Source organism: Nonomuraea sp. 10N515B, assembly GCF_052245915.1.
GTDB lineage: Bacteria > Actinomycetota > Actinomycetes > Streptosporangiales > Streptosporangiaceae > Nonomuraea.
Genome location: NZ_JBQQBQ010000030.1, coordinates 1 through 56,449, shown reverse-complemented (window position 1 = coordinate 56,449; position 56,449 = coordinate 1). Strand labels below are relative to the sequence as shown.

Here is a 56,449-nt window from a genome sequence, read left to right as displayed (position 1 = left end):
CCCACTCCGCCCGGCCGAGCCCGCGACCGACCTCGCGGCAGATCCGCGCCGCGGCCCGGTCCGGATTGAGTGTCCACCGGATGATCCGGTTGTCGTTCCCCCCGGAGAGGAGGTCTCCGCCGGCCGTGAACGCCAGGGCGTGCACCGGCGCCCTGTGCCCGCTGAGCACCGCCATGGGCACCCGGGAGGCCAGATCCCACACGATGACCGTGCGGTCGGACCCGGCCGAGGCCAACCACCGGCCGTCCCGGCTGAACGCGACCACCTCGACCGTCCCGGTGTGGCCGACCAGGCCGGCGACCTCCTCACCTGTCGCCGAATCCAGCAGTTTCACCGTATGGTCGGCGCCAGCGGTCGCGATGACCGTTCCCGACGGGCTGAAGGCGACGTCCAGTATCGCGCCCTGCCCGGTGCCCGTCCGGTAGCGCGGCGCGTTCGCCCCCAGATCCCAGACGGTAAGCACGCCCGAGGCGCCGGTCGCGGCGAGCAGACGCCCGTCCGGCGAGTAGCTCACCCCGGTCGCGAAGACGGCGGGCGGCGGGAACGGAGCGGGGTCGAGACGACCGTCGGAGCGGGCCGTCCACCGGAATAGTCCGAGCGCAGCGGCCACCAGCTCCGAGCCGCGCGGATGGTAGGCCAGGTCCGTGGAGGCCCCCAGTCCGTCATAACGGAGTGTGTTGATCTTCTTGCCCCGGGCCGGATCCCAGAGGACCACCTGGTGGTCGCGGGTCACCACCGCCAGGCTCGTCCCGCCCGGGCTGAAGGCGACGGCCTCGGCGTGGTCGGTGAGACCGTCCAGCCGCCGGAGCGGGTTGCCCGCGCCGTCCCACAGCCGCACGGTGCCGTCGCTGCCGGCGGAGGCGATGACCGAGCCGTCCGGGCTGATCTCGACCGCGTTGACCGCCGCACTGTGCCCGCCGAACGGCGGCAGCACCGGCTCCCGCACCACGATCGTCCCGCCGAACCCGGACGAGACCAGGCGGCGGCCGTCCGGGCTGAGTGCCACCGTCAGCGTCTCGGCCCTGGTCCGGTCCTGGTAGGTCTCGATCAGCTCGTTCCGCCGGTAGTCCCAGATGGTGATCAAGCCGTTCTCGTCAGCCAGCGCGATCCGGTCCCCCACCGGCGCCGAGATGTCCCACGCGTACGGCGTCAGCTTCGGCAGTGCGCTCACTTCGACCGGCCGCTCCCCGTCGAGGTCCCAGAAGCGCACGCCCAGCCGTTCGGCGGCGGTGACAAGCAGACGTCCGGGCCCGAAGGCCACCCGGTGGACGAAGGCGGCGGGGATGGCGGGGCGCCGCCGCCCGGTGGCTGTCTCCCAGACCATCGGCCTGTCCTGCCGTCCCGAGGTGGAGACCAGCAGTGCTCCGTCGTGGCTGAAGGTCAGGTCGATGACGACGGTTCGATGGCCGCGGAGCACCCGGTGGGTGCCGTCGCGCAGGTTCCACACCTCGATCCGGCCACGGCCGGTCCCGAACGCCAGCAGCGTCCCGTCCTGGCTGATCGCCATCGCGTCCGTGACCTCGTCGGCGGCCCGTCGGAAAACCTCCCGTCCGGTGTCCGGATCCCGCGCCACCACCAGGCCCACGCTCGGCGGTCGCCCCGGCCGCCGGCCCAGCGAGGCCAGCACCCGCCCGTCGCCGGTGTAGGCGACCCGGCGGACCAGCATGGGGTCGGCGGGATCCACATGTTCGGTGAAGGTCCTGACCACCGCGCGTCCGGCCGGATCCCACAGCTTGACCAGGCCGTCGGCGCCGCCCGTAGCCAGTAGCCCGCCGCGCGGGTCCGGGGCCGTCTCGAAGATCGAGGCACCGCCGGTGTTCAGCTCGATCCGGCGGCGGGCGGCGGACGCGGCGCTGATCAGGCCGCCGGTGGTCTCGGCGTCCGGGGTCAGGCCGTACGCGACTAGGGCCAGCAGTCCCGCCAGGTCGGGGTCGGTGCCCAGCAGTTCGCGGGCCTGCAACGACACTTGGTGCGAGACGGCCACGTTCCGCTGGCGCTCGGCCTCCCCGCCCTGCCGCAACGCCACGCCCCCTGCCGCCACGGCGGCCAGCAGCAGCACCGCCAGCACCGCTACCGCGCGGGCGAGCAGGCGCGTCCTGCGCCGTTCCAGACCACGGCTGGCCTGCAGGAAGGCCGACTCCAGCTGGTTCAGCTCGGCCGGGTGGTCGGCCGCCAAGGCCGCGGCCGCAGCCAGCTGCGCGCCCCGGTAGAGCGCGCCAGGGTCGCGGCGCAGGTCCTGCCAGCGGTACGCGGCGTCGGTGAGCCGCCGGTGGGTGAGCAGGTTGGCGCGATCGTCGGTGAGCCAGCGGTGCAGCCGGGGCCAGGCCCGGATCAGCGCCTCGTGGGCCACCTCCACCGACTCCTCGCCGAGCACAACCAGGCGGGCATCGGCCAGCCGGGCCAGCACGTCGGCGACGGCCTGGGGGTCGCCGATACCGACCAGTTCGGCGCGGGCGATCGGGCGGCGAGTGTCCTCGGTGCCCTCGCCGAGGGCAGTGAGCCGGAGGAAGATCCGGCGGGCCGGCTGCCGATACGCGGCGTCGAACTCGCCGTACACGCGTTCCGCGCTCTGGGCGATGGCGCCCCTGACCCCTCCGGTCGCCTGGTAGGCGGCGAGCGTCAGCCGCTCGCTGGTCCGGTTCCGCCACGTTTCCTGTAAAGCGTGGGAGAGCAGCGGCAGCGCGCCCGGCTCGGCTTCGGTGTCGGCCAGCACGGTGGCGAGCAGGTCCGGATCCACGGTGAGCCCGGCTCGGGCGGCGGGCAGCAGCACGATCTCCCGCATTTCGCCGGTGACGGGCGGCCCGACCACGAGCTGGGCGTCCGCCGTGAGGGCCACCAGGCGGGGATCCAGGTGGCCGATGAAGTCGGCCCGCACCCCGAGCACGACCCCGGTGCGCCGCTCGGGGCCGAGCGCGAGGTCGAGCAGGGCGGCCACGAAGGCGCGTCGTTCGCTGTCGTCGGCGCAGAGTGTGAACACCTCCTCGAACTGGTCCACTACCAGCAGCGCGCGGCTATCGTCCGGGAGCGCGCCTCGCACGGCGATGTCCAGGGTGGCGGGATCGTCGGCGAGTTCCTCGCGGAGCCGGTGCACGTCCAGGCCGGACATCTTCGCCACCTGGCCGGCCAGCGCGTCCAGGGGGTGCGCGGTGGGGGTGGTGAGCATGGTCCGCCAGCGGGGGTCCCCGCTCAGCGCACCCATCAGCCCTGCCCGCAGCAGCGACGACTTGCCGCTCCCCGAGGCGCCGAAGACGGTGATCACCGGCTGTCGGTCGGCCAGCTCGCGGAGGCGTTCGAGCAGGCGGTCACGGCCGAAGAACCAGTCGCCATGCTCCGGCTGGAAGGTCATCAACCCCTGGTACGGGCAGGGCGGCTCCGGCTCCCGGTCCTGGTGGTCCGGCGTGTCGGCCGCCGCCCGCCAGCGCGCCCGCCACTCCTCCTCGTCTCCGCCGAGGGCGCGGACGTAGGCGAGGGTCACCTCCAGGGAGGGCAGCCGCTCGCCTTTGGCAGCGCTGGAGAGCGTGCTGGCGGAGTAGTGGGCCAGCCGTGCCAGCCGACGGTAGCTCATCCGGCCGGTCCGGTCGCGCAACAGCCGGAGGTGCCAGGCGAAGGCCTGGACCGGGCCGGCCGCTGGGTCGAGCGGGCGTTCGGGCCTCCCCATGACCCCTCCGCCGTCTGATTGATCCCTCTTCGTCATCGCATGACGCGCGAGATAACAAACCACACCTGGTGTCGTATCGTCCAGGGGTCATGTAAGGAATTCCAGGGCTTGATCTGCTTAGGGGTTCCAGGGTTGCTTGAGCGTCCCGGCGAGTCTGGTGGGCGGCGATGAGATCGGGTCTGGAGAACGTGGCCCTCGACTTGTTCGACGCCGCCTCCGCCCCGGTGCTCGCAGCGACTGACACGCTCAGCGCGCGGGGGCTGGACGGCCGGCAGCAGGCCCGCAGCGCCACACCGAGGCGCTCACCGCCGTGCGCCACGGCGCGGTGGCCCGCATCCGCCGCCTGCTCTTCAGGCGGGAACACCATATGCTCAGCATTTCTACGCAGAAAGCGCCACGCGTCAACACGCCCGAAACTGGCTGGAAACGGCTCCACCGTGGTCTCGGGTTCCAGCTCGGCATGGAGAGCCATGGAAGACGTGGCCTGCTCGGCGCTCGCCGGTCGGTGCGGTTTCTCTTTCGCGAGCCGCACTTTCGAGCACGAGCGCCTAACATCGTGCGGAGCGCGCCTACTCGGGATCATTGAGTGCAGCTGTGAGGTTCCCCGTGCGTAGCTCTCGCTGATCGACCCATTTCCTTCCTTCGGCGGCGATTGCTTCCAGAACATGCAGGGTGTGAGGGAGTCCTGCGGCGTCCAACGACACTTCGGACACCGCTCCGGGGCGCTCTCCCTGTTGTAGTTCTTCCATTCCCGAGTTCACCTCGACACTGATCTCATTGCCGTTGACGAGCGCAAGCTGGAAGTCGCGCCCGCCGTCGTCCGACTGCTTGACGCGTACGGACGCGACCGCTTCGAAGCGGTAGTTGAGCCGCTGCCGGTCGTGGAAGGTGCCTTTCAAGAAGTCGAGGGTGACGGTGAGCTGGCGCACCCCTTCCTGAGTGACGAGGAAGACCAGGAGCTGGTATTTCTTGTAGCGCCACGGTCCCCCACGTAGTCGTGCGCGTTCGCTTCCCCGGGCGGGAGCCTCGATGAAGGCGTGCGCGATGACACCACTCATGGTGAGCCTGTAATGCCGCAACGCCTCCTCAAGGAGCACTTTGCGGTCGCAGTCCAGCCAGGTCGCCATTTCCTCGTCATCAGGCTTGTCCTTCAGTCTTGCGCGCCACCTAGCCAGGGCCTCCAGGTCACCCTGGTAGGCCGAGAGGCTTTCAGCCTGGTCTGCGGCATACCGACGGCGCTCCAGGACGATGTGCAGCCAGGTGCGGACGCAGATCCACCCGGAGATCAGCAGGAGGAGGATCGTGCCGATCGCAGGCAGAGGCTCGACCGGCACGATGCCGACAGCGGCCCAGCCGCCTCCACCTGCGAGGGTGAGTAGTCCGAGTGTCGCCCGTGCCTTCGTCCACATGGGAGTGGCGAGTTCCTGGCGGTAGCTCCACAGTGTGCCTTTCCTGCGGCGGGTGCTGGCCTCGCTTGCCCGGTGCCGAATGAGCCATGCGATCTTCTCGACTCCTACTCGGGTCTCGCCGTAGACCTCCGTCAGTTCGTCGCGCAGGCTCCGACGCATTCCCTCCGTTTCGGCTAACCAATGGTCACGGTCCACGCCCGGGGGAACGTACTTGGCGAAATAGTGGTTGATTCGGTGCTCGGCCCTTTTCGCGAAACTGCCGCGCTCGGCCTTGGTCTTGCGTCTTGTCCCACGCCTGCCCGGCGGAGTCGTAGGTGGTGGAGAACGCCACCGCGAGACCGGGCAGCGTGCCACGTGCCTGTCCTTCGTCCACGAAGGTGCGCAGGATCGCCCCCGCGCTGACGGCGGAGAATGGCCGTTTGCCGTCCGCCATGACCGGGCCCGGATGGAGCACCAGCTTGCGCAACATCCACGCGTAGCCGGGACAGTCGTAGGTGCGGGCGCCGGTCTGGTCGGTGGCGTTGCTGCCACGCCTGATACGCAGGAACCGCGCGTCGTTCGGCTCCAGCCACGGGCCGCCGCCGACCGAGATCTCGACGGCGATCTCCACCGGCTGGACAAGCCAGTCCGCGCCCGCCCCGGCCGCCGGATACGTCACCTTCAGGCTGGGCACGTCGCTGAGCGGCAGGCCGGCCTCGAACCCGAGGTGATGCGGCAGCGTCCCCAACCTGGCGCCGTTGGGGGCGTGCGCGACCAGGCGCAACGCGTACGGCTCGGGCGTGCCGGGGATGATGACCTGCACGAGTCCTCCAGGAACGGTTGTGATCGTCGGCGTGATCCAATAGAGCCATGCGAGCCCGTGAGCCGGGGCCCTCAGCCCGGCAGATCATCGCCGCCGCGACCACGGCCAAAGCCCGTCGCATGGCCAATGCCGCAGCTCTGATCCCGCCATCCCCAGCACCGGTGCCAGCTCAGGCGAGACGACGATGGTTACGGCGATTGCTCTGGCTCTTACCTCTGCTGGCGGGGATCGTGGGGGCCGGAGTGGCAGCGACCATCGAGGGCATCCCGGACTGGGGCCGCTGGATCCTGGCCGGTACCGCCCTGGCCGGGATCTCCACACTCGGCATTGCCGCGCTCATCGGGCCGGCCGCTCGCCGCCTGGCCGGGGAACAGCACCCCTTAACTCAGGCCGAGCGCCAGCAGATGACCGCCACAGAACGTGTGGAGGCCGTCAACGCTGCCCGCCACACTCTGATCCAGGCCGCCACCGGGCTGGTCGTCATCGGCGGTGTCGTCTTCACCGCGCAGGGCTTGTGGTACACCGCGCAGTCCCTCGACGCCTCCCGCCAGGCCCAGCGGACCGCCGAGCAGGGGCAGATCACCGACCGGTACATCAAGGCCGTGGAACAACTCGGCTCCACCAAGATGGACGTTCGCCTTGGCGGCATCTACGCCCTGGAACGGCTCGCGAAAGACTCCCCGCGCGACCACCAGACCGTATACGAGGTGCTGGCCGCGTTCGTTCGCGAGCACGACCACAAGCTCAAGCCCGGCGTCCGTCTGCCGGGGGCACTCGCCACTGACGCGCAAGCCGCATTGACCGTCATCGGCCGTCGAAACGTCACCCTAGATACGCGTGCACCCAACCTGGTCCAGTCCCGTATTGCTAGGGCGGACTTGCGCCAATTGAACCTGGCCGGCGCGGACCTTTATGACACGGACCTTGCTGCCGCGGACCTGCGCAGCGCGAACTTGAACGGTGCGAATCTGACGGGCGCGAACCTGCCTAACGCGGACCTGACGGGCGCGAACCTGGCTGGCGCGAAGCTGCGCGGCACGAACCTGGTTGACGTGGACCTTGCCTACGCGGACCTGCGTGGCGCCGACCTGGCCGGCGTGGACCTGGGCGGCACGTACCTGGTTGGCGCGGACCTGCGCGGCGCGGACCTGAGGCATGTACGGGGAGTCACAGTGGACGAAATACGGAAAGAGACCCGGGTTGATGAGACCACGAAATTCTGATCGCATCTGGGCGCCTAGGGTCTGATCGACATGCCAGCGATCCGTCGTCGCAGCCGGATCTCCTGGTCGGCGAGCCGGTCATCGAGGACGAGGTTCCCGCCGACGACCCCGCGGTCGGTGCGGGTGAGCGTGATCTGCCGCACCCGCAGCGCGACACGCTGCCCCGCCTCGCCGGGCGCGTAGATGCGGTCGCCGGGCACGTAGTCCCGCAAGGGAAGCCAGCGCGTGTTGTTCGCGAACAGCAGCTCGCGGGTGCGCTGTACCCGCTCGACCGCGCCGCGCACGAGCAGCGAGTCGCCGACGAGGTTCGCGGCGGTCGCCTCGGTCACGCCAACCTGGCGGACGCCGACCTCCCACCGCCCCCACGGCAGCGGCGTACCGACGTTGACCCGCTCGACGCGGAATGAGCTGTCGCCGACGACGTACGCCGCGCTGGCCATGTCCTCCAGCGTGCCGACGTCGGGCGCGACGCGGATGTCCCTGCCGCCGGCGAGCGCCACCGGGGTGGCTCCGGTGGTGAGGTCGCGGAAGATCGCCGTGCTGGGCCGCCACGCTGACAGAGTTCGAGGGCTGGTCATGCGGATGTCGATGAGCCCGGCGTCCACGAGCGTGAGCAGGACCGCGAGCACGTCGGTGCCGAGCGTGATGCCCAGGCCGAACGTCTGGTTCCACGTCAGCGACGCCGAGTCCAGCGACCCGGTGAACGTCCACGCGAACCCCGACAGTGCGCCGCGCGCCTGCGCTTCGGTCAGCAGCGAGTTCATGATGAACCCGGCGGTGGCGTTGGGGGTCGGCGAGCCGTACATGCGCTGGCCGTTGACGGGGGCGATGGAGGCGTGCGCGTACGTGACGGCCTTCTTCAGCACCCACAGGTAGCTGGGGCAGTCGAAGCGCCACACGCCGGACAGGTCGAGCTGGTCGCCTTCGCGGCGGGCGCGGAGGAACCGGCCGTCGCCGTTCTCTGTCCAGACGTTGCCGTCCGCTGACCACTGGACGCCTATTTCGCACGGTGCGGCGACGAGTTCGGCTCCGACTGCGTGCGCGCTGTAGGCGAACTTCAAGCTCGGCACGTCGTTGAGAGGCCAGGCGACCTGGATGTCCAGGGGGTGCGGGAGGATGCCGAGTCGTGCGCCGTTGGGGGCGTAAGCGACGAGGCGGATGTCGAACGGCACCGCCCCTCCCCAGATTGCAGCGCTACGACGGGAGTAGCGCCTGTTCTCCGACGTGCGGGCGTGGCCAAGCTGGACGTTTATGTCCGGTCAATGCCCGGTTGCTGGCCTGGTTTTGTTCCTCCTCGTGATCGATCGTCTCTTGGTAAGAGAAAGGAGTTCTACTTTGATCCGGAACAAGTTGCTCACAGCAATGGCCGGAGCCACGCTCGTCGCAGGACTGACCGCCGCAGCGCCTTCGGGCGCAGCGGCGGTAACGACGGGCAGCGTGGCGGGGTCGGCCGTCGTTGCCTCGGAGAGTGGATGCAGTCTCTACACCTGTATCGAGGCGTTCCGTACTGTGGCCAACGTGGTCTACGCCCGGGCAACGAAACGCCCCGGTGGACCCAACGTCTGCGAGAGCGCACCGTATCACTTCCGTATCTGGGGACCGGGGGGCAAGAGCGTTAACAGCGAGCTCATCCACTACTGCTGGCAGTGGACCAGGTATGTCACCTTCAGTCCTGGCAAGGTCTGCGCCGAAGGATGGGCCCACGTGCCCGGAGGGGTGCAGAGCAGAGGGTTGCCCTGCGTCACCCTCTGATTCCCGCCCTTAAGTCGTGCTCCAGTATGCACGCCGTTTGCACACAGGTTGCGGCACTCGGTGGACGCTGACTGGAGGGCAATGTCGCAGTCCGGGAGGACAAACGACGGCCTCAATCACAGGTACGCGCGCCGCGCCCGGACCTCCAGCCGGGATGCGGCGGTCGTGCCGGAGGCGGTGCAGTTGATGAGCACGGCGCGGGAGAACGGGTCGCCGACCGCGACGGCGGGGGTGAGGTGGATCCACCGTGACGCGCTGCCGGGTCCGAACACGGAGATGACGCCGGTCCGGTCGGTGCCTGTCGCGAGGTCCCAGGTGTCGGCGGTGACGACGGCGGCGCGCATCGCGGCGGCGTCGATCAGCAGCCGCTCGAACGCGGTGATGCTGTTGGAGCCGCCGGTGAGCAGGCCGACCGCGCCCTGTGTGGCCACGTCCCGGATGGTGATGCTGGTGGCCGGGCCGGTGACGCGGATCAGCGAGTCGGTGATGGGCGCGGTGCTCCCGGCCAGGGTGATGATCGTCTGGCCGTTGGCGTTCGCCGAGCCTTCCCAGGTGGTGACCGTCTCGTCCCGCCAGTACACCGAGGGGACTTCGACGACGGCGGCCAGGCGGGCGCGGGCGGCGCCGACCCACAGCTCAGGCTCGGAGGCGGCGATGACGGTCACGTCGGCGACGCGGACGATGCTCCCTGCCTGGTAGCGGAGGCTCATGAGCCGGTGCCGCACCCCCAGGAGCGCGGCCAGCAGCACGTCCGGCGCCCACTGCAAGGTCCGGGATGCGCGGAAGGAAGCGGGCGACTACCGCGCAGGGCGCGATCGGCCTGGTGGCGGCGCTCGCTCCAGCAGCCCCGCGATCCGGCCGCGCAGCCACCGCCACGACCGGCCGCGGTCGCCCGCGATCGGCACATGCAGCTTCGTCGAGCGGACCTGCCCGAGCGGCACCGGAGTGCCCCACAAGTAGCGGGCCGCACGCTGGATCCAGCCGGTGAAGCCCTTACTTGGCCGGTCCCAGCCCTTGGGGTCCAGGCCGATGCCGTGCATCATCCCGGACGCGCCGTACACCTGCGCGAGCTGGTCAGGGTCGCCCGCGTACCAGGCTCCCCACTCCTCATACAGCCGCATCTCGCGCCGGATGTGCGGCGGTGGCCACTCCTGGTCATGGTCAGGCAGCGGCATGATCGCCCTCACTCTGTTCTCGAAGGGTCGCAACGTGTGTCGGCGGCGGCCGGAAGCGCGCGGGGGTCAGATGACGTCGATCAGCCCAGCTGGCAGCACCGGAAGCTGACGCGGCGCGGTCACGCGCACCCACGCCTGCCAGGTGCCGTCCGGCTTGGCAACGGTGCCGCCAGGGCCGAACAGGATCTGCGCGACCGCGCCCCGCGCGCTGGCCGAGTCCGGCTTCCACTCGGCCGGCTTCCAGTCGCCGGGCACCGGTTCGACGCCGGGCACGGTGAACGCGACCTCCACCTGCTCCGTTCCGGCCGCGCCGTGCACCCAGAACGGCAGCCACTCCAGCGATAGCGACGAGATCGTCTCCACTGGGACTCCTTAAGCAACAACGATGCCGCGGCGGTTTGCCGCCAAGAGTCACATCCAGGCCGGATCAGGACCCCCGAGATAACTTCTGAGAACACCCAGGCGGACGCGGAAGGTATACAGCCGAAGCGACACGGTGCCCGTCACACCTCGCTTCCCACCAGCTGCGAGCAGTTGCTGGTCGACTACACCGCCCCACGCCCCGCTGTTCCAACCTCAACGCCATGCCGGACCATGGTCAACGACGACCACGCCTGCCGCGCCCAACGGTCACCATCACCTGTCGAGGCGTCCATGCCGCGCGGCCACCGGGTTGGTGAGACATGGAGGGCCGGTTCTCCAAGAAACACATTGTTTGCCTGCCCGATGAGGGCTGCCAAACAATCTCGCCGCCACGATCCTGGCGGCATAGGCACGGCGGGCAAGCGGTCTCGGACAAGGACCCGCTTTCTGCTGAGCGCCCTGAGCCTCAACCTCTGCTCTGCGTGCAGGTAGGGCTTAGTGCGATCTGCTATTCGATCCCTGCAGATTTCGGAGGACAGATGAACGACAAAGGAACGCATCGCATGCGCGGCTTGGTGCGGGCGGGCACCGCGACTGTCGCCGCGACCGCCACCCTCCTGTGCATGACGACGGCGTCGGCTCAAGCCGACCGCAGCGGGGCCAACAGCCTCGGGCCCACGCGGCAGGCGGGATGGGAGGACGGAGGCTACTACGGATGCCTATATATAAGAGCCTGCTGACAAAGGGTTTGGTCGCTGAGGCGGGGACGAGGCATGCCTTGGTCGAGGCCATCTTCGAGTGATACGCCCGCGGCCGGGGCCCAAGGAAGACCACAAGGCCGCTGCCCCTGCGGGCTGTCGGCGATCGGGGACGCGGGCCGAAGCCTTGGGCCGCGAGCCACGTGGCGCAGTGGCTGGGCCAGGCGGACGCGGTCAGTTCGCCGTGGGCGAGCCCGGGCGCGTGCTTGCCCGTGTCAGGCGGGTCATGCGTTGCGTTCTGTCGGGGCGACGAACCTGGTCAGGAGGGTTTGGAGGGTTTCGAGCTCGGCGTCGGTGAATGATCCGAACAGGTCTTCCGCGGCGCTGGCCGCGAGGCGCTGGGCGGTGTCGAGAGCGTCGATGCCCTTGTCGGTCAGGCTGAGATTGGCCACCCGTTTGTCGGTGGTGGACCGGGCCCGGGAGAGGTATCCGAGGGTTTCGAGGTCTTCGACGGTGCGGACCATGCCCGCCTTGTCGCTGCCGGTCTGTCGGATCAGGTCACGCTGGGTCGAGACGCCGTCGCGGCCCAGGAGCATCATCACGCCGAAGTGGCGGCCGGTCAGGCCGAGCGAGGAGAGGGCGTTGTTCAGCGTCCCGGCGGCTCGTTGGTGCGACTGGCGCAGCAACAGGCCGAGTTGGAGGTCGACTCCCCGCGGCTTCGGCATGGTTCTATCCTATGTTAGATTCATATGGATCGGATTCAAATGAATCTATTGGACGAGACGAGGACGGCGTGTGACGACGACACAATCAACAGGGGATGCCGCCGTGGTACGCGGGCTCACGCCGCGCTGGCCGTGCTGGGTGTTCCGCATCACGAGCACAGTCGCGATGATCATGCTGTTCGATCAGGCGGTCTTCGCCGGTCAGTTCCTCTCCGGCAGCTACGACTCACTGCACGTTCACCGCGAGAACGCGACCTTCGCTGGCATCTCCGTCCTCATCTCCGCCGTCGCGGCCGTACTTCAGCGGTGGCCCGGACGCGGACCCTGGTGGCCCATCCTGGCCTGCCTCGGCCTCTTCGGCCTGATCGGGCTGCAGATCGTTCTCGGTTTCTCGCGAGCGATCAGCCTGCATATCCCGCTCGGTGTGGCGATCATCCTCCTCGCCGCCGCTCTCGCTGCCTGGGCCTGGAGACGCCGATGACCGAGGAGAACCGCCGGATCAAGTTGAGCCGCCGGGCGTTCATCGGCGCCGGCCTTGTCGCTGGCATCGGCCTGGGAGTGGGGATCCCGTTCTCCCTCGGCGCGGCCGGGCACACCTCGACCGGCAATCTGCTCCGCAGCCGATTGCCACTCCCGCAGCCGTTCACGATGCCCTTCCAGACCCCGCCCGTACTGAAGCCGGTGCGCAGCGACGCCGATACCGACTACTACGAGATCACTCAGACCGCGGCGACGGCCTCGATCCTGCCGGGGGTGAAGACGGTGATCTGGGGCTACAACGGGATCTTCCCCGGCCCCACCATCGTCAGCCGACGTGCCCGCACGACCGTGGTGACGCACACCAACAACCTTCCCGTTCCCACGATCGTGCACCTGCACGGCGGCCGTACCCCGCCCGACAGCGACGGATACCCGATCGACTTCGTCTACCCCGTCGACAGGTCCTACATGAACCAGCACATGAACATGGACCACACGAACATGGGCGGCTCGATGGTCGGAGACACCACCGAAGGCCACCGCTCCTACACCTATCCACTCGACCAGCGCGCGGCGATGCTCTGGTACCACGACCACCGGATGGACTTCACCGGCCCGAGCGTCTGGCGCGGACTCGCCGGCCTCCACTTCGTGCGAGACGACGAAGAAGACGCTCTCGGCCTGCCCTCCGGCCCACGCGAGCTCCCTGTCATGATCACCGATCGCAGCTTCGCCGCGGACGGCTCTCTGTCCTACCCGAGCATCGACGGGAGCCTGATGAGGACACCCGGCGTCACCGGCTCATTCGTCGCCGGCGTCCTTGGAGACGTCATGCTCGTCAACGGCACCCCCTGGCCGGTTGCGAGAGTCGACGGCGCCACATACCGCCTGCGCATCATCAACGCCTGCAATGCCAGACGCCTCGACCTGCGTCTCGACCCGCAACCCGATGGCCTCCTGACACAGATCGGCACGGACGGCGGGCTCCTTGCCGCACCAATTCGTCATGAGCATGTCGAGCTCGCCCCCGCGCAACGTCTCGACGTCATCATCGACTTCTCCAGCTACAAACCCGGAACCGCGGTGACGCTGCTCAACGACTTCGGTGACGGGAACATGTCCCAGATCATGCGCTTCATCGTCGGTGAGAAAGCCGACGAGCCGTTCACAGTTCCCGACAAACTCTCCACAGTCGAATCGCTCACCGCAGCCCAGGCCGTCACGACCCGCACCTTCCGCTTTCAATCGGGAGACGTCAACCACATCAAGGGCTGGCTCATCGACGAGCGGCCATTCAGCCCCGACGACATCGCCGCCGCGCCGAAGCTCGGCACCGTCGAGGTCTGGCGGCTCATCGCGGACTTCCATCACCCCGTGCACCTCCATCTCAGCCCCTTCCAGGTGCTCTCCCGAGGTATCGGCGGCCCCGGGGCATTCGACGCCGGATGGAAGGACACCATCGACCTGCGGGCTTCGGAAGAAGCAGCAATCGCGATCAGATTCGACGGTTATCCCGGCAAGTACGTCTTCCACTGCCACAATCTGGAACACGAGGACAGGGCCATGATGGCCAACTTCACCACCCGATGACCGAGGAAGTCTCCGGTGCGGGCGGATCCCTACCGGCTGGCAGCCAGGCGGAGAAGACTCGTCTCGGCGCGCCCAGCGGCTTCGGCCTGCACATGACGCCTACTTCGATTCCGCCGAACACGCCGGTGCCAGGGCCGTCAGCGCCCGCGACCTCACCCACCTCGGCCACCCCGCCAGCCCTCACTTCGAAGCCGCGCTGCGGCTGCGCAGGCCAGGGTTCGACCGGGTACAGACGACGGACCGGATCGGCCTGGCCGCCGCGCTCGTGAACGCCAGCGATTGCGCCTCGCCGGGGTGCCGATGTCGCGGCCGGAAACCGTCATATCCGTCGGATCTGACCGATGCCGAATGGGCGGTGCTGGAAGGTGAGGCGCGGGCGGTGATGGCCGAGCTGGTCGCAGTCACCGGCAGGCCGATGGTGCATGACTTGCGAGCGGTGCTCGACGCGGTCACCTATATAACCCGGTATGGGATCGAGTGGCGGGCTCTGCCGGTGGACTTCCCGCCACATGAGGCAGTGTACGCGTTCTTCCTGCGCTGGTCCCGGCGTGGCCTGCCCGAACGGCTCGCCGGGCGGTTACGCGGCCGTCTGCGGGTCATGGCCGGACGCGGCGAGTTGCCGACGGCCGGGTGCATCGACTCCCAGACGGTCAAGGCGGCCGAGACTGTCGAGGCCGCGGCCTGCGGTTATGACGGGGGCAAGAAGCTGAAGGGGCAGAAACGGCATATCGCCGTCGACACCCTCGGGCTGCTGCTGTGCGCGATCGTCACCGCCGCGTCGGTTCAAGATCGGGACGGCGCACACCCGTTGCTGGCCCGGCTGCGGGAGAAGTTCTCCACCATCGCGCTGGTATGGGCTGACGGCGGCTACGCCGGACGCCTGCTCGCCTGGGCACGCGACGTCCTCCACCTGACCGTCACCATCGTCAAGCGCTCCGACGACATCCGCGGCTTCGTCGCCCTGCCCCGCAGGTGGGTGGCAGAACGAACATTCGCCTGGTTGACCCGCTACCGCCGGCTCGTACGGATCTACGAACGCAAACCCGAACACCACGAAGCCATGATCTGGTGGGCCACCGTGCACCAGATGACCCGCCGCCTGACCCGCGAACTGGCAGGCCAACCGCCCCCTGGCCGCTGGAGCGACCCGCCCCCGCTTCCGAACCTGTCCAGTCCCGACCGGCGCGGCAAGGTCCTGCAACTCCTGGCCGCCGAGCCCTGGCGAGCCTGGAAAGGGGTCGAACTGGCCGCCATCCTCGGAATCGAGAACATCAACAGCTTCCGCGTCCAACTGTCCCAATGGTCCCACCAGGGTTACATCAACAAGATCGGACCAGCCCTCTACGGCCCCATGCCCACAAGCTCTTAAGCCTTTGTCAGCAGGCTCTAAGAGACGATCGGCTACTCAAGGACATCCACCTCGACAACATCTACTGCTCACGTCCGGCCAGGGTCAAGCTCGTCATCAAGGTGGGGCCGGACAAATGCGTGACCGTACCCGCCTACGGATGGAAGATCATCGACTATAACGGGTGGTGGCTGGACAAAGTGAAGAGCTGCTGAGTTCCGCGCTCCGGAGCCGCTAGTGGATCCACCTACTCCACTCACTCACGACCACGACAGGCCGCTGTAGGCAGCCGACGTCCCGGTGGAGTGGCTGCGACCGCAAGATAAAAAATGATCGACTCAGCGTCCAAAACCATGTTTTTACGCGCGGGAGGCGGACCAGGTACGGTGAGGCGGGTCAGCGCTCCACTGCCGCCGCGTCGGGGTGGCGCTCCACGTGCGGCGCGGCCCGTCCACGCTGGTGATGTCGCGGCCGAGCTGCCTGAGCGGCCGGGCCTGATCGGTTTCGACGCTCCGCCCGACGAGGCGGATCTTGCGGCGGCCGACCGCATGCGCCAGGCCGGACTCGCTGGCCTGGCCGATCGTGCGGGCGTGGGCGGGCCGGACCGCGACTGCCGCACTCACGTCGAGCGCCTGCCCGAGGAGCCGCAGCTTGACGGGCCGGATCGGCAGCGCGAGATCAGTCTCGACGACGCGGCCGAGCGCGGCACCTGCGTCGCCTGTGACCGCTGCCGCAGTGTCGGCCTCCGTCACCTGCCCGATGATCCGGCGGTGCGCGGGCCTGACCTGAGCGGCCCGGCGCTGCCCGGGCCGATCCACGGCAACGGACATGTGCGCGGCCTGCGGGAGCGCAGGCATCGGCAGCGCCGGCGTTTGCAGAAGAAGGGCACTCCTGCGGCGCGGCGGGTGCTGCGCCGCCTGTCCGGGCGTGAGCACCGGATGATGACCGACATCAACCACCAAATCAGCAAACACGTGGTGCGCGAAGCCGAACGCACCGGCCGCGGCATCGCCCTGGAGGACCTCCGGGGCATCCGCGGCCGGCAAGGGCTCACCGGCTCCAGCGGCGCACCCTGCACGGCTGGGCCTTCGCCCAGCTGATCGACTTCACCCGCTACAAGGCCACGCAGGCCGGGGTCGCCTTCCTGCCGGTCGATCCCGCCTACACCTCGCAGGCCTGTCCCCACTGCGGGTGCGTCTCCAGAGCGAACCGGCCCGCGCGGGGCCGGTTCGTCTGCACCGGCTGTGGCCTCGCTGGGCACGCCGATCACATCGCGGCCCGCAACGTCGCCGTACGCGGTGATGCGGGCTGGGCTGTTGTAAACCAGCCGCACGCTACCGGCCTCCCTTCAGCCAGACGGGACCGTGAGAGCAAACCACCGGCTTCGGCCGGTGGTAGTTGACTTCTGGGTCAGCTCGCGGCGCGGTCGCCGAGCGGGCGGCGGCGCAAGGCGGGGTCGGTCAGGGGCGCGGGGCTCCAGAGGCCGACAGGGTGGTAGACGTTGGTGCCGGGCGGCACGAGCTCGTCGATCCGGTCGAGCACGGTGTCGTCGAGCACCAGCGAGGCGCCCTTCAGCAAGCCCTCCAGCTGCTCCATCGTGCGCGGGCCGAGGATGACCGAGGTGACCGCCGGATGTGACATGACGAAGGCGATGGCCAGCGCCGGCAGGGTGCAGCCGAGCTCGTCCGCCAGTTTCACCAGCTCCTCGACGATCTCCAGTTTGGCTGCGTTGACCGGGATAGACGGGTTGAACCGTTCTGGCGCGAGCGCGGCGCGGCCCCGCGACATGTCGACCTGCTGCCCCTTGCGGTAACGGCCGGTCAGGAACCCCCAGCCCAGCGGGCTGTAGGTGAGCACGCCCATGCCGAGCCGCTGCGCCGTGGGAAGGACGTCGGCCTCGATGCCGCGGGCCAGGATGTTGTACGGCGGCTGCTCGGTGCGGAACCGGTACAAGCCGCGCTGCCGGGCCACGTGGTAGGCCTCGACCGTCTCGTGCGCCGGGAAGGCCGAGCTGCCGAAGGCCCGGATTTTGCCCTGCCGTACCAGATCGGTCAGTGCGGAGAGGGTCTCCTCGATGTCGGTCCGGTGGTCGGGGCGGTGGATCTGGTAGAGGTCGATCCAGTCGGTGCGCAGCCGCTTGAGACTCGCCTCGACCTCGCGCATGATCCAACGCCGCGAGTTGCCGCTGCGGTTGGGCCCCTCCCCCATCTGGAAGTGCACCTTCGTCGCCAGCACCACCTCGTCTCGCCGGCCCTGCAGCGCTTTGCCCACGATCTCCTCGGATTCGCCCGCCGAGTACATGTCAGCGGTGTCGACGAAGTTGATCCCGTGGTCGAGGGCGGTGTGGATGATGCGGATGCTGTCATCGTGGTCGGGGTTGCCGGCCGAGCCGAACATCATGGTGCCGAGGCAGTGGGTGCTGACCTCGATACCAGTGCCGCCGAGGATGCGATATCTCATACTTCGGAACCGTAGAATCTAGAGCCGACTCTAGGTCAAACTGGGCCGCATGTCGGGTTTGAGCATCGGTCAGGTCGCCGAGCGCACCGGGCTCAGCGTGCACACACTCCGGTTCTACGAGCGGGAGGGGCTGCTGGCCCAGCCGGTACGGCGGGGAACCGCAGGGCACCGGGTCTACAGCGAGGGTGACGTCGACTGGCTGGGCGTGTGTATCCGGCTGCGGGCCTCCGGCATGCCCCTGACCGACATCCGGCGCTACACCGAGCTCGTCAGGGCAGGCCAAGGCAACGAGGTGGAACGGCTGGAGGTGTTGCGCGAACATCGGGAACGGGTGCTCGCCCAGATGCATGAACTCAAGGAGTGCCTCAAGCTGATCACCCACAAGGTGGCCGTCTACGAGAGCCGTCTGGGTTTGCGGGACAACGTCCCAGATTGTGCGCCCTAAGCCTCTTCGGGGATTCCTTCGATGCTCACCGTTGGAGGGGCCGGCCGCGGGTCCAGAAATCCACGGAGGCGGCCAGGTCTGACGTCGGCACGGTGGGTTTCCAGCGCCGGCCATACGTGCCGTGTCAGCGGCCGCGTCAGCACGGCGACGGCCCGCTATCAGAGGGGTCGGCGATCGTAAAGGCCATGAACGGCGCGGCGGTCACGGCCACCAGGCCGAGGCCACCGGGCACCAGCAAGAACCCATCTCTCACAAAGGAACACACCATCATGGCCATCACCCTCTCCGAGCAGGACCAGCACACCCTCCGCACCGCCGCCTGGGGCGCCGTCTCCCTGATCACCGCCGCCGGCGCCGCCGGCTCCCCGCACAAGGCGGCCACCCAGGCCTCCATCGCCCTGACCTCCGCCACCGGCGTCGTCGGGCACGTGCTCACCAAGGCGCCCAAGGGCCTGTACAGCAGCAAGACCACCGCCGCCCTCGCCGACCAGGTGCTGCCCGCCCTGACCGCGTCCATGACCCTGCTCCAGCAGCTGGACGCCGCCGAGGCCGACAACTTCCGCCGCACCGTTCTCGTCACCATCGAGGCCGCCGGCCACGGCCAGAAGAGCGAGCCCAGCCCCACCATGGCCGAGATGGCCCGCAAGATCACCGCAGCCCTCGACGCCGCCTGATGGGATGTCCGCCTCGTGTCACAGGGGTCCGTTTCGAACCCCTGTGACACGACGGCGTGCGCACGATCAACGGTCATGGGATCGGCCCATTCACGCGGTCAGGGTTCGGCTCTGCGATCGGAGTCCGGCCGAAAAATCGTTTGCCTCGCGTAGTGGGCTCGGGGAATGTGGTGTCCATGAGGCTCTGACGGACAGCACCGCTATTTCGAGATGCCACGGCGCTCACTCGCCGCCGTGATGCCGCATGCCCACATCCTGTTCAGCGAAGAGAGCGTCTTTGTCTCAGCAACACTCCCTGCCTCCGGCCGCTGCGGCCACGGTCACCGTGTTCGCCTCCCCCACGAGCTGGATCGAGTCCGATGCCGTCGCACAGTGCCGTCAGGTGGCCGCCCTCGACGGCATGATGCACGTCGCCGCCATGCCCGACCTGCACCCCGGCAAGGGCGCCCCCATCGGCGCCGCCATGACGTCGACCGTCCTGTACCCGTTCCTGGTGGGCTCCGACATCGGTTGCGGCATCGCCGTGTTCCCCATCAAGCTCAAGCGCGCTGTACCCGAGAAGCTCGCCGCCCGGTTCCCCGACCTCGATCGCGCGCTCGACCCTGAGGAAGATGCCGACGATCCCGCCTGGACCGTGGTGAAAGGCGACATCCCCGCAGGTCACGTCGAAGGGCTCGGGACGGTCGGCCGGGGCAACCACTTCGTGGAGCTGGCGCGGATCGGGAGCGTCTTCGAGCCGGAGCACGCGAACCGGCTCGGGCTCGACGCCGGCGACCTGGTGCTCATCGTCCACAGCGGTTCCCGAGGGCTGGGCGAGCGGATCCTGCGGGCGCACACCGAGGTCCACGGCGCGGGCCCCGCTCCTGATCCCGGTGCATACCTGGCGATGCATGACGGCGCCGTACGCTGGGGGTCGCTCAACCGGCGACTGCTGGCCGCCCGGGTCGCTCATGCCCTGGGGGCCGAGCCCACCGAGCCGATCGTCGACCAATGCCACAACCTGGTCGAGGTCCGCGACGGCATCTACCTGCACCGCAAGGGGGCGGCGCCGGGTGACGGCCGTGACGTGCTCATCGCCGGTACGCGAGGCACCCCGTCCTACCTCGTGGCAGGCCACGCCGGGCCGAACGCCAACCATTCCGTGGCCCACGGTGCGGGCCGCAAGATGTCCCGTGCGGACGCGCTGCGCCGGGGGAAGGCCAAGCACACGGTTGAAGAGCTGCGCCGCACGCCCATGGGGTCGCTGGTGGTGTGTGGCGACCGGCAATTGCTGTTCGAGGAGGCGCCGTCGGCGTACAAGCGCATCGAGCAGGTGATCGACGACCTCGTCCACCATGACCTGGCCACACCCGTGGCCACCACGATCCCGCTGGTCACGTACAAGACGGCTGACCAGAGAGACCACCGGGAGCACCGCCGTAAGCGGGGGCGGTCGTGAGCGACCACCTGCTCCTGTCCGCCGGGCGCGGCCCGCAGGAGTGCGCCTGGGCCCTGGCCCGGTAAGTGCGGGCCCGTGAGGACACGCCGCGATGGGCGGTCTCCCGGCCCAACCGGCGGATGTACCTGTGAGAAAGCAGGCGACTCAGCGTTGCAGGCCGTCCCATGACCACCGGGGGATGCTCAGGCCCTCCGGTACGTCGTCCGCGGACTCCGGATAGCGGGCCATGGCCGTGGTGGTCGCCCAGGCGAAGTAGTCGTGCAACACCTGCCGGAGCGGCTCCCCCGTGGTCAGCCCCACGTCCTCAAGAGCCCGGTCGAAGCAGGCGATCGCGCGGCCATCCATCTCCTCGTGCGGGCCGTTGCCGCTGTGCATGCGCACGACGGACGTCTCGTCGCCATACTGATCTGAGTAGAGGGTCGGTCCACCAAGTGCCTCGGCCCAGTACGCGGCCAGCCGCTCGGTGTGCTGAGGGTGAAAGCCATGGCCGAAGGCATGGCCGACCACCTCGTCCGCCATCACGCGAGCATGCCACGCTTCGGCAAGGCGGAGCAGGCCCTTGCTGCCGCCCACGGCCGTATACACAGTCTCCATGCACCGAGAATGCCAGGGCCGGCAGACAATCCACAGGCCCCGCCTTGGTCAGGAGCCGCTGGATGAGGACCATGTCCTCAGGAAAGAACCCCCCGCACGGAGAACTCCCGCGCGGAAGATCGCGTCAAAGCGTGAATGAGTTCCTTGCGTGTGTTCGTGGCGGCTGCCCTCATCGTCTGCGGCGCCGGATGCGGCGGTGACGTGGCCGGCCTTCGGCAGGGTCATCATGCGCCCACTCCGGGCCAGGCCTCCGCGGCGCTGCTTCTGCCGGAGCGGCCGGGAGATCTCCATCTGGAGCAACTGGTCACATCGGAGGCCGAGCAGGATCCGGTCACGGCGTACGCGGAAGGCGCCACCCTCGGCGGCAGGACGCTGGCCGTCCTCGTGACAGCGTCGGAGGACGGCGAGCAGCCGTATGGTGGAAAGCCGGTCAAGCTGGACAAGCACGAGGCGACCATGGGCGGATCGGGACAGCACCGCTGGATCACCTGGCCGGTAAGGTCGAGCGAGGACTTCGAGTCGTTCGCGGTGCTGGGCCACGGGTTGTCGGAGGCCGAGCTGATCAGGGCGGCCAACGGAGTGGCAGAGGATCTGCGGCGGCCCCGGATCGACGCCGCGTATCTGCCGCAGGGGCTGAACCTCGTCAAGACCGGTTCGCTGCCGATCGGCAACTGGCAGGCGGAACTCGGCGAAACCGAGCAGGTCTGGACCAACCGGCGGGCGCGAGCCAGGCTCTCCGTCAGCCAGCTGCCCGGCGATGCCGGCATGGAGATTCTTACCGGCGCCACGGTCATGGGAGAGCCTCGGGAGATCCGCGGCACCACCGGCCTGGCGGGTGGCGACCTCCTGTCCAGCGGATCGCTCAGCTTGGACTGGGTGCACGACGATCCGGCCCTCATGATGCCCAAGGTCCGGCTCTGGCGGGAGAACGGCATGATCGTCAAGGTGTCCGCGCTGGGTCTGGCCGACGAGGTGGTGGACGCGTTCGTACGAGATCTGCGCCCGGCCGGCCCCGAAGCCGTCGAGCGGGCGCGTGACCAGATCCTGGAGTACCCTCCGGACCTGCTGTTCCCGCCCGCCGACGATCAGAACCGTCCCTTGCGCGTCGTCACGCACGGCAGGAACGCCGAACGGGCCTGGGCCATGAGCGCCGGACTGCAGGGAAGAACCTTCACGTGGAACTTCCGCGTGCTCTCCCGCCGAGCCGAGATCGTGGACGGTGGCGGTGGGAGCTTCGAACCGTGGAAGCCGGAGTACGGCCGGGTGCCGCTGATGATCATGCGTGACGTGATGGAGCTCGGTCTGCCCAGCGACAACGTCCTCGTCGGCTTCGCAGGGACCGGGGTGAGGAAGGTGCGCATCAGCTACTCGGATGGCACCTCGGCAGAGCTTCCGCTCGGTCCGGTGGGTCCGGGCGGCGTCCGCTGGTTCTCCGCCGAGGTGAGGTCCCGCTCGTTCAAGCTCTCCGCCGAGATGAAGGACGGCAAGGTCACCGACTCCGTACGGCGCCTCCCCTGAGCGGCCCGTTGAACCGCCCCGAACCGGTGCGGGAAGGAACGGTGGTCGCGGCGCGATCCCGGCGCGGGAACCTGTTAACTGCGTCACCTGGGCCTCCAACAAAGCCGGAGTGGTTCAAGCAGCGTGTCAAGGCCCTGATCCACGGCGAGCTGCAACTGGCGAAACTGCGGCCTGAAGCCACGGCCGCGGGTGCCGTGACCTTTCAGGATCAGCAGGTCAGGCGGTGAGGGCGGCCGCCGCTTCCCGGTAGATGACGCTCGGGTCCTCCGCCAGCCATGCCTTCACCTGGCGGCTCCAGGAGGTCGGTGTCCGCAGCGCCCAGGTGCAGGCCCGTCACCAGGGTGCGCTGGTGGGCCAGCTCCAGACGGACGTTGTTGGTGAGCGCCCACTCGGCGGCCTTGGCCGCGTGGTAGGCGCCGGCGCCGTCGTAGGCGAGCCACGAGATCGCGGACAGAACGTTGAGAATCGCGCCGTCGTCCAACTGGGGCGCAAAGGCGCGGATCAGGTTGAGGCTGCCATAGAAGTGGGTGTCCATCTCGCGGCGAATCGTGTCCAGGTCCTGCTGGGTGTCGGCCTCGACGAAGGTGGCCGTGAGACCAGCGCGCTCGGCCAGCTCCCGTGCCCGGGCGATCGCTACCGGGGAGAAGTCCACGCCGGTGACGCGGGCAGGCCCGGCACCTCGGGCGATGACCGGTCCGATCCGCGGTGCACCAGCAGGACCTCATCGCCGCGCTCGGCAAGCCGTTCGGCCACCCGGCGACCCAGGAACCACGTCCCGCCCAGCATCAGCGCTCGCTTCATACCTCGACCCTAAAAGCAGCCCCGGCGATGGATCCCTTCGTGCACGGGTAGTCAATGGGCGTGCTCTGGCCGCCAATGACGCAGCCACCGGCCTCTCGCCAGGATGCGGGCATGCGACCAGATTCGACCGTTCAGATGATGCAGTACATCACCGGCGCATGGGTCTCGCAGGCGATCAGCGTTGCGGCCACGCTCGGGGTGGCCGACGAACTGGCCCGGGGACCCCACCAGGTGGAGGAGCTCGCCCAGGCGGTGGGCGCGGACGCCGATGCCCTGTACCGGCTGCTGCGTGCACTCACCGATCTCGGCCTCTTCCAAGAGCTCGACGATCAACGGTTCGCGCTGACGGAGGTGGGCGAGCTGCTGCGTACCGACCAGCCCGGCTCCCTGGCCGGGATGGCCAAGCTGATCGGCGCGCCCTTCCACCGCCGCGCGTGGACCGACCTGGTCGAGAGCGTGCGCACCGGAGAATCGGCCTTCGAGCGGCTGTTCGGCTTCGGCTTCGACCATTTCCGCGACCACCCGGACGACGGGCGGATACTCAACGAGGGCATGACCGCGGTCTCCGGTGCCCTCGTGGCTCCTTCGGTGTTGGCCTACGACTTCAGCCCATTCCGGACAATCGTGGACGTGGGCGGGGGACACGGCGCGCTCCTGGCGGCGGTCCTGTCCGAACACCCCAAGAGCAGGGGAGTGCTCTTCGACCTGCCCCACGTCATCCAGAGCGCCGGAGAGCCACTGGCGATGGCCAGCGTGAAGGACCGGTGTGAGCTCGTGGGCGGGGACTTCTTCGAGTCGGTGCCGTCCGGGGGTGATGCCTACCTGCTGTCGAACATCATTCACGACTGGGGTGACGACGACGCGGTGCGCATCCTCGCCAACTGCCGGGCCGCCATGAAGGACACCGGACGGGTGCTGTTGTGCGAATCCGTCATCCCCGACGCGCCCCGCGAGCCATCCCCCACCACGCTGATCGACCTGGAGATGCTGGTGATGGCCAGGGGTGCACGGCAGCGTACGGCGAGCGAGTACACGCTGCTGTTCGAGCGGGCGGGCCTGCACCTGACCGGCGTCCACGGTGACCGAGGCACCTTCAGCATCGTGGAGGGGCGGCCGTTGCCCGAATGAGATCGGCAGCACGTTCGGCGATCGCGATCGTGTCGAATTCCGTTGATCCTCACAAGGGCCGCAGAGCGGCGCGCCCACAGGAAGAGGCGATGGTGATGAGGCATGCATCGTCAACGTGGCGGCGTAGGAGGTCAATGACGGGGACATCGCCCGCTTCTTAACGTGGCCATGACAGACGTGGGCCGCGGAGAGCGGGCGATGATGATGGAAACGGTCGATTGCATGGTCGTCGGCGCTGGGCCGGCCGGGTTGGCGGCCAGCGCGGCGTTGACGATCCAAGGAGTCGAGCACTTGGTGGTGGAGCGGCACCGGGTGGGTCAGAGCTGGCGGTCCCAGCGGTGGGCCTCCTTCCGGCTCAACACGCCGGGGTGGATGAATCCGGTCCTGGGCCCGCGGCATGCGCGGGCGGACTGCGGTTATGCGACCGGCGCGCAGGTCACCGCGCTGTTGGACGAGCTCGGCAAGCAGGCTCCGGTACGCGAGGGCGTGGCGGTGACCGGGCTGGCATCGGCAGGCGACGGGTTCGCCCTGCGTGGCGCTGACGGCGAGATACGTGCGCGAAGCGTCGTGGTCGCCACCGGTGACCAGAACGTGCCAAGACTGCCCGCGCCAGCCCGTCGGATGCCGAGGCGGATCGTGCAGTGCCACGCGGCGGATTACCGCGACCCGGATGCGCTGCCGGACGGGGCGGTGTTGGTGGTGGGAAGCGGGCAGTCGGGCTGCCAGATCGCCGAGGACCTGCTGGCGGCGGGCCGGCGGGTGGTGCTGTCAACGAGCCGGGCCGGGCGGGTGCCGACTCCGTACCGGGGCCGCGACTGCACCGAGTGGCTGGTCGAGGCCGGATTCCTGGACCAGAGGCCGGAGAAGCTGCCCGACCGCTCGGTTATCGATGAGCCGCAGCCGATCATCGCCCCCGGAGGCCGCAGTCTGAGCCTGCAGGCGCTGGCCAGATCCGGGGCGATGCTGACCGGGCGTATGACGCGGGTCGCCGGCGAGCACGTGCATTTCGACGACAGCACGGCGGCCAACATGGCCGCGGGCGACGCCGCGGCCCGGCGCGTACGCGCGATGATCGACGAGTTGATCCGGCGCAGGAACCAGCCCGCGCCCCCCGCCGAGGCCGACCCGGCCGGCGCGCCGATCGATCTCGATCCTCCGCCGGAGATCGACCTGCGTGCACGCGGTGTCTCCTCGGTGGTGTGGTGCACCGGCTTCACCGGCGACTTCTCCTGGCTGGATCCCAGGCTGCTGGACGCCGCCGGGCGGCCCTGCCATCAGGGTGCCGCCGGGCCGCTTCCCGGCCTGTTCTACCTGGGCCTGTCCTGGCTGATCCGCAGGGGGTCCGGTCTGCTGTACAGCATGCCGGGCGACGCCGCAGTCGTGGCCGAGGCGGTGCGCCATCGACTGGAGGCCTGAGCGCGGTACTCGCCGGGTGGCATGCCGTACGCGGCCCGGAAGACGCGGCTGAAGCGAGTGGGATCGTGGAAGCCCCAGCGGGCGCCGATGGCGCTGACCGGAATGCCGGCCTGGGCGGGATCGGTGAGGTCTCGGCGGCAGCGTTCCACCCGCCGCGCCCGGATCAAGCCCGCCACCGACCTCTCGTGCGACTCGAAGAGCTTGTACAGCGTCCGCAGCGACATGTGGTGAGCCGCGGCGACGGCGGCGGGCGTCAGATCGGGGTCGCCGAGCCGCTGCTCGACGAAGGACTCGACCCGCAGCATGAGAACGCGCTCGCGTTGCTCGGATGTCAACGCCTCGCGGCCCGCCCGGTCGGCCAGGGCGGCGGCGGTCAGGTCCAGGATGGCGTCGCCGATGCGAGACGCGCCCACCCCGGCGTATCCGTCGAGGTCGGCGGCTATCTGACGGACCAGCCCGGCCACAAGCGCGCCGTGCCGCCCGGCCAGGGAAACCGCGGCCAGATCCCGGATATCCCGGCGGGCCGGCGGCAGCAGCGCACGCGGGACCGCCACGGAGACCTGATGGTGGGCCGCCCCGGCGACGCGGACGGGCTGCGACAGGTCGACTAGGACGAGTTCGCCGGGGCGCGCCAGGACCTGACGGTCGTTCTGCTCGACCACCGGGTGCCCGCTCAGCTGCAGCCGGATGACGCAAAGCTCCGGATCCGACTGGCGAATCAACTTCGTCCCGCGCACCACCTGGCCCGTCGGGGCGGTGAAGTCGACAACCCGCAGCGCGCCCAGCTCCGCTGTGCGGATCTCCCACCAGAAGCGGGTTTTGTCCTCAGGGAGCAGATCGACTGGCACGATCGAGTCGGCGAGTGCGTGCCGGAAGTACTCCAGCCGGGCGGCTTGAGGCTGATCGCTGGCTCGCCACACCTTCATTGTTCTCTTGCTACCACCGAGCCTCCTGTCACGCGAGTCCTTTTGGATGGGCATGCACGGCATCTTGTGGGCACTGGCCGGTCTTTGACCTGTTCGTTCGGCTGTCCTACGAAGCGATCTTCACGCGGAGGCAGAGGAGTACGGCTTCACCGTCGGCCACGCCCTGCTCGCCCACCAACACGAGCAGCGCCGGCGGCAAACGCCCGCCGACCAGCCCCTGCTCGACGTTCCAGGTTCGGTCGTGGTCATTTCGGTCAGCGGCCGACGGCAGGCGTGAGGCCGACGAGCTTGGTCAGGAACCGATCGACCTGCTCCTCCAGTGGCGGCCATGGCAAGTCGGGCTGATTGATCCGCATCGACACGGCCCCGTGAACCGCCGCCCTCAGATCCAGTGAGACCTTTGCGGCGTCGTCGGCCGGGGCGAGCCCGGCGTCGATGCACCGTTGCACCGCGGTAGTGGTGCGCTCGGCCAGCTCCTGCTTGAACGACATGGCCACCCGCTGGTTGAGCGTGCTCTCGTGCAGGACTTTGTACAGGCCGGGATGCTCTTGGACCCATCTGCCCAGGAGCAGGACGCGGGCACGCAGCTTCCCCGCCGGATCGGCGGCACCGGTCTCGGCCTGATCGACGGCCTCCACAAGTTCGCGATGGAACCTCTCCAGGGCGGCCAGTACGAGCGCGTCCCGGTCGGCGAAGTGGATGTACATCGAGGTCGCCGCGACGCCGACCTCCCGGGCCACCGCGCGCATGGACAGGGTCTGGTCGTCGCCGAGTTCGTCCAGCAGCCGCAGGGCGGTGTCCACGATGTCCTCGCGTAGCCGCTCGCCCTGGCCGCGCGGGTTGCGGCCCCGCCTGTCGCCACGAGGGCCGGCCGGGGCGGAGGAGGTCTTGTCCATGGTGGCCTATTGTAGGCGAACGACCGTTGCACTACAGTCGTAGCGCTACAGCCGTTCATATAAAGAGGAGTTCCCATGGAGAACCAGGTGAAGGCGCTGGACTCGGTGTTCGCCGAGATGAGCACCGCCACCGACCGCCTGCTCTGGGACGAGGTTCCGGAGCTCACCACGCGCGAGAAGGTCCTGCTGTGCCTCACCGCCGACGTCTGCCAGCAGACCCTCGGCCTGCCCTTCCAACAGCACGTGACGATGGCGGCCGACTGCGGCTTGTCGGCCGACGACCTGCGCGAGCTGCTCCGCTTCGTCGCCTACGACAGCGGCTACCCCGCCGCTCTGGCGGCGCTCGCCCGCCTGACCGGCCTGGAACGGGAACACTCCCTCCCCGCTCCCACCGGCCAGGGCCACGAGGTGAACGCCAACGGCACAGGCAGTCCGATCCCCGAGCCGATGCGGCAGACCGTGGCAGCCCTCGACGCACCGTTCGGCATCTACATGGACCTGCAGTCCCGGATGCGCGCCGACATGCGACTGCTGTCGGTCCGTGAGCGCGCGTTCATCACGATGACCGTCGACGTGCTCTTCCAGACCCTGCAGGAGAGCTTCCGCGCCCACCTGACGCGTGCCCTCAGCACCGGTGCCACGCCGGAGGAGGCCCGTGCCGTCGTACGGTTCTCCGCGCAGTTCGGCATGACCAAGGCATGGCGCGCCATGCACGTACTCGACGCCCTGCTCACAGAACTCGGCGCCGCCCGGGTCTGACCCGGGAGGGAAGCGCTCGCGAACCTTGGCGTCCGCCTGTAGCCCGTGGCCGCACCAACAGTGAGATCGCCGCTTTGCTCAGCGTGACTGCCGTGTCGCCCCTCCCCCAGCGTTGAGGAATTCATCGGGCGACGTAGCCGCCATCGACGGGAAGTGCGACGCCGATGACGAAGCCGGCTCCGGGGCTGCACAGCCACAGGACGGCTTGGGCGATCTCCTCGGCGGTCCCGAGCCGGTTGATGGGCTGGTTGGCTTCGGCCTCGGCGCGGTTGAGCTCGCCCTTGGCGATCATGTCGCTGACCATGGGGGTGTCGATGGCGCCAGGGCAGACGGCGTTGATGCGGATGCCGCGCGGGGCGTATTCGAGAGCGGCGCTGGTGGTCAGGCCGATGACTCCGTGTTTGGAAGCGTGATAGGAGGCACGGCCGGGGAGGCCGACAAGGCCGCCGAGGGAGGAGCAGTTGACGATGGCGCCGCTGCCTTGTGCGCGCATGTGCCGCAGTTCGTGCTTCATGCACGCCCAGACGCCGCGCAGGTTGATGGCGTTGACGCGGTCGAACCTTTCGGCGGGTTCGTCGGCGGCGTCGCTGGGCGGGATCTGGATGCCCGCGTTGTTGTAAGCCATGTCGAGGCGGCCGAAGGTCTCGACGGTGCGGTCGACGGCGGCGGCGACCTGGTCCTCGTCGCTGACGTCGCACGTGAGGGCGAGGACGCGGTGGCCTGCCTCGGTGAGGTCCTTGGCAGCTGTGTTCAGGGCCTCTGCGTTGATGTCGGTGAGGGTGACGGCGGCCCCGGACTCAGCGAAGGCGCGGGCGGTGGCCAGTCCCATCCCGGAGCCGGCTCCGGTGACGAGGGCGACCTGGCCGGTGAAGTCGTAGGTGGGGTTCATATCGTGTTCTCTCCTGGCGGGTGTGAGCTTTCGTTCGGATGCTGGTCACCCAGTCGTAGCGGCCGTAGCGGTCGGAGCCTGCTGCTACTTGGCCACCTCGACGGTGACCTGGCTTCGTTCGAGATGGTTGAGCTGTTCCATGCCCGACTCGACTCCGCCGTTCACCGGACGAGGGAACGCGGGTGTCGCTTTCGTGAGCGCCGGAGGGCGGGCACCGCCGTGTACGGATGCCGGGTCAGGTCCTGGCGCACCGGCGCGGGACCGCCGTGACCGCTGCTGCTGCGCGTTCTCTCCGCGGCCACGCTTGGGTCACTTCAGATTGTTCCGGAAGAACGTGGTCAGCTTGTCGAAGGGGATGAGGTTGACGCGATCGTAGAGATCCACGTGACCGGCGCCGGGAACAACCACCAGTTCCTTGGCTTCACCGGCAAGCCGGTAGGCCTCTTCGCTGAATTCCCTGGAATGAGCCTTCTCGCCCGTGATGAAGAGCATCGGGCGGGGAGAGATCGTCTCGATGTCGGCGAACGGGTAGAAATTCATGAACTTGACGTTGCTGGTGAGCGTTGGATGCGTCGTGGTGTTCGGGCTGTAGCCCCTGGCGGTGCGGTAGAAGTCATAGAATTCGCGCTCGACCGGAGTCGAGTTGTCATTCAGCTGTTCAGGCGTTCCGCTGGTGTATTCGGTTCGACCACCCGCGAACTCGACATCGCGCTGTTGCGCTGCCTGCTTGAGGATGTCCTTCCGCTGCTCGAGGGTGACGGACTTCCTGAGCCCGTTGCGGTTGGCGGCGCCCATGTCGTACATGCTGACTGTCGCGACGGCCTTGATACGCGGATCGATCTTGGCTGCACTGATGACGAAGCTCCCGCTGCCGCAAATCCCGATCGCACCGATCCGCTCCTTGTCGACGAAGGGCCGGGTGCGCAGGAAATCCACCGCGGCACTGAAGTCCTCGGCATAGATGTCCGGCGAGACAGCGTTGCGAGGCCGGCCGTCACTCTTGCCCCAGAACGACAGGTCAAGGGACATGGTGACGAATCCCCGCTCTGCCATCTTCGTGGCGTACAGGTTTGCGCTCTGCTCTTTGACCGCACCCATGGGATGCCCGACCACCATCGCCGGATTCTTCGCGCGGCGATTCAGGTTCTTGGGGACGAACAGGTTCCCCGCGACGTTCATCCGGTACTGGTTCCTAAAGGAAACCTTCTGGACCGTTACGCTGTCGCTGGTGTAGAAGTTGTCCGCACCGTTGGACGTGTCCCCAGGTGGCAGGTTCGGCGTTGAAGGGGCCACCGATGCCGAGGGCGTGGCGGCCTGAGCGGTCGAAGTGAAACCTGTTGCGAAAAGTACACCGAGTACGGCGGCGCCGGCGCCGGCCCGCTTGATCAGGCCACGGCGTGTGCGGTTCCGCCCTGCGGATGCCGTTGTCATCGTCTGTCCGGCGGTATCAGACTTCGTGTTCATCGTTGATGCTCCTTGCGGTCCGCGCCGAAAGCTTCGGCGGCACGGGAATTCAGCGGTTTCCTGATCGGAAGCGATTGGCCCTCAGAGGTGAGAGTGAGTAGCTTCTTGATCGAGCGGCACTGGTAGACAGCTTTCGTTGACGACAGGCCGTCACGCCGTATGACAACACCTAGAAAACCGGCTCCATCGCGTGGGCGGGAGGTCGCGTTTATCGGGGGGACAACCTCCACCCCCCATACCGCCCCGGCCGCTTCATACAGTGAAGATGTGCGCGACAACCGAGACGAGATCCGCGACTTCCTCGCCAGCCGGCGTGCCAGGATCACCCCGCAGCAGGCCGGGCTGGCACCCGGCGGGCGCCGCCGGGTGCCCGGCCTGCGCCGCGAAGAGGTCGCCGTGCTGGCCGGCGTGAGCACCGAGTGGTACACCCGTCTCGAAAAGGGCCACATCAGCGGTGTCTCCGAGGACGTCCTGAACGCCGTCGCCCGAGCCCTCCAGCTCGATGACGCCGAACGCGCTCACCTGTTCGACCTGGCCCGCGCCGCAGGCCCCGGCCCCCGCACCCGCCGTTCCGCTCACAAGGTCCGTCCCGGGCTGCAGCGGATGCTGGACGCCATGACCGACGCCCCGGCCATCATCCGCAACGGCCGTATGGACATCCTGGCCGCCAACCGCCTCGGCCGCGCCATGTACTGGCCGGTCTTCCAACACTCCGCCCCCGGCCGGAGCCCACACCCGCGCACCAAACCAAGCCAGCCGGCCAACATCGCACGCTTCCAGTTCCTCGACCCGGCCGGACCCGACTTCTACCCCGACTGGGACACCGCAGCCGACGTCACCGTCGCCCTCCTACGTACCGAAGCCGGCCGCGACCCCTACAACAACGACCTCACCCACCTGATCGGCGAGCTGTCCACCCGCAGCGCCGACTTCCGCACCCGCTGGGCCGAGCACAACGTCCGCCTCCACCACACCGGCACCAAGACCTTCCACCACCCCGCCATCGGCGACCTCACCCTCGACTACGAGTCCATGGATCTGCACGCCGACCCCGGCCTGAACCTGACCGTCTATACCGCCGCCCCCGACACGCCCTCCCACGACGCCCTCCGCCTGCTCGCAAGCTGGGCCGCCACCCTCGACGCCACGCCCTGCCTCACGCAGGAGGATCAAGGCCACGACCATGTCCAGGAGAAACGGCCTCGTTGACCGCAAGGATCGCGTCGTCCAGCCGCAGGGCGGGCGGACAGCCCCGCAAGAACAGCGAAGTCACGCAGCCGGCCGCGCAGCTGAGGAAACGCTGGTCACCGGGGACGTCGCGGACCCGATCGCGTATATCGACAACACCTGAAGGACATGCTCGTGCAACGGAACGCCTTGCTCATCGGTGCGCTCGCCGCGCTTCTTGCCCTCACGGGCTGCGCCACGACGCCCGCGAGCCCGGCCGCGTCCGAGCCGGACATCTCGGCTCCCTCAGCATCCACGCCGCCGGTACCCACCTCGGCGAGCACCTCGAACACCACGCCCACACAGGTCCCCTCCACAGCGCGTCAGGTAGAAGGCAGCATCGTGCGCTTCACTGCCGGCGATACCTCTGTCGACGTCGTCATCGGCGCTGACAACGCCACGGCTCGGGACTTTCTCGCGATGCTCCCGCTCACCCTTTCCTTCGAGGAGTTCAGCGGCCGCGAGAAGATCTCCTATCTCCCCCGGAAGCTGAACATCACCGGCTCACCGGGTTCAGACCCTGAAGACGGCGACCTCATCTACTTCGTCCCCTGGGGCAACCTCGGCTTCTATTACAACACCGCCGGCATCGGCTACTCAGACCAGGTGATCCATATCGGCACCTACAACGCCACGGCCGAACAACTGCAGCAGCTCGAGAAAGGCGACGTCACCGTCACACTGGCCAGATGAAGCGCGGTGCGCCCCCTCAGTCGTGGGCAGACAAGGCGGGCAGTAGAACACACATCGACCACGACGGATTCCCGGCGACCAGGGGCAGGTCGGGCGATGGGGGCGCGGTTCAGTGAGGCCATCTCCCGACCAGTTCGCCGCACCCATCACACACAGACGGGAATGACTGAGATGGCACTGATTCTGGTGACCGGGGCATCCAGCGGGCTCGGGCACAACACGGCGAACGCGTTGGCCGACGACGGGCACGACGTGGTCATCCACGTCCGCAACCAGGCCCGTCTCACCGACGCGGACGACACCTCCCGGTGGAAGGGCGTCGTCATCGGGGATCTCGCCGAGCTGGACGAGATCCGCGGTGCTGCCCGGCAAGCCTCCAGGTTCGGCCGCTTCGACGCCGTCATCCACAACGCCGGCGTCCTGCACTCTCCCGACGTGATCAACGTCAACATCGTCGCGCCGTACGTACTGACGGCCCTGATGGACAAGCCGGCCAGGCTCGTCTATCTCAGCAGTTCCATGCACCGATCCGGCTCCACCGACCTGCGGCGGCTGACCGCCGGCACCGCCTCCTACAGCGACAGCAAACTGTGGGTCACCACCCTCGCGCTTGCCGTCGCGTCCCGGTGGGAAGGAACCTCCAGCCATGCGGTCGACCCCGGATGGGTCCCCACACGGATGGGCGGTCCTGGCGCACCGGACGACCTGACCGCCGGGCACCAGACACAAGTGTGGCTCGCCACCCACCATGACGTGACCCCGAGCACCGGCGGCTACTGGTACCACCAGCAGGTGCAGACACCGCACCCCGCATCGCAAGACGAAGACTTCCAGGCCCGCCTCATTCACGTCTTGGAGAGCCACACAGGCGTCCCCCTCGACTGACCGCGACCCCGCTGCACTCAGATCAAAGCGGGTCACATCCCGGTTCCAGGCCCGCCCCTGCCGGCCCCCGATCCGTCTCCTCGCCGACCGGGCCGGTCGGCCATATGCTGGTGCAGGACCATGATCTGGGGACATACGAGGGATGGCCTTGAGGGCATTTCCCCAGGTCACTGATACGTTCATGGGCCGCTCTTGCGTGACTCCCGAAGCCGGGAAACGACCTCGGCGGTCACTCCCAATACTGCGGCGACGAGATACGGCCAGGTGATCAGTTCCAGGATGCCGGAACAGTCGTGTGGCGCGGACGTTGACCCGGAAGGTCTGGCGGCACGTCGTTGGGAACACGCCCAGGGCGGCGGTCAGGTACCGCCGGAGCCTACATCGAAGTGTTTACGGATTGGCCCCTCCTCCGGTCCGATGCCGAAGATACCGGAGACGGGCAAGATCGAACCCATGGTGACAACGGACACCCGCTCACGCGGCCGCATGATCGTGACCGGGGTAGGTCTCGCGGTCTTCGTCTTGGCGTACGGATGGTTTCTGGTCACGGGTACCACGGAGATCAGGTCCTCAGCCGACCCCGGCGCGCCCGGCGAGAGCTTATGGGCGGCCCTGTTGCCGGCCCTGGCGGTGATGGCGCTCACCCGCCTGATCCCGTCCGCGACCGCGCCGTCCCCACCCCTGACCGGTCTGCCTCGGCCTCGGCTCCGGCGTGAGACATGGCTGCTGGTCGCGGCGGCGGTCGTGTTCGCGCTGCTCGTCGCCGGGCGGGCGCGCGGCGACTGGTACCCGCTGCTCAAGGTCCTGCTGCTGCTCGCCTTCCCGCTCGTGATGTTCCGCCTGTCGCGCGGCGGCGGCCTTCGGGCGCGTGCGATCCCGCGGCCGGTCGTCTGGCTGGCTCCGCTGCCCGCCGTGGCAGCGTGGTTCGTGCTCACCGAGATCGGGCCGTTCGACCCGCCGGTGACCCAGGCCCTGCCTGATGCGGTGACCCTCGCCATCACCTCCCTGGTTACCCTGCTGACGGCGAGCGTCCTCGAGGAGATCTTCTACCGCGGCTGGCTCCAGACCCGGCTGGAAGTCCTCTACGGCCGGTGGCCGGCGATAACCTTCGCGGCGTTGTTGTTCGCCGTCATGCACGCCGGCCGGGTCGACCTCACCGATCCCGTTCCCGGGCTCGCCTCGATCGTCGCCGTCCAAGGCGTGTTCGGCCTCATGACCGGCTACCTCTGGGCCCGCTACCGCAACATCTGGATTCCCATCCTGATTCATGTGGTGACCAACCTGGTCTATGTGGACCTGCTGCTCGACGGTATCTGAGGGGGTTGTTTGATTCGAGTAGATTGCGGCTTATGCCATAGGTCACGTGCTGCGCATGTGTACCAGGTTCGCCAGCGGGGCAGGGCTATTCCCAACGACGGCGCGCTTGCGGCGAAAGGTGGCGATCGACGTGGCCTCGGGGTTCCGGTTGGAATGGCCGATCACGGAGGACCTCATCACGTTGCGAGCGGCTGTGCGGGCGTTCGGCACTGGTGCCGGTCTGGCCGACCGGCGGCTGACGGATCTGGTGATCGCGGCGAGTGAGGCCGCCGCCAAGGTGCTGGAACACGGCGGACATGGCTTTTTGATCGCCTGGAGTGACCCGGGCGGGGTGAGCTTGGAGATCGTGGACGCGACCGGCGTGTTGACCATGGCGTATCTGACCGTCGATCCCGATCCGGATCCGCTCGCCGGCCGGGGAGTGGCGTTCTGGCTGATGCGCCAGTTGTGTGACGAGATCAGTCTCGACGGCAGCGACGGCATTACCCGTTTGCACCTGCGTTTTCACTATCGAGTCCGGCGAAACGGTGATCGTCGCTTGCCGGTGTGAGGGCGAGGCAGGCAACGTTTTTCGTTCGCAGGAGCACCGGGGCTCGCTGTCATATCGGTAGCTGCGGTTGCGGCGTTGTGTGGTGTCAGCGGGATGGGCGGGCAGAACTCGGCCTCGACCGCCATGGTGAGGCCGGCGACAAAGAGGGCATAGGAAACTCCCGCTGATCGAAAGGGGTGTCAAGGGAGGGTCAGGCGTCGGGGCGGAAGGCGGCTTCGAGGATCTCGATGAACAGGTCCATGGGCGGCATGCCCCAGTCGCCGTTGACGTTCTGGGTGACGACGCGCTTGCCGTCGCGCGTGCCGTACAGGTATGACCAGGTTCCGGTGATCATGCCGCCGTGACCGTACACGGTGGTGCCGCAGGGCAGCGTGACCGAGGAGATGCCCAGGCCGTAGCTGTAGCCGTCCAGCCATTTGCCGTCGGGAACCGGGGTCATGGTGAACATCTCGGTCTGCTGGACGGGCGGGAGGAGCCAACCCTTCAGGAGCGCGCCCAGGAAGGTGCCCAGGTCGGCGGCGGTGGAGACGATCTCGCCGACCCCGAAGGCGTACGACGGGCTCAGTTCGGTGACGTCGTGGGCCGGCGCGTCGGCCTCAGGCAGCATGAGCTTGGAGTAGCTGCTGGTGTGCGGGCCGCGGAAGCCGGACTCGCCGCCGGGAGCGTAGGTGCCGGTCAGCTTGAGCGGGCGGGCGATGCGGTAGGCGACGGCGTCGGCGTACGACATGCCGGCCGCTTTTTCGACGATCATGGCGGCGAGGACGAAGTTGGTGTTGGAGTAGCCCCAGTCCTGGCCCGGCTGGAAGTCGGCCGGGTGGGAGACGGCGATCTTCACCAGGTCCTCGGGGGTCAGCTTGTCGAAGCGGTGCTCCAGCAGCTTGGGCGTCCAGTAGCGCTCGAGCATGCCCTCATCCAGGGTGTAGGCGAAGATGCCGCTGGTGTGGTTGAGCAGCTGCCGGATGGTGATCTTGCTACCGTCGTGGCCGTTGCCCTGAACGAGGCCGGGCAGCCACTTCTCCACGGTGTCGTCCAGGCTCAGCCGGTATTCGGCGGCCAGTTGCAGGACCAGGGTGGCGGTGAAGGTCTTCGTGATGCTGCCGACGCGGAACTGCTCCTGCGGCGTGCGCGGGCGGCCGGTGGCGGTGTCGGCCACGCCCGCTGAACCGAACCACTGCTGTGCGCCATTGCGGATCTCAGTGATCATGCCGGGGTAGCCCTGCTCGGTCACGGCGGCGTCCAGCAGGCGCTCAATCTCGGCCTGGCCGGGGACGATCCGGTTCGCGGGGGTGGTGGCCTGGCTGTTCATGGGGTCTCCTTCGGGCTTCTGGGGGCTGATCGGGGCCCCCGTTCCGTCGTCGATCTTCGCGACTAACGAAAAACTACGTTGCATACGTGGGATCGTCAATCACGAATACGCGAAGCAACAGAGAATTAGCAGCTCAACTGCCAGTATTCGTTGCATGATGGTTGCCGATTAATGCAATACGGGTCATCGCGAGTTGCATGCCGTCGCCCGTCGGATGCACACTGTGCGTCAACCGAGATCCCCTCGGCCGCGCGCGGGCGGTCGAGCGAGCAGGAGGCGGACGCCGTGCCCGGAGACAGGCTCACCCAGCAGGACCGCCGTCAGATCGCCGACGGGCTGGCCGGCGGTCTCACCTACGCCGAGATCGCCCGCCGCCTCAAACGGCCCACCTCGACCGTCACGCGCGAGGTGATGCGCAACGGCGGCCCCGGCGCCTACCGCCCCGACCAAGCCCAGCGCGCCGCCGACCGGCGCGTCCACCGCCGCAGGACCACCACCCCCGCGGCCGCACGCGGCGATGCCAACGCAGGCGAGCGCGACCTGCAAACCGTGCGCGAGGTGGCCGACCAGCTCACCGACCTGCTGGTGCAGGGAGGGATCCCGCAGATGATGGCCAAAGTACTGGGGGCCTTGTACACCATCGACAGCGGCAGCCTCACCTCCGCCGAACTCGTCCAGCGCCTGCAGGTCAGCCCCGCCTCGATCTCCAAAGCCGTCGGCTACCTCGAAGCACAGGAGCTCATCCGCCGCGAACGCGACTCCCGCAGCCGGGCCGAGCGGTACGTCATCGACGACGACGTCTGGTACCAGGCCATGTTGGCCAGTGCCCGCGCCAATGCTCTGCTCGCCGACACCGCCCGGCAAAGCGCCCGCACCCTCGGCCCGACCACCCCCGCCGGCGTCCGGCTGGAGAACATGAGCCAGTTCCTCACCAGCGTGGGCGAGGACCTGGTCCGCTCGGCCGAGCACTGGCGCCAGGTCTACGCCACCCCAAAGACGAGCGAGCACGGGTAAGCCCGGCGCGTGAGGCGCCGGGGCAGAGCTCCTTCGAGCCGGATGGGTCAAAGTCAGTCAGGAGAGCACGATTCATCGACGGGAATCGACGTACTGGTCGGCGTACTCCGCCGACGGTGCGATGGGGGTGATGACGTCGATCAGGACCCCGTTGGGATCGGCCACGATGAAGTGCCGCTGCCCGAAGTCCTCGCTGCGGAGTTCGAGTTCGGCGGTCAGTCCCGCGCCGACGACGAGCCGCTCCCATTCGGCGTCCACATCCTCCACCTCGAAGTTCAGCAGCAGCCCGCGCACAGGGAGGCGATACGCCTCGGGCAGCGTCGCGTGGGCGTGGTCGAGCAGCGCGAGCTCATAGGGCGGTGTCCCGGGACGCCGCAAGCTGACGTACCAGTCGGCTTCGAACGTCGTCTCGAACCCCAGCAGCCCGGTGTAGAAGTCGCGGGACTCCTCAAGCCGGGTGGTGCAGATCACCGGATAGAAGCTGGTCAGTTCCACATGAACCCCTTTCGCGTACCATCGGTACGCCAATATGTATTTGACGTACCATCGGTATGTCAAGGGAGGGAAGCATGGAGACACGCGGTGTCAGAGCACAGCAGCGGGAGCAGACCAGGCAGGCCCTCCTGCGGGAGAGCAGGCGCCTGTTCGCAGCCCGCGGGTATGGCGCGGTGAGCCTGTCAGAGATCGTCGCCGAGGCCGGGGTGACCAAGGGCGCGCTCTACCATCTCTTCGACAGCAAGGCCGCGTTGTTCCGTGCCGTCCTGGAGCAGGTGCAGCAAGAGGTGGCCCAGACGGTGGCGCAGACCGCCGACGTCCACGACGACCTCTGGGCACGTCTGACCGCCGGCTGCCAGGCGTTCCTGTCCGCCAGTACCGCCCCCGGCATTCAGCGGATCATGCTCATCGACGGCCCCGCCGTACTCGGCTGGAACGAATGGCGCGCGATGGACGAGGCCGCCTCGGCCCGCCACCTGGCCGACGTGCTCACCGTCCTGATCGAACAGGGGACGATCGCGCCTCAGCCGGTCGCACCACTGACCCACCTGCTGTCGGGCGCGATGAACGAGGCAGCGCTGTGGCTCGCCGAGTCGGATGACCCCGCCGATTTGCCGGCCACGCAGGCCGCCCTGGCTCAGCTCTTGGACGCACTACGCATCAGATGAGGCGGCCGGCACTGCGGTCGTGTACGTCCGCTCAGGACGGTCCGCGGATTTTGGAAGGGAGGGCCGGACGGTGACCCGCGCGACGGGTTCAGGTGGCCGGGCGTTCGGGGGTGGGGCGAGTCATCCGTGTTCGGCGTGCTGCCCGTGGTCGGTGACCTGGGCGTCGAACCAGGCGTGCAGCGCCTTGATGAGAGCCGGGTCGGAGGTGGTGTAGGTGATCTGGGCCCCGGCGGGAGCCTCCGCGTAGCGAATGCCGATCCGGTCATGGCCCGCCTCGAGCTCCTGCAGGCCGGGCATCCCGCCGCCGTGGATGGACGCGGGGTCGCCATAGTCGCCCTTGCTGAAGCCCACGGCCTCCTCGGTCAGGTGCTCGCGGATGAGGGTGATCTGCTGGGCGTCGGCGGGGTCGTCTGCGGTGACGGTCTGCAGACCGCCGGTGGCCGATTTGCTGAAGCGGTGCGTGGTGCGCTCCAGGTCGAACGGCATCACCTGCCGGCTCTTGGCCGCGACCTCCGCCTGGCGGGCGGCCAGCGCCTGAGCCTCGTTCCGACCGTTCTGGCCGCCCAGCGCGTACCCGGCCGACGCGGCGGCGATCGCCGCCAGGCCGGCCAGCAGCAGCGGGATGCGTCGCTTCTTAAGGATCATCTATGGCCTCCGTGAGGATTTCCAGGGCATGCAGGACGCCGGCGCGTTCGTTCTCCGGCACACGGTCCAAGATCGAGGAAAAGCGCGCCGCTCTGGCCTTGGCCAGTTGCTCGGCGGCGTTCCTTCCGGCGGGGGTGAGCTGGACCAGCACACCGCGCCCGTCGTCCGGGGCCGGGATGCGCTCGGCCCAGCCCCGGTTGATGAGCTGGGTGACCAGGCGGCTGGTGGTGCTCTTCTCCAGGCGCAGCCGGTGCGTCAGCTCGCTCTGCCGCAGCGCGCCGTCCCTGGCCAGCTCGCCCAGCGCGTGCGCCTCCGACACCGGGATGGGCCGCCCGCAGGGGGTCTGGTCGGGCTGATGCAGGCCGAAGGCGCGGACGAACCGGCCCACGGCTTCCTGAAGTTCACGCTCTTCCGCCATGGTTCGACCGTACAACCATCTCGTTGTACGGTGCAACTAGATGGTGGCGATCACCCTCGCCGTCAAGGAAGGGATGGTTTGGCGGCGCAGCTCTGCTTCGTCTTCGAAGCCGACCCGCCTCGCGAGGGGAATCAGGGGCTCGGGGTACCGGTCGGGGTCCTCGGAACTCTGGTCATCGCCTCCATCCGCGAAGGCGGAGGCAGCCGAAACGGCGCCGCATCACCATGTGCTGAGGTGGCAGAGGAGGGCCGTGTCCTGTGGGACCGCATCGGAGAGGCGACGGTCGCAGCCGCCCGCATCCAGCCGGGCGAACGCGTGCAGGACGTCTGCTGCGGCGGGCGCTTCGGCCATACCGGCCGCCAAGAGACCGGGCCGCGCGGGTACGTGGACGCCGCGGAGGGCCACCTGTATGACACCATGCCGCGAGCTGAGCGAGAACGGCACGCAGGGCGCTCTCGTCCAGGTCGCACCGCGCGGCAAGCTCAGCGACGGCGTCGGGCACACGGGGCACTGCCGACCGTCTCGACGCGGTCCATCGCCTCGCACATCGCCGTTTAGGACCAGGTCGAGTGCGCGCCCCGCAACTTTCAGTGGTCGTCCCAATGTCCTTCGTGCGAGGCGTGACGGTGTCCGTCGTGAACGTAGTCGACGTGATCGCCGTGCGGCACGGCCACGTGCCCGCACTCGGGCCCGTGCTGGTGGTCATGCGCATCGTGCGCGACGTGCGACTTCGGCTCACACTCGTCCACATGATCCTCATGGACGCGGTGCAGGCAACCGTCGTGGACATAGTCGACATGCTGGCCATGCGGGACGGCCACATGGCCGCAGCCGAGTCCGTGCTCGTGAGTGTGCTCGACGTGCCGGCGGTGTTCGGCAGTCACTGACATGTCCAAACTCCCCTATCGGTTCGTCACCGAAGATCCCTCATAGGGTTTTCTGCCTCTCTTTTAGGCTACGCCGGAAGCATGGTATGGGACAGGTTCGTACTCGATCGCGGCACAGTGACGACCTGCGCGACCTCGCCGGCACGCCAGCCGGGTCATGCCATCGGACCACGTGAACCGGAGCCCGGACTCCGACTCTGAGTGCGCTTTCCCACTGTCGGAGTTGACGCAGCATACGATGATCTCGACAATGATTTTCATTTCATGCTTTAGGAGGCCCTGTGCCCATCCCTGTCGCCCTGATCGCGGGTCTGCACCGCAGTGCCCGTGCCGCCGCCGTCGATCGGCTGCTGCGCCGTCATGCGGGAGCCGTCGCGATCCATCACGACCTGCGCACCATCGGCGCGGGCCGGGTCGAGCGCGTGGTCCGTGACGTCTCCGGCGTCCTGGACGTTGCCGAGGTACGCCTGGCGCACGGCTGCGTGACCTGCACTGTCCGCGAGGACCTCCTTCCCGAGTTGCTGCGCCGCGCCGGCACGGCGTCCCTGCTGATCGTCGACCTGTGGGACTCGGTCGAGCCGCGCCCGGTGGCCGAGGCCTTGGCCGCTGCGGAGACGGTCCGGCTGGTGTGCGTGCATACCGCGCTGGACGCCGAGCACATGCCCGTGGACATCTGCCGGGGTGACCGTCTGAGCGAGACTGGCCAGGCGACAGGCGGCGACCAGCGCTATCTGGCCGAGGTGCTGGCCCGGCAGGTCGAGTACGCCGCCACTCTGTCCCTGCACGGCGGCGACGACGAGGACACCGAGCTGTCGACTGCCGTGCTGGGCCATCTGGCGCCGTACACGCCGATCGTCACCAGACCGGAGATCGCCGGCGCCGCGCTGTGCGTGCACGAGCTGGCCGAGCGCGTCGACCCGGCCACCGCCCAGCTCCCCGCCGACGCCCAGACGGGCGAGATCACCACACTCGTCTGGCACCGCCTGCGCCCGCTGCACCCGAGCCGGTTGTTCGAGGCCATGGACGAGCTGGTCACCACGACGGTCCGCTCCCGCGGCCGGTTCTGGCTGGCCAACCGGCACGAGCGCATGCTGGCCTGGGATGCGGTGGCCGGGGCGGTCTCCGTGGAGGACGCCGGGCCATGGCTGGCGGCGCTGCCCGAGGCGGCCTGGGATCTGGTCGCCCCGGCCCGGCGTGCCGCCGCCGCTTTGGACTGGAACCCGATCGTCGGCGACCGCGTCCAGCATCTCGTCTTCACCGGCCCCGACCTGGACCGCGACCGCATTATCTCGCTGCTCGACTCGTGCCTGATCGACCACGACGATGCCCTGCCCGGCGCCGCGGAGTGGGCCGGGCACGATGACCCGTTCGCCCCGATGCTGGATCTGAAGGAGAGTGCGTGAAACCCCGCCGTACACCCAGGAAGAAGACCAACCCGCTGATCGGGATCGGCTACATCGACTACAAGGACACCGGCCTGCTGCGGAAGTTCATCTCCGACCGCGGCAAGATCCGCAGCCGCCGGGTGACCGGCGTGACCGTGCAGCAGCAGCGGCAGATCGCCCGCGCCATCAAGAACGCCCGGGAGATGGCCCTGCTGCCCTATTCCTCCCGCGAGGCCAGGTGATCGCATGACGGATCAGTACGAGCGGTCCGCCGAGTTCGTGGACGCGATGCTCGCGCCCCACTGGACGGCCCTGGGTCCGGCGCTCTCCGAGGCGCTTCGCGGAGCCCCTGGGAAGGTCGTGGATGTCGGAGCAGGAGGCGGGCACGGCACGACCGAGGTCACCGAGCACGGACTGCAGGCAGCGTCCACCGGCCCCGCCGACCGCGGACTATGGCTCATCACCAGAGCGGTCTGAACGCGGGACGGCCCGGCCGCCGCTCTTCGGCGAGGGGAGGCAAGGTGGAGAGAGCTCGGTGGAGTCCGATGCTGGCAGCCGCCGGCATCCGGGCGACCAGCCAACGGTTTCTCGTCCTCGACGTCCTGGCGGCCCACCGACTGCCCGTCTCGGCCCAGCAGGTGCACGCCGAACTGCACGACCGCGGCGAGAACATCGGCCTCACCACCGTCTACCGCGCGCTCTCCTCGATGACCGAGGCGGGGATCGTGCACGTCTTCACACACGCGGGCGAGGCCGTCTACCGGCTCTGCGGAACCGCTGGACACCACCATCTCGTCTGCCGCGTCTGCGGGCTCGTGGCTGAACGGCAAGAGGAGAACGTCGTCGACGGCTTCAGAGCCGAAGAGGTGTACGGCGTATGTGCGGCCTGCGAGGGCGGCCAGGCACGTCGCGCTGCTGGCTGAGGGGACATCGCATGACAGTACGCGACCCCGCGGCCGAGCAGCATCAGCGCCTTGAGCAGCCGCTGGTCCGCGACTGCCTGCTCGACTCGCCCCTTTGACCGCTCGACGGCAGCGGTGCCTGATCGGCAGTACCACGGACACATGGTGAGACCTCGTCGCCGCCGCCCGCAGGACGAGCGGCAAGGTGACGACGGCCACCTCGACACCGCAGGTCCGTGGGATCACCGTCGGAGTGGACAAGACAACCGTCCAATGATCTGACCGCGGCCGCGGCGGAACAACCGCCCGCGGCTACCAACGAGATGATAATCATTTCTCTACAGAAGGGACATACTTCACCAACGGGAGAACCTCTATGACACAGGCCGGCATAGGCGCCGTCTTCGACCGTGCCGCCGCCGAGTACGCCGAGGTCTCACCGGTGCTGTGGGATCGCATCGGCGAGGCGACGGTCACGGCGGCCCGGATCCAGCCGGGCGAACGCGTACTGGACGTCTGCTGCGGCGCGGGCGCCTCGGCCGTACCGGCGGCGAAAGCGACCGGGCCGCAGGGCCACGTCGACGCCATCGACCTCGCCCCAGGGCTACTGACCCACGCCCGCCGCCGCGCGGCGCTCGAAGGGCTGGAGAACGCACACTTCATCCAGGCCGACGCCACCACTTGGGAGCCTCCCGAAGGACGCCCGTATGACGTGGTGCAATGCGTCCACGGCGTCTTCTTCCTGCCCGACATGGATGCGTTGGTCTCCCGCCTGGCCAGGTTGCTCCGGCCCGGCGGACGGCTCGTCATCACCACATGGGCCTCGGGCGCGATGGAGGGGTTCGGCCGGGTGTTCGCCGCCGCGGTCGAGCACGTCCGGGGAATCCCGGCAGAATCGCCCTCCAGCAGGCAGGCGGCGTCGAGGATCGACACCGAGCCGGAACTGACCGCCTGGCTGACCGCTCGCGGCCTGACAGAGGTCACCGTGACCCGCTCACCCCTGTGCATCCCCCTGGACCCACCACTCGCCTGGCGGTTCGTGCTCGGCAGCGGCTTTCGCGGCATGCTCGCCGACCTGGAGGAATCCGCCGTCGAACGGGTGCGCACGACCCTCGGGCGCCTTCTCGACGAGCGCAAGATGAGTGAACTGGACGCCACCTCACTCATCGGAACGGGGACCCGCCACGATCCCCGTTGACCGGCACCGAGGGGTGGGCACCACCGGCGCCCACCCCGCGGACCTCATCATCGTCCGGTCAAGCCATAGGCGCGGATGATGGTCTGCTCCACGGTGTTGCCTGCCGCGTCACTCCCCTGAACGCGGAGCGAGACGAACCCGGTCCCGCCCCGGCTCGGGTGGTGGGGCCGCACGGTGTAGGAGCCGTTCGCACCGGAGACGTCGGCCGGTTTCCAGGTGGTCCCGTCGTCCATGGAGGTCCACACCTTGGCCTGCGTGATCCGTGGGCCCTGCGGGTCGGTCTGGCGCAGGGAGATCCCGAACGAGTACGGCCGGCCACGCGGGGCCCGGTTGTACAGGTCGAGGTCGAGGGCGTAGTCCACCATGACGAGCGGGAGCATGCGCTGCTCGTCCGAGGCGGGCTTCTCGGTCGTGAACGTCCACGCGGTGCTGGTCTTCGTCGACAACGCCCACGAGGCGGGGTCGCGGGCCTGTGTCATCTCCGCCCGGTAGGTGGCCCGTTCCGGCTGCGCCGGGACGTACGTCCCGTTCAGGCCGGACTCCTCGGCGATCAGTTGGCCGTTGCGGTAGAGGCGTGCCTTCACTTCGCTTTCGTCCACCCCCAAGCTGTGATCCAGATAGTTCGTGGAGTGGTCGGCGTCTCCGTCGAGCGCGGGGGCGATGGTGAAGAACAGACCGTCGCCGTCCCAGTACGCGCCGGTGCAGTTGCAGAAGGAATGGCCGCTGCCGCGGGTCGTGCCGGGGTGCAGAACGGCGCCGAAGAAGGTCTGGCTGAGCTCCTGGCCTGGCTGGTAGACGCGGTCGACCTCGTACATCGGAGAGAAGTCGATCAGGTCGCCGCCTTCGACGGCGTCGTGCTGCCAGCGGGTGTCGCCGGCGGAGACCCACTCCTCCCTGACGAAGGGCGCCGGGAACTGATCGGCGGTGTCCACGGACAACGGGAAGTCCCACGGGCGGAAGAAGAAGCGGGTGGAGGTGTAGGTGTCGTTGCCCGTGCCGGACGCGGTGTAGCGGCTGATCGTCCTGGCCGCGTTGGTGCGGTCGACGGTGAAGTCGAGGTTTTCGGGGATGCCGCCCTGCATCGGGGTGATCACGTCGTAGGAGTACGGACTGTACGTCGTGCCCCGCAGCTCCAGCCGCAGTTCCCCGGTCCTGGCGCGTTCGAGCAGGCGTTCTCCTTCCTCCTGGCTGGTATAGAAGGCCGGCAGCGCGGCGTCCTCAACTGTCTGCACCAGCCGCCCGGCGCGGTCGTCGTAGACCAGCGCGACCGCCGCCCCGGCCTTCTTGGCGCCCGCGATCTGGTCGGCGTACTCCACGCCGTCGGTGCGTTTGATCAGCGCGATGGCGGCCTTGATCTTCCTGCTGGGGAAGTCCTGGGGCCGGCCCGATCCGGCGTCCACGACCCTCAGCAGATGCCGCCCATCGAACCCGGCGTGCTCGCCCAGGCCCATGACCCACATCGGAATCGCACGGCCTGCGTCGGTGGCCCGAATCCTCGGGGCCAGCAGGTCGATCTGGGTGAAGAACTCGAAGAAACCCTCGGTGACCTGGGGCGTCGGGGTGGCGTAAACCCGCTCGGTGGAGCCGAGGGGCGCGGCCAGGCGGGTCAGCGTCCGACCACCTGCCTCACGCCGGTAACCCAGCACGGAATCCTGCACCGTGCTCTCCCGCGGCGTGGAGATCCTGATCTCCTTGGCCTGGCGGCCATCCAGCGTCACGGTGGCGTCGCCGGTGACGCCGAGCTCCGGGTTGCCCAATGCGGACACCTCGAGATCCCACTTACCTGAGGAGTCCAGTGTCGAGACCATCGCCATCAGGCTGTAGCGGCCCGGCGGGACGCGGAAGACCGGCTCGGGGTCGTCGGCCAGCCGTACCTCCCTGGAGAAGCGGGCGTCGACGCCCCACAGCGTCACCGACCCCGAGACGGCCGGCTTGCCGTCCCTGCCGAGCACGGGCACGCGCAGGTCGTACATCTCCTGCTCCTTGGCGGCGCCGATGGCGGTGCGCAACTCGGTGCCGTCGCCCGCGGTGGCCCTCACCCATCCGCCGAGGGTGCCCGGGCCACTGCCCGCCGGGGTGTAGGTGACCGTCACCTCCACCGATCCCTGCGCCGGCACCTCAAGAGACGACGCCGACAGGGCGAAGTGCCCGGTGACCTTGTCCAACGCCAGCGTGAGCGTCACGGGCTGGGCGCCGGTGTTGGTGTACGTGAGCGTCTTCTCGACGGGCTGCTGCGCCGGGTCGTACGGCCAGGGCAGGAATCCGAAGTCCACCACCCCATGTGAAACCTGCACGCTCTGCCGGTGCGCCCGCTCCGCATCGAGGCGGCCGGCGCCCTGCTCGTAGACCGAGTTCGCGGCGTTGGGCTGGGCGGTGCTCACCAGGGCGGCCTTGAGGCGCTCGCCGCTCCAGTCCGGGTGCTGCTGTTTCAGCAGCGCCGCGGCACCGGCGACATGCGGGCTGGCCATCGAGGTCCCCCTGGACCTGCGGTAGGGGTTCCACGGCAGGCTCGGGTCGCGGGGACGCGGGTTGGCCGCGTCGATGTCCACGCCCGGTGCCGTGATCTCGGGCTTGATCGCGTAGTCACCCAGGCGGGGGCCGCGGCTGGAGAAGGAGGCCAGCGCGTCGGCACCGTCGACGGCGCTCACGCTGAGCGCGGCCGAGGCGGAGGCGGGTGAGGTGACGGTCTGGCTCCTGCCGTTGTTGCCCGCCGCGATGACGAACAGCGTGCCGGAGGCCGACAGCCGGTTCACGGCCTGTGCCAAGGGGTCGGTCCCGTCGGTCGGGTCGCCGCCGAGGCTCATGTTCACGATGTCGGCGCCCTCGGCGACCGCCCACTCCATGCCGGCGATGATGTCCGACTCGGTGCCGTCTCCGTCGTGGTTGAGCACCTTGCCGATGAACAGCTCCGCTCCCGGCGCCACGCCCTTGTGCCTGTCGCCGTTCCCGGCGATCGTCGAGGCGACGTGCGTGCCGTGGGAGTGATCGTCGTAGACGTCCGGATCCTCGGTGAAGTTCTTGCTCTTCTTCACCCGTCCGGCCAGATCCGGATGAGTGTCGTCGATGCCGGTGTCCAGGACCGCGACCTGCACACCCGTCCCGTTGAAGCCGGAGGCCCAGACCTGCGGCGCCCCGATCTGCGGCACGCTCTGGTCCAGGACCGCGCTGACCTTGCCGTCCAGCCAGATCCCCGACAGGCCGCGATCCAGCTTGGCGCTGCCCTCACGCACGATCGAGTCCCAGAAATCATCGGCCTTGTTCTTGGCCACCTCCAGGGCCGCGCCGTTGACGCTGGGCAGACTCTGCTCCTTGACCGCACCCGCGGGCTCGTCCGCCGAGGCGGCCTTGACGCTCCTGCCGTACGTCACCAGGACCGGCAGGCTCGGCCGGGAGGCGTCGTCGTAGCGGGATGCGGCGAGCTCGGTGAGGTTGAACAACCCCTCGTCCAGCACCCCGGCCGCCAGGTACGGCTCGGCCTTGGCCGGAATCGCGTAGACCGCGCCGTCCTGCTCGGTGATCTGCCAGCTGTCGGTGTCATTGTCGACCACCGCGCCCTGCCGGCCGTCGGCGAAAGTCGTCAACCGCACCACGTCACCCGTGACCAGGGTGATCGTGCGCGTCGAGGGCGGTGCGGCCTGACTGCTCACGGGAGCGGCCGGGTCCTCGGCGGCCGCGGGGCTGACGAGTATTGCGGCGAGGATGGTACCTGCCAGCACTAAGTGAGCCGCTCTCGCGACTGGCTTCACGGTGTTCCTCTCCATGGATGATTGCGAAGCCGCCCAAATCCCCCACCACGGACAGCACGGATCATCCTGGACGAAACGATAACGATATTCAAATCGTCCCGCCCGCTTCAGAAGAGGCCAGTGCGACTGTTGGGCTCATTCGTTCGCAGTGCGGACCATGAGGCCGGGCCGGCAGGCGTTCGCGTGGTGGCTGTAGGAAACGATTATCGTTACTATTTCCTCAAGGTCGCTTAGTTTGATCCGGTTCTGTCGCGAAGGGTGCCGTATGTCCACTTCCACGGTCTTATCGACGCAGGGAGCGCCTTCCGTGCTGGCTCCTGCGCGTGCCACCCTGATCGGCTGCGCCGTCCTGACCGCCGTCAGCGCGCTGGCCGGCATGGCGCCGCTGGTCGCCGTCGTGGAGATCAGCCGGCGGCTGTTGCACGGAGACACGGACGTGTGGCCGATCATCGTCGTCGCGCTCGTGGCCCTGGCGGTCAAACAGCTCGGTACGTTCGGCGCGGGCGTGCTGACGCACCTGGCCGACATCCGGGTGTCGTTCGGCATCCGCCGCGACCTGCTGGCCAAGTTGCGCAGGCTTCCCCTCGGCTGGTTCACCGACCGCAACTCCGGCACCGTGAAGAAGACGGTCGAGGACGACGTCGCGGCGTTGCACCAGCTCATCGCTCATTCCGTGGTGGAGGTCACGGCCGCCGCGGTCCCGCCGCTGGTCGCGATCGCCTACCTCTTCGCCGTCGACTGGCGGATGGCGCTGATAAGCCTGCTTCCGCTGGCCGTCGGCCTGATCGTGTACCAGCGGGCGATGGCGGGGGCGAACACGAAATACCCGGAGTTCATGGAGTGGCTCACCCGGTTGAGCGGCGCCGCGGTCGAGTTCGTCAATGGGATCGGGGTCGTCAAGGCGTTCGGGACCCCGGGGGTGGCGAGCCGCCGCTTCCAGGAGGTGTCGCGCAGCTTCGCACGTTTCTTCCTGGACTGGGCCAGGGCGACGACCGCGGCGAGCGTCATCGCGGAGATCCTCCTCTCGCCGCCGAGCGTGCTCGTCGTCATGGCGGCCGCCGGAGGCGTGCTCACCGCGACGGGCGCGCTGCCAGTGGCGAGCCTCATCGCGTTCCTCGTGCTCGGTACGGTCACGACGGCGGGCTTCATGACGGTCATGATGTCGGTGCACCCGCTGGTCACGGCGCTGGGCGTGGCGCGCGGCATCCGTGAGGTGCTCTCCAGCCCGGAGTTGCCCGTCCCGGCCGAGCCCGTCGTGCCCGACGCGGACGCGCCGGGTCCGGTGGTCAGGATGCGCGGGGTCCGCTTCGTCTACGGTGACACCGTCGCGCTGGACGACATCGACCTCGACCTCGAACGCGGCACGGTCACCGCGCTGGTCGGCCCGTCCGGGTCCGGCAAGTCCACGCTGGCCAAGCTGCTGCCCCGGTTCGATGACCCCGAACGGGGCTCGGTCGAGCTGTACAGGGTCGACCTGCGCGACATCGACCCCGCCGAGCTGTACCGGCATGTGGCCTTCGTGTTCCAGGACTCAGCGCTGCTGCGCATGAGCATCCGGGACAACATCCGCCTCGCGCGCCCGGACGCCGACGATGCGACCGTCCGCGCGGCGGCCGCCAAAGCGCGGATCCTCGACCGGCTCGAGGAGCTCCCGCGCGGACTGGACTCCGTGGCCGGCGAGGACGCCGAGTTGTCCGGGGGCGAGCGGCAGCGGGTGTGCATCGCCCGGGCGATCCTCGCCGACCGGCCGGTGCTCGTGCTGGATGAGGCGACCGCGAACGCCGACCCGGAGAACGAGGCGCACATTCAGGACGCGCTGAGCGAGGTCACACGCGATCGCACCGTGCTGGTCATCGCGCACCGGTTGAGCACCATCCGGGGCGTGGACCGGATCGTCGTGCTGGACGCCGGCCGCGTGGTCGAGCAAGGCCGGCACGAGGAGCTACTCGCCCGCGACGGCCTCTACGCGCGGCTGTGGGAGCACGACCAGCGGACCCGCGAGGACGCCGTGACCGGGATGGAGACACGCTGATGATCGCCATGATCCGATACCTGTTCGAGCTCCTCGACGAGCGCGGCCGCCGGCATCTGCGCGTCATGCTCGTGGTGCAGGCGGCGCAGGGAGTCCTGCAGGGTCTCGGATTCCTGTTCGTGGCCCCGCTCATCGCCACCCTGACGAGCCCGCCGGTGGACTGGGGCCGGTTCTGGCTCTGGCTGGGGGCGATCGTCGCCGCGGTCGCCGCCCATCACGTGCTGCTGGCCTGGAGCACGTCGCTGGGCTACCTCGTCGGTACGGACGTACTCACCAGCTTCCATGAGCGGATCGGCAACCACCTCGCCACGCTGCCGATCGGCTGGTTCCGCGGCGACCGGACCGGGCCGATCGGGCGGATGCTCGGCAAGGGCACGATGGATGTGGCCAACATCCCCGCGCATCTCCTGCGTCACGTCATCGTCGGCCTGGCCGCACCGGCCACCATGATCGTCGGCAGCTTCCTGCTCGACTGGCGGATCGGCGTCGCCTTCACCGCCGGGGCGGTGCTGTGCGCGCTGGCGCTGCGGCTACTCATGGTGATCGTGCGCCGCAACGACGACGACTACGAGCACGACATCGGCGTGACCGCATCCCGCATCGTCGAGTACGCCCGCCAGCAGCCGACGCTGCGCGCCTACGGCGTGCTCGACCGGCCGGAGCTCAGCACGCTGGAGGAGTCCCTGGTCCGCCAGCACGGATCCCAGTCGCGGCTCACGATCCGCGGAGCCTGGGGAATGATCGCGTTCTTCGGCACCCTGCAACTGGTCGTCACGTCCGTCATCGCACTCACGGCCGCCCTCACGCTGCAGAGCTCCATCACGGTCCCGGTCATGATCGGCGTGCTGATCGTCACCCTCCGCATGCTCGACCCGATCTCCCAACTCGGCGAGCTCGCCGGTCACGTACAGATCAACGCCGACGCCATCGGCCGGGTGCGAGCGCTGCTCGCGCTGCCGCCGCTGCCCGAACCGGAACATCCCACCGAACCCGCGGGTGCCGACCTCGAGCTGCGCGGGGTGCGCTTCGGCTACGACGACGGCCCTGCGGTCATCGACGGGGTCGAGGTGAAGATCGCCTCCGGCAGCTTCACGGCCATTGTGGGCCCGTCGGGCTCGGGCAAGAGCACCCTGCTCAAGCTCATCGGCCGCTTCTTCGACGTGGACGAGGGCGCGATCCTCATCGGCGGCCGCGACGTCCGCGAGCTCGGCAGCGCCGGGGTCTCCCGGCTGACGGCGCAGGTGTTCCAGGACGTCTACCTGTTCGAGGGCACGATCGCCGACAACCTCCGCATGGCCGCCCCGGACGCGAGCGACGCCGACCTCGACCGGGTGGCTCGCATCGCCCGGCTCGACGAGGTCGTCGAACGCCTGCCGGACGGCTGGCACACTCGGGTCGGCGAGGCGGGATCCACCCTGTCCGGCGGGGAGAAGCAGCGGGTCTCGATCGCGCGTGCCCTGCTCAAGGACGCCCCCATCGTGCTGCCGGATGAGGCCACGGCCGCGCTGGACCCGGCAAACGAGGCGGCCGTCGCCGACGCGATCGCCGAACTCGCCCGCGACCGCACCGTCATCGTCGTCGCCCACCGCCTGTCCACCGTGGTGGCCGCGGAGCGCATTTTCGTCCTCGACCGGGGACGGATCACCGAGCACGGCGATCATGACGCCCTGCTCACCGCCGGGGGCACGTACGCGCGCTTCTGGAACGAGCGCCTCCGCGCCCGCGGCTGGCAACTCGCCTCGAAAGGAACCCCGTGACCGCCATCACCCCGGCCGAGCGCCGTCTCGACGTGCGCATGAGCCCGAAGGACCTCATCAACATCGGCGTCTTCGGCGCCCTCTACCTCGTCGTCGTGTTCGGGATCAACATGCTCGGCTTCATCAACCCGGCCGTCATGCTGGTCGCCCTCGTCGCGAGCATCGTCGCGGGAGGGATCCCGTTCATGCTGTTCCTCACCCGGGTGCGGCACGCGGGCATGGTCACGATCTTCGCGATCGTCACCGCGGGGCTCCTCATGCTCAGTGGGCACCCGCTGATCAGCTTCTTGATCAGCGTCGGCTGCGCGCTGGTCGCTGAGGCGATCATCTGGGCGGGCCGGTACCGTTCCCGCCGCTTGGGCGTGCTCGCCTACGGCGTCTACTCCGCCTGGTACGTCGGGCCGATGATGCCGATCTTCTTTGACCGTGAGGCCTACTTCTCCGGCCCCTCGATGCAGCTGATGGGCGCCGACTACGTCAGCCAGATGCAGGCCCTGCTCTCCCCTGGGGTGCTCGTCGCGTTCGACCTCTCCACGATCGTCTTCGGCCTGCTCGGCGGGCTTCTCGGCCTGCGGCTGATGCACAAGCACTTCGAGAAGGCCGGGCTGGCGTGACCGCAACCCCGGTGGCGGTCGGGGAGCGGGCCCCCGCGGCGGCCCGCTCCCGCCCGGTGCTCCGGCTGGACCCGCGGACGAAGGCGCTGCTCGTGCTCGCGACGAGCCTGGTCGTCATGGCGCCGGACGGAGCGTCGTTCATCCCCGCGGCTCTCGTCCTCGGAGTGCTGCTCGCACTCAACGAAGGCGCCTGGGCCCGCGCCGTCGCCCTGCCGGTCGGCGCCGCCGCCATCGCGGCCGTCGCCTATCTGCTGCCGGCGGCCATGCCGCATCCCGCCGTCGGCGTCGTCGCCACCATGGCCGCGTACCTGGTCCGCTTCGTCGCCATCGGCGGCATCGCCCTGCATCTGATGAGCACCACCTCGCCCACCGAGCTCACCGCCGCGCTGCGTGCCGCCCGCGTCCCCCGCGCCATCACCGTCTCCGCGGCCGTGATGCTGCGTTTCCTTCCGACGATCATCGCCGAGGCCCGCGCCGTGCACGACGCCATGCGGCTGCGCGGGATCGGCGGTTGGGGTGGCCTGCTCCGCCACCCTGTGCTGAGCATCGAGCGCTTCACGGTCCCGCTCATCGCCTCCAGCCTGCGCGTCGCCGAAGACCTCTCCGCCGCGGCCCTGCTCCGTGGGCTCGGCTCGACGTCGCGTCCCACCGCCATGCACCCGCCGCGCCTCGGCGGCGCCGACCTCGCCGCCGCGCTCGTCGCGGCGGCCCTTGCCGCGGCCACGGTGCTGTGGTGATCCGCGCCAAGGGGGTGCGCTGGACCTACTCCGGCGCGGACACCCCCACTCTCGACGGGTTCACTTTGCACGTGCCGCGCGGAGAGACGATCGTGCTGTGCGGCCCGAGCGGCTCCGGCAAGAGCACCGCGCTCCGGCTCATGAACGGCCTCATCCCCCACTTCCACGAGGGGCAGCTGGAAGGCTCCGTCCTCCTCGACGGGCAGGTCGTCGCCGACCTGTCACTCGACCGGCTCGGCCGCCGCACAGGGACCGTCCTGCAACATCCCCGCCGCCAGTTCTTCACCGACACGACCGAGACCGAACTCGCCTTCGCGCTGGAGAACTTCGGCGAACCGGCCGCACGCATCCGGGACCGTGTCGCCACCGGGATCGACGAACACGGGCTACGCGACCTCACCGACCGGCGACTGCAGGACCTCTCCGGCGGCCAGCAGCAACAGGTCGCCTGCGCCGCCGCGACCGCCCACCACCCGTCACTGCTGCTGTTCGACGAGCCCACCTCGAACCTCTCCGCCGCCGCGATCGAACGTTTCACCGCCACGCTCGCCCGGCTCCGGGCCGGTGGAGCGACCATCGTCATTGCCGAGCACCGCCTGCACTACCTGCGCGGCATCGCCGACCGGGTCGTCGTCATGCGCGACGGCCGTATCGACGCCGAATGGCCGCACGAGGAGTTCGCCGCCCTCGACGACGACACCCTCCGCGCGAAAGGACTCCGCAGCCTCAGCCCGCCCCCACGCCCAACAACCCTCCAGGTCCAGGCGTACGGGCCCAGCATCGACCGCGACGCCGTCCTCACGAGCACCACGACCGGCGTGAACCTACGCAACATCCGCTGCGCCTTCCATGGCCGCCGTGTGCTCGACATCGACGAGGCCCGTCTCCCTGCCGGAGCGATCACCGCCGTCACCGGCCCGAACGGCGCCGGCAAGAGCACGCTCGCCTGCATCCTCACCGGCCTGCAACGTCACGAAGGCGAGGTGCTCCTCGACGGGCGTCGGCTCAGCCGGGCACAACGCCAGCGGGCCAGCGCGATCGTCATGCAGGACGTGCAACGACAGCTGTTCACCGACAGCGTCGACGCCGAACTCCGGCTCGGCGTGTCCCCCGCCGATGAGCGCTCCGGCGCGCTCCTGCACGACCTCGACCTCGCCGCCTTGACGGACCGCCACCCGCTCTCCCTCTCCGGCGGCCAGCAGCAGCGCCTCGTCGTCGCCGCGGCCCGGCTCAGCGCCCGCCGGATCGTCGTGTTCGATGAGCCCAGCTCCGGCGTCGACCGCCGCCACCTCCACTCCATCACCCAGGTCATGCGCGATCTCGCCGACAACGGCGCGGTCGTCCTCCTCATCAGCCACGACGACGAACTCCTCGCACTCGCCGCCGACCAAGAACTCAGACTGCGTCCCATCGGCGCGTAAAGCACAGCCCCTGACCGCCCTGCCCGCCCCAGCTTCCGTTGGGGCAAGGCCGAACAGGACTGAAGCGGTTATCCACCTTTGTCATGCCGTCGCGCGTGCGGCGCCGGCGTGCCGGTCGGCCAGGCGGCGGCCGACGCGCTGCAAGGGCTGCTCGACCAATCGATGGGTCAGCCAACTGCTCGGCAGCAGCACGCTGAGGAAGGCGACGCTGATGCCGATCTGCAGGGGCATAGGTGCCCAGCGCATCTCTCCCGTCAGTCGCATGACGATGAGGAGGATCGGCAGGTGTACCAGGTAGAGGGAGTAGCTGATAGTGCCGAGCCAGGCGAGGAAGGCAGGAACGCGGCGGCCCCGCCAGGCCATCGCGCCGGCGAAGGTGGTGCCGGCCAGGACGATGGTCAGGCCCCACACGTCCGGCTGGACCCACCACCAGCCGGCGTTGGTCGCCCAGACAGGCGTCGACGTTACGAGTAAGGCGGCGATGGCCACCGGCCACAGCCGGCCCTCGCCATGCTCCCACCGGCGGATCGCGGTGCCGGTGAACATGATGGCGAGCATCGCCGCGGCGAACCATGGCACGCGGCTGCTCCCGATCAGCGACAATGCCATGACGCCCAGGACGCAGGCTCCGGCCGTACCCGCGCGCCCGGAGATCACACAGGTCAGGCCAATGACAAACGCGGCCAGCGACAGCCAGGCCAGCCAGGTGCCCGACAGCGGCGGCCCGGATAGCACGAGGCCTGCGATGAAAGCGATCAAGGCGAACAGAACCGGGAGCGCACCACGTCTGTCGCGCCAGCCGGTCACGAACAGCGCGACGACCAGCAGATAGAAGAGCATCTCGTACGACAGCGTCCACATGGTGTTCAGCACACCGGCCGCTCCTACCGCGTCCATCAGCATCGTGGCGTGCGCGGCCACCGAAGAAGCGTCGCGGGCCACCTCCGGACGGATCGGGATCCACCACGCCAGGGCCAGGACCAGGCCGATGACCGTGAGGTAGAGCGGGTAGAGGCGGAAAAGGCGGCCGATCCAGAAGGCCCGCACGTCGCCGTGTCGTTCCAGCGAGGTCGGGATGATGTATCCGCTGACCAGGAAGAACACCAGCACGCCGTACACGCCCAGGTTGAGCGCGGTGGGCCGCAGCCAGGGCATGGCCCAGGTCGTCAGGTGTTCGCCGACGACTGCGAGCGCGCCGATGCCGCGCAGCGCATCCAGCCACGCGAGCCTGGAAGGCGCCGCCTGCACGGTTTGGGGGGCTTGAAGGTGGGCGGTCGCCATATGCCCAACGTATCGGAGCGGTGCTCCGAAGGCGGACACATCGACCACTGGGGGCAAGTATCGACATTACGCAGCGTTCCCAGGGACAACACGACGTCCGATCGCGCCCTTGAAGGACCCGGCGGCTCAGCCCCGCGCCTGGTCAGGCATCGTAGAAGTTTGCTACCCATGAGGGATAGGTGACATGGGGCTGACCGTGGGTGACGTGGCCGGTGAGGTCGGTCTGTGGCTCTGATGGGCACAGAGCAGTGGAGCCAGCCGCTGGTCCGCTGGGAGCTTAGCGAACTGCTAGGCAGTCAGAAGGGGCAGTGCCGCGAAGCTGTGGTCCTGCCAGAGGAGCCGGGATGTTTCCTCTGGGTAGGCGGTGACGACAGCGTCGGCGTCGAAGATCTGGGTCTGGGGATCGTACGGGGGCCAGCCGGGGTCGCCCGTGGCGGCGAAGGCGGTCCAGGCCGTGCGGAAGCGGGCCGAGCGAGCGAACGGGTGGCGACCCGGTCGTCCAGGTCGCCTCCACTCTGCCCGGCTCAGTTGCCGCAGCAGTCATGTCACCTCACCTCGTGCCGCCCGCGGCGAACTGCTCCACCGCGGTGACATTGGTCTTGTCGATGAACGCCGGCCCGGTCAGGGTCGCCTGGCCGCC

Annotated in this window: 54 protein-coding genes and 1 pseudogene (1 of these 55 cut by a window edge); 32 read left to right on the top strand and 23 right to left on the bottom strand. The window is 68.8% G+C overall.

The window, feature by feature from the left end:
* From ACTWQA_RS35095 to ACTWQA_RS35085, 3 genes are all read right to left on the bottom strand, one after another.
* A protein-coding gene (locus tag ACTWQA_RS35095; RefSeq protein ID WP_443163279.1) for an nSTAND1 domain-containing NTPase crosses the window boundary here: on the bottom strand, window positions 1-3,658 show its 5' portion. The gene continues 44 nt to the left of window position 1, outside the view; the window shows 3,658 of its 3,702 coding nt (coding positions 1-3,658); the start codon lies at window positions 3,656-3,658; its stop codon lies beyond the left edge, outside the window.
* Between the two features lie 569 nt (window positions 3,659-4,227).
* Window positions 4,228-5,262, bottom strand: a complete 1,035-nt coding sequence (locus tag ACTWQA_RS35090; protein WP_443163278.1) for a hypothetical protein — start codon at window positions 5,260-5,262, stop codon at window positions 4,228-4,230.
* Complete coding sequence (locus ACTWQA_RS35085; RefSeq protein WP_443163277.1) at window positions 5,252-5,869, bottom strand: hypothetical protein; 618 nt, start codon at window positions 5,867-5,869, stop codon at window positions 5,252-5,254. Before ACTWQA_RS35085 ends, ACTWQA_RS35090 begins: the two co-directional genes overlap by 11 nt.
* Before the next feature lie 242 nt (window positions 5,870-6,111).
* Between ACTWQA_RS35085 and ACTWQA_RS35080 the strand changes: the two genes are divergently transcribed.
* Window positions 6,112-7,092, top strand: a complete 981-nt coding sequence (locus ACTWQA_RS35080; RefSeq protein ID WP_443163276.1) for a pentapeptide repeat-containing protein — start codon at window positions 6,112-6,114, stop codon at window positions 7,090-7,092.
* Window positions 7,093-7,106: 14 nt separating this feature from the next.
* Here ACTWQA_RS35080 and ACTWQA_RS35075 read toward each other — a convergent pair whose 3' ends face one another.
* The 4 genes from ACTWQA_RS35075 to ACTWQA_RS35060 form a co-directional block, all read right to left on the bottom strand.
* On the bottom strand, window positions 7,107-8,264 hold the full coding sequence (locus tag ACTWQA_RS35075; protein WP_443163275.1) for a hypothetical protein: 1,158 nt from the start codon (window positions 8,262-8,264) through the stop codon (window positions 7,107-7,109).
* A gap of 696 nt (window positions 8,265-8,960) precedes the next feature.
* Window positions 8,961-9,611, bottom strand: a complete 651-nt coding sequence (locus tag ACTWQA_RS35070; RefSeq protein WP_443163274.1) for a hypothetical protein — start codon at window positions 9,609-9,611, stop codon at window positions 8,961-8,963.
* A 30-nt stretch (window positions 9,612-9,641) separates the two neighbouring features.
* The gene (locus tag ACTWQA_RS35065; RefSeq protein WP_443163273.1) at window positions 9,642-10,019 is read right to left on the bottom strand and encodes a hypothetical protein; all 378 of its coding nucleotides are present in this window, start codon (window positions 10,017-10,019) and stop codon (window positions 9,642-9,644) included.
* A 66-nt stretch (window positions 10,020-10,085) separates the two neighbouring features.
* Window positions 10,086-10,382: a hypothetical protein gene (locus ACTWQA_RS35060; RefSeq protein ID WP_443163272.1), complete on the bottom strand. Its 297-nt coding sequence runs from the start codon at window positions 10,380-10,382 to the stop codon at window positions 10,086-10,088.
* 539 nt (window positions 10,383-10,921) lie between these two features.
* On the opposite strand from ACTWQA_RS35060, the gene ACTWQA_RS35055 reads away from it, so the two are divergent.
* Window positions 10,922-11,122, top strand: a complete 201-nt coding sequence (locus tag ACTWQA_RS35055) for a hypothetical protein (protein ID WP_443163271.1) — start codon at window positions 10,922-10,924, stop codon at window positions 11,120-11,122.
* A gap of 242 nt (window positions 11,123-11,364) precedes the next feature.
* Here the strand turns inward: ACTWQA_RS35055 and ACTWQA_RS35050 are convergent, their stop codons facing one another.
* Window positions 11,365-11,805: a MarR family winged helix-turn-helix transcriptional regulator gene (locus ACTWQA_RS35050; protein WP_443163270.1), complete on the bottom strand. Its 441-nt coding sequence runs from the start codon at window positions 11,803-11,805 to the stop codon at window positions 11,365-11,367.
* A 70-nt stretch (window positions 11,806-11,875) separates the two neighbouring features.
* On the opposite strand from ACTWQA_RS35050, the gene ACTWQA_RS35045 reads away from it, so the two are divergent.
* The 3 genes and pseudogenes from ACTWQA_RS35045 to ACTWQA_RS35035 all read left to right on the top strand — a co-directional run.
* Window positions 11,876-12,286 carry a hypothetical protein gene (locus ACTWQA_RS35045; protein WP_443163269.1) on the top strand — a complete coding sequence of 137 codons (411 nt, stop codon included), beginning with the start codon at window positions 11,876-11,878 and terminating at the stop codon, window positions 12,284-12,286.
* On the top strand, window positions 12,283-13,875 hold the full coding sequence (locus ACTWQA_RS35040; RefSeq protein ID WP_443163268.1) for a multicopper oxidase family protein: 1,593 nt from the start codon (window positions 12,283-12,285) through the stop codon (window positions 13,873-13,875). The genes ACTWQA_RS35045 and ACTWQA_RS35040 overlap by 4 nt, the downstream gene beginning before the upstream one ends.
* 265 nt (window positions 13,876-14,140) lie before the next feature.
* Window positions 14,141-14,983 (top strand): annotated as a pseudogene (locus ACTWQA_RS35035) (IS5 family transposase); the annotation flags it as partial.
* Window positions 14,984-15,582: 599 nt separating this feature from the next.
* Here the strand turns inward: ACTWQA_RS35035 and ACTWQA_RS35030 are convergent.
* A complete protein-coding gene (locus ACTWQA_RS35030; RefSeq protein ID WP_443163267.1) occupies window positions 15,583-15,975 on the bottom strand; it encodes a hypothetical protein in 393 nt (130 codons plus the stop codon).
* A gap of 18 nt (window positions 15,976-15,993) precedes the next feature.
* On the opposite strand from ACTWQA_RS35030, the gene ACTWQA_RS35025 reads away from it, so the two are divergent.
* Together ACTWQA_RS35025 and ACTWQA_RS35020 are read left to right on the top strand one after the other, a co-directional pair.
* Window positions 15,994-16,323: a hypothetical protein gene (locus ACTWQA_RS35025; protein WP_443163266.1), complete on the top strand. Its 330-nt coding sequence runs from the start codon at window positions 15,994-15,996 to the stop codon at window positions 16,321-16,323.
* On the top strand, window positions 16,296-16,625 hold the full coding sequence (locus ACTWQA_RS35020) for a zinc ribbon domain-containing protein (protein ID WP_443163321.1): 330 nt from the start codon (window positions 16,296-16,298) through the stop codon (window positions 16,623-16,625). Before ACTWQA_RS35025 ends, ACTWQA_RS35020 begins: the two co-directional genes overlap by 28 nt.
* A gap of 8 nt (window positions 16,626-16,633) precedes the next feature.
* Here the strand turns inward: ACTWQA_RS35020 and ACTWQA_RS35015 are convergent, their stop codons facing one another.
* Window positions 16,634-17,683 carry an aldo/keto reductase gene (locus ACTWQA_RS35015; protein ID WP_443163265.1) on the bottom strand — a complete coding sequence of 350 codons (1,050 nt, stop codon included), beginning with the start codon at window positions 17,681-17,683 and terminating at the stop codon, window positions 16,634-16,636.
* A gap of 49 nt (window positions 17,684-17,732) precedes the next feature.
* Here ACTWQA_RS35015 and ACTWQA_RS35010 point away from each other — a divergent pair, with 49 nt between their 5' ends.
* The 3 genes from ACTWQA_RS35010 (at window position 17,733) to ACTWQA_RS35000 (ending at window position 20,240) form a co-directional block, all read left to right on the top strand.
* Window positions 17,733-18,128 carry a MerR family transcriptional regulator gene (locus ACTWQA_RS35010; RefSeq protein WP_443163264.1) on the top strand — a complete coding sequence of 132 codons (396 nt, stop codon included), beginning with the start codon at window positions 17,733-17,735 and terminating at the stop codon, window positions 18,126-18,128.
* Window positions 18,129-18,397: 269 nt separating this feature from the next.
* Window positions 18,398-18,802, top strand: a complete 405-nt coding sequence (locus tag ACTWQA_RS35005) for a hypothetical protein (RefSeq protein WP_443163263.1) — start codon at window positions 18,398-18,400, stop codon at window positions 18,800-18,802.
* Between the two features lie 277 nt (window positions 18,803-19,079).
* Window positions 19,080-20,240, top strand: coding sequence for an RNA ligase RtcB family protein (locus tag ACTWQA_RS35000; protein WP_443163262.1), 1,161 nt, complete (start codon window positions 19,080-19,082; stop codon window positions 20,238-20,240).
* 144 nt (window positions 20,241-20,384) lie between these two features.
* On the opposite strand, the gene ACTWQA_RS34995 is transcribed toward ACTWQA_RS35000, so the two are convergent.
* Window positions 20,385-20,834, bottom strand: a complete 450-nt coding sequence (locus ACTWQA_RS34995; protein ID WP_443163261.1) for a group II truncated hemoglobin — start codon at window positions 20,832-20,834, stop codon at window positions 20,385-20,387.
* Window positions 20,835-20,969: 135 nt separating this feature from the next.
* Between ACTWQA_RS34995 and ACTWQA_RS34990 the strand changes: the two genes are divergently transcribed.
* A complete protein-coding gene (locus ACTWQA_RS34990; protein ID WP_443163260.1) occupies window positions 20,970-22,352 on the top strand; it encodes a hypothetical protein in 1,383 nt (460 codons plus the stop codon).
* Window positions 22,353-22,560: 208 nt separating this feature from the next.
* Here the strand turns inward: ACTWQA_RS34990 and ACTWQA_RS34985 are convergent, their stop codons facing one another.
* Entirely contained in the window at window positions 22,561-23,004 is a 444-nt protein-coding gene (locus ACTWQA_RS34985; protein WP_443163259.1) for an SDR family NAD(P)-dependent oxidoreductase, read from the bottom strand.
* Complete coding sequence (locus ACTWQA_RS34980; RefSeq protein ID WP_443163258.1) at window positions 22,986-23,153, bottom strand: hypothetical protein; 168 nt, start codon at window positions 23,151-23,153, stop codon at window positions 22,986-22,988. Before ACTWQA_RS34980 ends, ACTWQA_RS34985 begins: the two co-directional genes overlap by 19 nt.
* A gap of 111 nt (window positions 23,154-23,264) precedes the next feature.
* On the opposite strand from ACTWQA_RS34980, the gene ACTWQA_RS34975 reads away from it, so the two are divergent.
* The gene (locus tag ACTWQA_RS34975) at window positions 23,265-24,281 is read left to right on the top strand and encodes a methyltransferase (RefSeq protein WP_443163257.1); all 1,017 of its coding nucleotides are present in this window, start codon (window positions 23,265-23,267) and stop codon (window positions 24,279-24,281) included.
* A gap of 168 nt (window positions 24,282-24,449) precedes the next feature.
* A complete protein-coding gene (locus ACTWQA_RS34970) occupies window positions 24,450-25,697 on the top strand; it encodes a flavin-containing monooxygenase (protein ID WP_443163256.1) in 1,248 nt (415 codons plus the stop codon).
* Here the strand turns inward: ACTWQA_RS34970 and ACTWQA_RS34965 are convergent.
* Both ACTWQA_RS34965 and ACTWQA_RS34960 read right to left on the bottom strand, forming a co-directional pair.
* Window positions 25,589-26,623 (bottom strand): AraC-like ligand-binding domain-containing protein, encoded by a 1,035-nt coding sequence (locus tag ACTWQA_RS34965; protein WP_443163255.1) that lies wholly within the window; start codon window positions 26,621-26,623, stop codon window positions 25,589-25,591. The two genes, ACTWQA_RS34970 and ACTWQA_RS34965, sit on opposite strands and share 109 nt — an antisense overlap.
* Window positions 26,624-26,877: 254 nt before the next feature.
* Window positions 26,878-27,519 carry a TetR/AcrR family transcriptional regulator gene (locus ACTWQA_RS34960; protein ID WP_443163254.1) on the bottom strand — a complete coding sequence of 214 codons (642 nt, stop codon included), beginning with the start codon at window positions 27,517-27,519 and terminating at the stop codon, window positions 26,878-26,880.
* A 75-nt stretch (window positions 27,520-27,594) separates the two neighbouring features.
* On the opposite strand from ACTWQA_RS34960, the gene ACTWQA_RS34955 reads away from it, so the two are divergent.
* On the top strand, window positions 27,595-28,278 hold the full coding sequence (locus tag ACTWQA_RS34955; RefSeq protein ID WP_443163253.1) for a carboxymuconolactone decarboxylase family protein: 684 nt from the start codon (window positions 27,595-27,597) through the stop codon (window positions 28,276-28,278).
* 121 nt (window positions 28,279-28,399) lie between these two features.
* On the opposite strand, the gene ACTWQA_RS34950 is transcribed toward ACTWQA_RS34955, so the two are convergent.
* Together ACTWQA_RS34950 and ACTWQA_RS34945 are read right to left on the bottom strand one after the other, a co-directional pair.
* Entirely contained in the window at window positions 28,400-29,167 is a 768-nt protein-coding gene (locus ACTWQA_RS34950) for an SDR family NAD(P)-dependent oxidoreductase (RefSeq protein WP_443163252.1), read from the bottom strand.
* Between the two features lie 309 nt (window positions 29,168-29,476).
* A complete protein-coding gene (locus tag ACTWQA_RS34945) occupies window positions 29,477-30,631 on the bottom strand; it encodes an alpha/beta hydrolase (RefSeq protein WP_443163251.1) in 1,155 nt (384 codons plus the stop codon).
* A gap of 267 nt (window positions 30,632-30,898) precedes the next feature.
* Between ACTWQA_RS34945 and ACTWQA_RS34940 the strand changes: the two genes are divergently transcribed.
* The 5 genes from ACTWQA_RS34940 (at window position 30,899) to ACTWQA_RS34920 (ending at window position 35,303) form a co-directional block, all read left to right on the top strand.
* Entirely contained in the window at window positions 30,899-31,840 is a 942-nt protein-coding gene (locus ACTWQA_RS34940) for a helix-turn-helix transcriptional regulator (protein WP_443163250.1), read from the top strand.
* Window positions 31,841-31,993: 153 nt separating this feature from the next.
* Window positions 31,994-32,551 (top strand): cyclophilin-like fold protein, encoded by a 558-nt coding sequence (locus tag ACTWQA_RS34935; RefSeq protein ID WP_443163249.1) that lies wholly within the window; start codon window positions 31,994-31,996, stop codon window positions 32,549-32,551.
* Between the two features lie 171 nt (window positions 32,552-32,722).
* A complete protein-coding gene (locus ACTWQA_RS34930; RefSeq protein WP_443163248.1) occupies window positions 32,723-33,436 on the top strand; it encodes an SDR family NAD(P)-dependent oxidoreductase in 714 nt (237 codons plus the stop codon).
* Between the two features lie 417 nt (window positions 33,437-33,853).
* Window positions 33,854-34,753, top strand: coding sequence for a lysostaphin resistance A-like protein (locus ACTWQA_RS34925; RefSeq protein ID WP_443163247.1), 900 nt, complete (start codon window positions 33,854-33,856; stop codon window positions 34,751-34,753).
* Window positions 34,754-34,871: 118 nt separating this feature from the next.
* Complete coding sequence (locus tag ACTWQA_RS34920; protein WP_443163246.1) at window positions 34,872-35,303, top strand: ATP-binding protein; 432 nt, start codon at window positions 34,872-34,874, stop codon at window positions 35,301-35,303.
* Between the two features lie 190 nt (window positions 35,304-35,493).
* On the opposite strand, the gene ACTWQA_RS34915 is transcribed toward ACTWQA_RS34920, so the two are convergent.
* Window positions 35,494-36,609 carry a serine hydrolase domain-containing protein gene (locus ACTWQA_RS34915; protein WP_443163245.1) on the bottom strand — a complete coding sequence of 372 codons (1,116 nt, stop codon included), beginning with the start codon at window positions 36,607-36,609 and terminating at the stop codon, window positions 35,494-35,496.
* Window positions 36,610-36,894: 285 nt separating this feature from the next.
* On the opposite strand from ACTWQA_RS34915, the gene ACTWQA_RS34910 reads away from it, so the two are divergent.
* Window positions 36,895-37,623, top strand: a complete 729-nt coding sequence (locus tag ACTWQA_RS34910) for a helix-turn-helix domain-containing protein (protein WP_443163244.1) — start codon at window positions 36,895-36,897, stop codon at window positions 37,621-37,623.
* A gap of 72 nt (window positions 37,624-37,695) precedes the next feature.
* Here the strand turns inward: ACTWQA_RS34910 and ACTWQA_RS34905 are convergent, their stop codons facing one another.
* Window positions 37,696-38,118, bottom strand: a complete 423-nt coding sequence (locus ACTWQA_RS34905; protein ID WP_443163243.1) for a VOC family protein — start codon at window positions 38,116-38,118, stop codon at window positions 37,696-37,698.
* A 74-nt stretch (window positions 38,119-38,192) separates the two neighbouring features.
* Here ACTWQA_RS34905 and ACTWQA_RS34900 point away from each other — a divergent pair, with 74 nt between their 5' ends.
* Entirely contained in the window at window positions 38,193-38,786 is a 594-nt protein-coding gene (locus ACTWQA_RS34900) for a TetR/AcrR family transcriptional regulator (protein ID WP_443163242.1), read from the top strand.
* 120 nt (window positions 38,787-38,906) lie between these two features.
* Here the strand turns inward: ACTWQA_RS34900 and ACTWQA_RS34895 are convergent, their stop codons facing one another.
* On the bottom strand, window positions 38,907-39,431 hold the full coding sequence (locus ACTWQA_RS34895; RefSeq protein ID WP_443163241.1) for a hypothetical protein: 525 nt from the start codon (window positions 39,429-39,431) through the stop codon (window positions 38,907-38,909).
* Complete coding sequence (locus ACTWQA_RS34890) at window positions 39,421-39,849, bottom strand: MarR family winged helix-turn-helix transcriptional regulator (protein ID WP_443163240.1); 429 nt, start codon at window positions 39,847-39,849, stop codon at window positions 39,421-39,423. The genes ACTWQA_RS34895 and ACTWQA_RS34890 overlap by 11 nt, the downstream gene beginning before the upstream one ends.
* Window positions 39,850-40,484: 635 nt before the next feature.
* Here ACTWQA_RS34890 and ACTWQA_RS34885 point away from each other — a divergent pair.
* The 6 genes from ACTWQA_RS34885 to ACTWQA_RS34860 all read left to right on the top strand — a co-directional run bounded on the left by ACTWQA_RS34885 (window position 40,485) and on the right by ACTWQA_RS34860 (window position 44,221).
* Complete coding sequence (locus ACTWQA_RS34885) at window positions 40,485-40,736, top strand: hypothetical protein (RefSeq protein ID WP_443163239.1); 252 nt, start codon at window positions 40,485-40,487, stop codon at window positions 40,734-40,736.
* Between the two features lie 281 nt (window positions 40,737-41,017).
* On the top strand, window positions 41,018-42,139 hold the full coding sequence (locus ACTWQA_RS34880; protein ID WP_443163238.1) for a CobW family GTP-binding protein: 1,122 nt from the start codon (window positions 41,018-41,020) through the stop codon (window positions 42,137-42,139).
* A complete protein-coding gene (gene rpsR / locus ACTWQA_RS34875) occupies window positions 42,136-42,363 on the top strand; it encodes a 30S ribosomal protein S18 (protein WP_443163237.1) in 228 nt (75 codons plus the stop codon). Before ACTWQA_RS34880 ends, rpsR begins: the two co-directional genes overlap by 4 nt.
* 4 nt (window positions 42,364-42,367) lie before the next feature.
* On the top strand, window positions 42,368-42,598 hold the full coding sequence (locus ACTWQA_RS34870; RefSeq protein ID WP_443163236.1) for a hypothetical protein: 231 nt from the start codon (window positions 42,368-42,370) through the stop codon (window positions 42,596-42,598).
* Window positions 42,599-42,666: 68 nt separating this feature from the next.
* Window positions 42,667-43,044: a Fur family transcriptional regulator gene (locus ACTWQA_RS34865; RefSeq protein WP_443163235.1), complete on the top strand. Its 378-nt coding sequence runs from the start codon at window positions 42,667-42,669 to the stop codon at window positions 43,042-43,044.
* Between the two features lie 355 nt (window positions 43,045-43,399).
* On the top strand, window positions 43,400-44,221 hold the full coding sequence (locus ACTWQA_RS34860) for a class I SAM-dependent methyltransferase (RefSeq protein ID WP_443163234.1): 822 nt from the start codon (window positions 43,400-43,402) through the stop codon (window positions 44,219-44,221).
* A gap of 47 nt (window positions 44,222-44,268) precedes the next feature.
* Here ACTWQA_RS34860 and ACTWQA_RS34855 read toward each other — a convergent pair whose 3' ends face one another.
* Entirely contained in the window at window positions 44,269-47,937 is a 3,669-nt protein-coding gene (locus ACTWQA_RS34855) for a S8 family peptidase (protein ID WP_443163233.1), read from the bottom strand.
* A 337-nt stretch (window positions 47,938-48,274) separates the two neighbouring features.
* On the opposite strand from ACTWQA_RS34855, the gene ACTWQA_RS34850 reads away from it, so the two are divergent.
* From ACTWQA_RS34850 to ACTWQA_RS34830, 5 genes are read left to right on the top strand one after another with little or no spacing between them, the layout of a single operon-like run.
* Window positions 48,275-49,999 (top strand): ABC transporter ATP-binding protein, encoded by a 1,725-nt coding sequence (locus ACTWQA_RS34850; RefSeq protein ID WP_443163232.1) that lies wholly within the window; start codon window positions 48,275-48,277, stop codon window positions 49,997-49,999.
* Entirely contained in the window at window positions 49,999-51,756 is a 1,758-nt protein-coding gene (locus ACTWQA_RS34845; protein WP_443163231.1) for an ABC transporter ATP-binding protein, read from the top strand. Before ACTWQA_RS34850 ends, ACTWQA_RS34845 begins: the two co-directional genes overlap by 1 nt.
* On the top strand, window positions 51,753-52,370 hold the full coding sequence (locus tag ACTWQA_RS34840; protein WP_443163230.1) for an MptD family putative ECF transporter S component: 618 nt from the start codon (window positions 51,753-51,755) through the stop codon (window positions 52,368-52,370). Before ACTWQA_RS34845 ends, ACTWQA_RS34840 begins: the two co-directional genes overlap by 4 nt.
* Window positions 52,367-53,107, top strand: coding sequence for an energy-coupling factor transporter transmembrane component T (locus ACTWQA_RS34835; RefSeq protein WP_443163229.1), 741 nt, complete (start codon window positions 52,367-52,369; stop codon window positions 53,105-53,107). Before ACTWQA_RS34840 ends, ACTWQA_RS34835 begins: the two co-directional genes overlap by 4 nt.
* Window positions 53,104-54,528 carry an ABC transporter ATP-binding protein gene (locus tag ACTWQA_RS34830; RefSeq protein WP_443163228.1) on the top strand — a complete coding sequence of 475 codons (1,425 nt, stop codon included), beginning with the start codon at window positions 53,104-53,106 and terminating at the stop codon, window positions 54,526-54,528. The genes ACTWQA_RS34835 and ACTWQA_RS34830 overlap by 4 nt, the downstream gene beginning before the upstream one ends.
* Window positions 54,529-54,609: 81 nt before the next feature.
* Here ACTWQA_RS34830 and ACTWQA_RS34825 read toward each other — a convergent pair whose 3' ends face one another.
* Window positions 54,610-55,809, bottom strand: coding sequence for an acyltransferase family protein (locus ACTWQA_RS34825; protein ID WP_443163227.1), 1,200 nt, complete (start codon window positions 55,807-55,809; stop codon window positions 54,610-54,612).
* Between the last annotated feature and the right edge of the window lie 640 nt (window positions 55,810-56,449).

Coding starts and splice junctions, on each gene's coding strand:
- ACTWQA_RS34865 (WP_443163235.1), top strand. CDS start 42,667: ATGCTGGCAGCCGCCGGCATCCGGGCGACCAGCCAACGGTTTCTCGTC.
- ACTWQA_RS34890 (WP_443163240.1), bottom strand. CDS start 39,849: ATGGCGGAAGAGCGTGAACTTCAGGAAGCCGTGGGCCGGTTCGTCCGC.
- ACTWQA_RS34990 (WP_443163260.1), top strand. CDS start 20,970: ATGAGTTCCTTGCGTGTGTTCGTGGCGGCTGCCCTCATCGTCTGCGGC.
- ACTWQA_RS34965 (WP_443163255.1), bottom strand. CDS start 26,623: ATGAAGGTGTGGCGAGCCAGCGATCAGCCTCAAGCCGCCCGGCTGGAG.
- ACTWQA_RS35005 (WP_443163263.1), top strand. CDS start 18,398: ATGGCCATCACCCTCTCCGAGCAGGACCAGCACACCCTCCGCACCGCC.
- ACTWQA_RS34895 (WP_443163241.1), bottom strand. CDS start 39,431: ATGATCCTTAAGAAGCGACGCATCCCGCTGCTGCTGGCCGGCCTGGCG.
- ACTWQA_RS34925 (WP_443163247.1), top strand. CDS start 33,854: ATGCCGAAGATACCGGAGACGGGCAAGATCGAACCCATGGTGACAACG.
- ACTWQA_RS35040 (WP_443163268.1), top strand. CDS start 12,283: ATGACCGAGGAGAACCGCCGGATCAAGTTGAGCCGCCGGGCGTTCATC.
- ACTWQA_RS35015 (WP_443163265.1), bottom strand. CDS start 17,683: ATGAGATATCGCATCCTCGGCGGCACTGGTATCGAGGTCAGCACCCAC.
- ACTWQA_RS35065 (WP_443163273.1), bottom strand. CDS start 10,019: ATGCCGCTGCCTGACCATGACCAGGAGTGGCCACCGCCGCACATCCGG.
- ACTWQA_RS34930 (WP_443163248.1), top strand. CDS start 32,723: ATGGCACTGATTCTGGTGACCGGGGCATCCAGCGGGCTCGGGCACAAC.
- ACTWQA_RS34870 (WP_443163236.1), top strand. CDS start 42,368: ATGACGGATCAGTACGAGCGGTCCGCCGAGTTCGTGGACGCGATGCTC.
- ACTWQA_RS34980 (WP_443163258.1), bottom strand. CDS start 23,153: ATGAAGCGAGCGCTGATGCTGGGCGGGACGTGGTTCCTGGGTCGCCGG.
- ACTWQA_RS34825 (WP_443163227.1), bottom strand. CDS start 55,809: ATGGCGACCGCCCACCTTCAAGCCCCCCAAACCGTGCAGGCGGCGCCT.
- ACTWQA_RS34860 (WP_443163234.1), top strand. CDS start 43,400: ATGACACAGGCCGGCATAGGCGCCGTCTTCGACCGTGCCGCCGCCGAG.
- ACTWQA_RS35010 (WP_443163264.1), top strand. CDS start 17,733: ATGTCGGGTTTGAGCATCGGTCAGGTCGCCGAGCGCACCGGGCTCAGC.
- ACTWQA_RS35050 (WP_443163270.1), bottom strand. CDS start 11,805: ATGCCGAAGCCGCGGGGAGTCGACCTCCAACTCGGCCTGTTGCTGCGC.
- ACTWQA_RS34900 (WP_443163242.1), top strand. CDS start 38,193: ATGGAGACACGCGGTGTCAGAGCACAGCAGCGGGAGCAGACCAGGCAG.
- ACTWQA_RS34975 (WP_443163257.1), top strand. CDS start 23,265: ATGCGACCAGATTCGACCGTTCAGATGATGCAGTACATCACCGGCGCA.
- ACTWQA_RS34945 (WP_443163251.1), bottom strand. CDS start 30,631: ATGAACACGAAGTCTGATACCGCCGGACAGACGATGACAACGGCATCC.
- ACTWQA_RS35055 (WP_443163271.1), top strand. CDS start 10,922: ATGAACGACAAAGGAACGCATCGCATGCGCGGCTTGGTGCGGGCGGGC.
- ACTWQA_RS34845 (WP_443163231.1), top strand. CDS start 49,999: ATGATCGCCATGATCCGATACCTGTTCGAGCTCCTCGACGAGCGCGGC.
- ACTWQA_RS34960 (WP_443163254.1), bottom strand. CDS start 27,519: ATGGACAAGACCTCCTCCGCCCCGGCCGGCCCTCGTGGCGACAGGCGG.
- ACTWQA_RS34955 (WP_443163253.1), top strand. CDS start 27,595: ATGGAGAACCAGGTGAAGGCGCTGGACTCGGTGTTCGCCGAGATGAGC.
- ACTWQA_RS34950 (WP_443163252.1), bottom strand. CDS start 29,167: ATGAACCCCACCTACGACTTCACCGGCCAGGTCGCCCTCGTCACCGGA.
- ACTWQA_RS34915 (WP_443163245.1), bottom strand. CDS start 36,609: ATGAACAGCCAGGCCACCACCCCCGCGAACCGGATCGTCCCCGGCCAG.
- ACTWQA_RS34995 (WP_443163261.1), bottom strand. CDS start 20,834: ATGGAGACTGTGTATACGGCCGTGGGCGGCAGCAAGGGCCTGCTCCGC.
- ACTWQA_RS34970 (WP_443163256.1), top strand. CDS start 24,450: ATGACAGACGTGGGCCGCGGAGAGCGGGCGATGATGATGGAAACGGTC.